The organism is Azospirillum sp., from assembly GCF_035628975.1.
Taxonomy (GTDB): Bacteria; Pseudomonadota; Alphaproteobacteria; order Azospirillales; family Azospirillaceae; genus Azospirillum.
This window is the reverse complement of sequence record NZ_DASPIS010000003.1, coordinates 1-41,649: the sequence shown is the minus strand read 5'-3', so window position 1 is coordinate 41,649 and position 41,649 is coordinate 1. Positions and strand designations below refer to the sequence as shown.

Annotated in this window: 46 protein-coding genes and 1 tRNA gene; 21 read left to right on the top strand and 26 right to left on the bottom strand. The window is 67.4% G+C overall.

Going from position 1 to position 41,649, the window contains the following annotated elements; genetic code table 11:
• Positions 1 to 674: DNA primase (locus VD964_RS00865; protein ID WP_324864568.1), on the bottom strand; the 674-nt coding region annotated here is incomplete at its 3' end.
• A 184-nt stretch (positions 675 to 858) separates the two neighbouring features.
• Positions 859 to 1,323, bottom strand: a complete 465-nt coding sequence (locus VD964_RS00860; protein WP_324864566.1) for a GatB/YqeY domain-containing protein — start codon at positions 1,321 to 1,323, stop codon at positions 859 to 861.
• 365 nt (positions 1,324 to 1,688) lie between these two features.
• Here VD964_RS00860 and carA point away from each other — a divergent pair, with 365 nt between their 5' ends.
• From carA to VD964_RS00845, 3 genes are all read left to right on the top strand, one after another.
• The gene (gene carA, locus VD964_RS00855; protein WP_324864564.1) at positions 1,689 to 2,861 is read left to right on the top strand and encodes a glutamine-hydrolyzing carbamoyl-phosphate synthase small subunit; all 1,173 of its coding nucleotides are present in this window, start codon (positions 1,689 to 1,691) and stop codon (positions 2,859 to 2,861) included.
• 86 nt (positions 2,862 to 2,947) lie between these two features.
• On the top strand, positions 2,948 to 3,835 hold the full coding sequence (locus tag VD964_RS00850; protein WP_414637086.1) for an EamA family transporter: 888 nt from the start codon (positions 2,948 to 2,950) through the stop codon (positions 3,833 to 3,835).
• Between the two features lie 76 nt (positions 3,836 to 3,911).
• Positions 3,912 to 4,253 carry an HNH endonuclease gene (locus tag VD964_RS00845; RefSeq protein ID WP_324864562.1) on the top strand — a complete coding sequence of 114 codons (342 nt, stop codon included), beginning with the start codon at positions 3,912 to 3,914 and terminating at the stop codon, positions 4,251 to 4,253.
• Between the two features lie 7 nt (positions 4,254 to 4,260).
• Here the strand turns inward: VD964_RS00845 and VD964_RS00840 are convergent, their stop codons facing one another.
• Together VD964_RS00840 and serA are read right to left on the bottom strand one after the other, a co-directional pair.
• Positions 4,261 to 4,995, bottom strand: a complete 735-nt coding sequence (locus tag VD964_RS00840) for a hypothetical protein (RefSeq protein ID WP_324864560.1) — start codon at positions 4,993 to 4,995, stop codon at positions 4,261 to 4,263.
• Positions 4,996 to 5,089: 94 nt separating this feature from the next.
• Complete coding sequence (serA, locus tag VD964_RS00835; RefSeq protein WP_324864558.1) at positions 5,090 to 6,334, bottom strand: phosphoglycerate dehydrogenase; 1,245 nt, start codon at positions 6,332 to 6,334, stop codon at positions 5,090 to 5,092.
• 218 nt (positions 6,335 to 6,552) lie between these two features.
• Here serA and arsC point away from each other — a divergent pair, with 218 nt between their 5' ends.
• From arsC to VD964_RS00820, 3 genes are all read left to right on the top strand, one after another.
• The gene (gene arsC / locus VD964_RS00830; RefSeq protein ID WP_324864556.1) at positions 6,553 to 6,894 is read left to right on the top strand and encodes an arsenate reductase (glutaredoxin); all 342 of its coding nucleotides are present in this window, start codon (positions 6,553 to 6,555) and stop codon (positions 6,892 to 6,894) included.
• 33 nt (positions 6,895 to 6,927) lie between these two features.
• Positions 6,928 to 7,860, top strand: a complete 933-nt coding sequence (gene prmB / locus VD964_RS00825) for a 50S ribosomal protein L3 N(5)-glutamine methyltransferase (RefSeq protein ID WP_324864554.1) — start codon at positions 6,928 to 6,930, stop codon at positions 7,858 to 7,860.
• Between the two features lie 97 nt (positions 7,861 to 7,957).
• Entirely contained in the window at positions 7,958 to 8,938 is a 981-nt protein-coding gene (locus VD964_RS00820; protein WP_324864552.1) for an alpha/beta fold hydrolase, read from the top strand.
• Here the strand turns inward: VD964_RS00820 and VD964_RS00815 are convergent.
• The 11 genes from VD964_RS00815 to VD964_RS00765 form a co-directional block, all read right to left on the bottom strand.
• Positions 8,929 to 9,531: a GNAT family N-acetyltransferase gene (locus tag VD964_RS00815; protein ID WP_324864550.1), complete on the bottom strand. Its 603-nt coding sequence runs from the start codon at positions 9,529 to 9,531 to the stop codon at positions 8,929 to 8,931. The genes VD964_RS00820 and VD964_RS00815 overlap by 10 nt on opposite strands.
• Before the next feature lie 98 nt (positions 9,532 to 9,629).
• A complete protein-coding gene (locus VD964_RS00810; protein ID WP_324864548.1) occupies positions 9,630 to 10,085 on the bottom strand; it encodes a MarR family transcriptional regulator in 456 nt (151 codons plus the stop codon).
• A 156-nt stretch (positions 10,086 to 10,241) separates the two neighbouring features.
• The gene (locus VD964_RS00805; protein WP_149223271.1) at positions 10,242 to 10,661 is read right to left on the bottom strand and encodes an organic hydroperoxide resistance protein; all 420 of its coding nucleotides are present in this window, start codon (positions 10,659 to 10,661) and stop codon (positions 10,242 to 10,244) included.
• Positions 10,662 to 10,926: 265 nt separating this feature from the next.
• Positions 10,927 to 11,003 (bottom strand) — tRNA-Pro (locus tag VD964_RS00800).
• A gap of 94 nt (positions 11,004 to 11,097) precedes the next feature.
• Positions 11,098 to 11,583: a MerR family transcriptional regulator gene (locus tag VD964_RS00795; protein WP_324864544.1), complete on the bottom strand. Its 486-nt coding sequence runs from the start codon at positions 11,581 to 11,583 to the stop codon at positions 11,098 to 11,100.
• 118 nt (positions 11,584 to 11,701) lie between these two features.
• A complete protein-coding gene (locus tag VD964_RS00790) occupies positions 11,702 to 12,034 on the bottom strand; it encodes an integration host factor subunit alpha (protein WP_111065910.1) in 333 nt (110 codons plus the stop codon).
• A gap of 152 nt (positions 12,035 to 12,186) precedes the next feature.
• Positions 12,187 to 13,158, bottom strand: a complete 972-nt coding sequence (locus VD964_RS00785; protein ID WP_324864542.1) for a beta-ketoacyl-ACP synthase III — start codon at positions 13,156 to 13,158, stop codon at positions 12,187 to 12,189.
• A 3-nt stretch (positions 13,159 to 13,161) separates the two neighbouring features.
• Positions 13,162 to 14,214: a phosphate acyltransferase PlsX gene (gene plsX / locus VD964_RS00780; protein ID WP_324864540.1), complete on the bottom strand. Its 1,053-nt coding sequence runs from the start codon at positions 14,212 to 14,214 to the stop codon at positions 13,162 to 13,164.
• Positions 14,215 to 14,296: 82 nt separating this feature from the next.
• Positions 14,297 to 14,485, bottom strand: a complete 189-nt coding sequence (rpmF, locus tag VD964_RS00775; protein WP_111065907.1) for a 50S ribosomal protein L32 — start codon at positions 14,483 to 14,485, stop codon at positions 14,297 to 14,299.
• A 190-nt stretch (positions 14,486 to 14,675) separates the two neighbouring features.
• A complete protein-coding gene (locus tag VD964_RS00770; RefSeq protein ID WP_324864537.1) occupies positions 14,676 to 15,263 on the bottom strand; it encodes a DUF177 domain-containing protein in 588 nt (195 codons plus the stop codon).
• Positions 15,264 to 15,436: 173 nt separating this feature from the next.
• Positions 15,437 to 16,003, bottom strand: coding sequence for a ubiquinol-cytochrome C chaperone family protein (locus VD964_RS00765; protein WP_324864535.1), 567 nt, complete (start codon positions 16,001 to 16,003; stop codon positions 15,437 to 15,439).
• A gap of 147 nt (positions 16,004 to 16,150) precedes the next feature.
• Here VD964_RS00765 and VD964_RS00760 point away from each other — a divergent pair, with 147 nt between their 5' ends.
• From VD964_RS00760 to VD964_RS00720, 9 genes are all read left to right on the top strand, one after another.
• Positions 16,151 to 16,645 (top strand): outer membrane protein assembly factor BamE, encoded by a 495-nt coding sequence (locus tag VD964_RS00760; protein WP_324864533.1) that lies wholly within the window; start codon positions 16,151 to 16,153, stop codon positions 16,643 to 16,645.
• A gap of 16 nt (positions 16,646 to 16,661) precedes the next feature.
• Positions 16,662 to 17,786: a bifunctional diaminohydroxyphosphoribosylaminopyrimidine deaminase/5-amino-6-(5-phosphoribosylamino)uracil reductase RibD gene (ribD, locus tag VD964_RS00755; protein WP_324864531.1), complete on the top strand. Its 1,125-nt coding sequence runs from the start codon at positions 16,662 to 16,664 to the stop codon at positions 17,784 to 17,786.
• A 102-nt stretch (positions 17,787 to 17,888) separates the two neighbouring features.
• Positions 17,889 to 18,476 carry a riboflavin synthase gene (locus VD964_RS00750; RefSeq protein ID WP_324864529.1) on the top strand — a complete coding sequence of 196 codons (588 nt, stop codon included), beginning with the start codon at positions 17,889 to 17,891 and terminating at the stop codon, positions 18,474 to 18,476.
• A complete protein-coding gene (ribB, locus tag VD964_RS00745) occupies positions 18,473 to 19,612 on the top strand; it encodes a 3,4-dihydroxy-2-butanone-4-phosphate synthase (protein ID WP_324864527.1) in 1,140 nt (379 codons plus the stop codon). Before VD964_RS00750 ends, ribB begins: the two co-directional genes overlap by 4 nt.
• Positions 19,613 to 19,634: 22 nt before the next feature.
• On the top strand, positions 19,635 to 20,099 hold the full coding sequence (gene ribH / locus VD964_RS00740) for a 6,7-dimethyl-8-ribityllumazine synthase (protein WP_324864525.1): 465 nt from the start codon (positions 19,635 to 19,637) through the stop codon (positions 20,097 to 20,099).
• 35 nt (positions 20,100 to 20,134) lie between these two features.
• Positions 20,135 to 20,725, top strand: a complete 591-nt coding sequence (nusB, locus tag VD964_RS00735) for a transcription antitermination factor NusB (RefSeq protein WP_324864523.1) — start codon at positions 20,135 to 20,137, stop codon at positions 20,723 to 20,725.
• A 238-nt stretch (positions 20,726 to 20,963) separates the two neighbouring features.
• Complete coding sequence (gene thiL / locus VD964_RS00730; protein ID WP_324864521.1) at positions 20,964 to 21,956, top strand: thiamine-phosphate kinase; 993 nt, start codon at positions 20,964 to 20,966, stop codon at positions 21,954 to 21,956.
• Between the two features lie 90 nt (positions 21,957 to 22,046).
• Entirely contained in the window at positions 22,047 to 22,505 is a 459-nt protein-coding gene (locus VD964_RS00725) for a hypothetical protein (protein ID WP_324864519.1), read from the top strand.
• 244 nt (positions 22,506 to 22,749) lie between these two features.
• Positions 22,750 to 24,852 carry a sodium-translocating pyrophosphatase gene (locus VD964_RS00720; protein ID WP_324864517.1) on the top strand — a complete coding sequence of 701 codons (2,103 nt, stop codon included), beginning with the start codon at positions 22,750 to 22,752 and terminating at the stop codon, positions 24,850 to 24,852.
• A 234-nt stretch (positions 24,853 to 25,086) separates the two neighbouring features.
• Here the strand turns inward: VD964_RS00720 and nrdR are convergent, their stop codons facing one another.
• The 3 genes from nrdR to rpiB all read right to left on the bottom strand — a co-directional run bounded on the left by nrdR (position 25,087) and on the right by rpiB (position 27,463).
• Positions 25,087 to 25,554 (bottom strand): transcriptional regulator NrdR, encoded by a 468-nt coding sequence (gene nrdR / locus VD964_RS00715; protein WP_149223257.1) that lies wholly within the window; start codon positions 25,552 to 25,554, stop codon positions 25,087 to 25,089.
• Between the two features lie 19 nt (positions 25,555 to 25,573).
• Positions 25,574 to 26,875 (bottom strand): serine hydroxymethyltransferase, encoded by a 1,302-nt coding sequence (glyA, locus tag VD964_RS00710; RefSeq protein WP_149223256.1) that lies wholly within the window; start codon positions 26,873 to 26,875, stop codon positions 25,574 to 25,576.
• Positions 26,876 to 27,025: 150 nt separating this feature from the next.
• The gene (gene rpiB, locus VD964_RS00705) at positions 27,026 to 27,463 is read right to left on the bottom strand and encodes a ribose 5-phosphate isomerase B (RefSeq protein ID WP_111065895.1); all 438 of its coding nucleotides are present in this window, start codon (positions 27,461 to 27,463) and stop codon (positions 27,026 to 27,028) included.
• 570 nt (positions 27,464 to 28,033) lie between these two features.
• On the opposite strand from rpiB, the gene VD964_RS00700 reads away from it, so the two are divergent.
• Complete coding sequence (locus VD964_RS00700) at positions 28,034 to 28,477, top strand: MucR family transcriptional regulator (protein WP_014247241.1); 444 nt, start codon at positions 28,034 to 28,036, stop codon at positions 28,475 to 28,477.
• Between the two features lie 180 nt (positions 28,478 to 28,657).
• Here the strand turns inward: VD964_RS00700 and VD964_RS00695 are convergent, their stop codons facing one another.
• Positions 28,658 to 29,098, bottom strand: coding sequence for a hypothetical protein (locus tag VD964_RS00695; RefSeq protein WP_324864511.1), 441 nt, complete (start codon positions 29,096 to 29,098; stop codon positions 28,658 to 28,660).
• 407 nt (positions 29,099 to 29,505) lie between these two features.
• Entirely contained in the window at positions 29,506 to 29,766 is a 261-nt protein-coding gene (locus VD964_RS00690) for a DUF6898 family protein (protein WP_324864509.1), read from the bottom strand.
• 177 nt (positions 29,767 to 29,943) lie between these two features.
• Here VD964_RS00690 and VD964_RS00685 point away from each other — a divergent pair, with 177 nt between their 5' ends.
• The 5 genes from VD964_RS00685 to VD964_RS00665 all read left to right on the top strand — a co-directional run bounded on the left by VD964_RS00685 (position 29,944) and on the right by VD964_RS00665 (position 34,004).
• A complete protein-coding gene (locus tag VD964_RS00685; protein ID WP_149223252.1) occupies positions 29,944 to 30,456 on the top strand; it encodes a ferritin-like domain-containing protein in 513 nt (170 codons plus the stop codon).
• Positions 30,457 to 30,579: 123 nt separating this feature from the next.
• Positions 30,580 to 31,077, top strand: a complete 498-nt coding sequence (locus VD964_RS00680; protein WP_324864505.1) for a hypothetical protein — start codon at positions 30,580 to 30,582, stop codon at positions 31,075 to 31,077.
• Positions 31,078 to 31,117: 40 nt separating this feature from the next.
• Complete coding sequence (locus VD964_RS00675; protein ID WP_324864503.1) at positions 31,118 to 31,528, top strand: hypothetical protein; 411 nt, start codon at positions 31,118 to 31,120, stop codon at positions 31,526 to 31,528.
• 16 nt (positions 31,529 to 31,544) lie between these two features.
• Positions 31,545 to 32,006 carry a GNAT family N-acetyltransferase gene (locus tag VD964_RS00670; protein ID WP_324864501.1) on the top strand — a complete coding sequence of 154 codons (462 nt, stop codon included), beginning with the start codon at positions 31,545 to 31,547 and terminating at the stop codon, positions 32,004 to 32,006.
• Between the two features lie 312 nt (positions 32,007 to 32,318).
• Complete coding sequence (locus VD964_RS00665) at positions 32,319 to 34,004, top strand: methyl-accepting chemotaxis protein (protein WP_324864499.1); 1,686 nt, start codon at positions 32,319 to 32,321, stop codon at positions 34,002 to 34,004.
• Positions 34,005 to 34,189: 185 nt separating this feature from the next.
• On the opposite strand, the gene VD964_RS00660 is transcribed toward VD964_RS00665, so the two are convergent.
• The 6 genes from VD964_RS00660 to VD964_RS00635 form a co-directional block, all read right to left on the bottom strand.
• Positions 34,190 to 35,011, bottom strand: coding sequence for a universal stress protein (locus tag VD964_RS00660; protein WP_324864497.1), 822 nt, complete (start codon positions 35,009 to 35,011; stop codon positions 34,190 to 34,192).
• A gap of 181 nt (positions 35,012 to 35,192) precedes the next feature.
• Positions 35,193 to 36,305: a hydrogenase formation protein HypD gene (gene hypD / locus VD964_RS00655; protein WP_324864495.1), complete on the bottom strand. Its 1,113-nt coding sequence runs from the start codon at positions 36,303 to 36,305 to the stop codon at positions 35,193 to 35,195.
• Positions 36,306 to 36,410: 105 nt separating this feature from the next.
• The gene (locus tag VD964_RS00650; protein ID WP_324864493.1) at positions 36,411 to 37,640 is read right to left on the bottom strand and encodes an HD domain-containing phosphohydrolase; all 1,230 of its coding nucleotides are present in this window, start codon (positions 37,638 to 37,640) and stop codon (positions 36,411 to 36,413) included.
• Between the two features lie 122 nt (positions 37,641 to 37,762).
• Positions 37,763 to 38,998, bottom strand: a complete 1,236-nt coding sequence (locus tag VD964_RS00645; RefSeq protein WP_324864491.1) for an SLC13 family permease — start codon at positions 38,996 to 38,998, stop codon at positions 37,763 to 37,765.
• Between the two features lie 28 nt (positions 38,999 to 39,026).
• Positions 39,027 to 39,851: an MBL fold metallo-hydrolase gene (locus VD964_RS00640; protein ID WP_324864489.1), complete on the bottom strand. Its 825-nt coding sequence runs from the start codon at positions 39,849 to 39,851 to the stop codon at positions 39,027 to 39,029.
• 253 nt (positions 39,852 to 40,104) lie between these two features.
• Positions 40,105 to 41,496 carry a methyl-accepting chemotaxis protein gene (locus VD964_RS00635; protein WP_324864487.1) on the bottom strand — a complete coding sequence of 464 codons (1,392 nt, stop codon included), beginning with the start codon at positions 41,494 to 41,496 and terminating at the stop codon, positions 40,105 to 40,107.
• Positions 41,497 to 41,649: the final 153 nt, after the last annotated feature.

Here is a 41,649-nt window from a genome sequence, read left to right as displayed (position 1 = left end):
GGCCCGTCGCCCTCCAGGATGCGCCCGCCGAAGGCCACCACCTGCCCGCGCCGGTCGGTGACCGGGAACATCACCCGGTTGCGGAAGAAGCTGTAGGGCGACCGGCCGTCGTCCGGCCGCTTCAGCAGCCCGGCATTGACCATGTCCTCGTCGGAAAAGCCCTGCTTGCCCAGATAGGTGCGCAGCGCGTTCGAATCGCCGGGCGCATAGCCCAGCCGGAAGCGGGCGATGGTGTCGCCGTCCAGCCCGCGCCGCATGAAGTAGTCCAGTCCGGCCCGGCCGGCGGAGCTGTGCAATTGCTGCTCGAACCAGCGGGCCGCCTGCTCGACGAGGTCGTGCAGGGTCTTGCGCCGCTCGTAGCGCTGCCGGTCCTCCTCCGTCGGGCGCGGCACCGGCAGCCCGGCCTCGCCGGCAAGATGCTCGACCGCCTCGGGGAAGCCGAGATTGTCGTGGCGCATGACGAAGCCGATGACGTCGCCGTGGGCGCCGCAGCCGAAGCAATGGAAGAAGCCCTTCTGGTCGTTGACGTAGAAGGACGGCGACTTCTCATTGTGGAACGGACAGGGGGCCTTGTACTCCCGGCCGGCGCGGATCAGGCGCAGGCGTTTCGAGACCACTTCCGACAGGGCCAGCCGGCTGCGCAGTTCTTCCAGGAATTGGGGCGGGAAGGCCATGGTCGAACGGTCACCGGGGGACGAAGAAGGGGGTGCGACGGGCGCAACGCTATAGCAGAGGCATAGTATGGGAACCAGCGCCGCCGGCCCCAAGGGGGCAATCGTCGCCGACCGGGTGCGGCGTCGGCCCAGCTCCCGATCGAGCCGAACGTCATCCGCACCTGTCGCTTACCTGCCCGGCCGCTTACTTCCCCGACAGCCGCGCCTTCACCAGACCACCGGCCTTGGCGAAGTCCATCTGGCCGGCATGGCGGGCCTTCAGCTCGGCCATCACCTTGCCCATGTCCTTGATGCTGGCGGCGCCAAGCTCGGTCACGATGGAGTCGATGGCGGCGGCGGATTCCTCGTCGCTCATCTGCTTGGGCAGGAAGCGCTCGATGACCGCGATCTCCTCGCGCTCCTGCTGGGCAAGCTCGGGACGGCCGCCCTGCTCGTACATGCCTGCCGATTCGTTGCGCTGCTTCACCATCGTCTGCAGCATCGACAGGATGCCGGCGTCGTCGATGCCGTCGGTCACGCCGCGGCTCCGGCTCTCGATATCGCGATTCTTCAGCTCGGTCAGAATCAGGCGCAGGGTGGACACCGCGCGCTGGTCCCTCGCGCGCATCGCATCCTTGAGGCCGTCGTTGAACTGCGTGCGCAGCGTCATGTCCCGTCTTCCTTGGTTCGTCGGGCCGGGATGGAAGGCCCCGGCCGGACAGCCGACTATTCCGAAAATGGCCGCCGATTTCCATGGCAAAAGCCCCAACCGGCGAATGGCCGCGCATGAGCCGTCCGACTTTGCCGCCGGTTCAGGGCCGCCTTGCAAAGCTATTGCTGGAAATCCGGCATCCAATCGTCATATAGGATGTCCGGCCCACCCGATCAGCCCACTCGATCCCGCGTCACCGCCCGTACCGGCGGAGGTGGGGTGCGAGCGGTTCCGTGTGCGCGCCCGGCGGGACGCTAGGCCGTCGCCGTTCCGCCGATCACCCGATCCGTCGCCGGCCGCGGTTTTTGGGAAGGTTCACAGGAATGACTCTCGCCACTCCCCCCTCCGACAATGCGGTTCACACCGGCGTGCTTGTTCTGGCCGACGGCACGGTGTTCCGCGGCCGAGGCATCGGCGCCACGGGGGATTCGGTGGGCGAGGTGTGCTTCAACACCTCCATGACCGGCTATCAGGAGATCCTAACGGATCCCAGCTATGCCGGCCAGATCATCACCTTCACCTTCCCGCACATCGGCAACACCGGCGCCAACACCGAAGACATCGAGACGATCACCCCGGCCGCCCGCGGCCTGATCCTGCGCGCCGACATCACCGACCCGTCGAACTGGCGCGCCACCCGCCACCTGGACGATTGGCTGAAGAGCTACGGCCTCGTCGGGCTGGCCGGCGTCGACACCCGCCGCCTGACCCGCCGCATCCGCGACCTGGGCGCGCCGAACGGCGTCGTCGCCCATGCGCCGGACGGCAAGTTCGACATCGAGGCGCTGGTCGCCAAGGCCAAGGGCTGGCCGGGGCTGGAGGGCATGGATCTGGCCAAGGACGTGTCCTGCCGCCAGACCTATGACTGGACCGAGGCCGGCTGGACCATCGGCGGCGGCTACGCCACCCAGGACAAGCCGCAGTACCATGTCGTCGCCATCGACTACGGCGCCAAGCGCAACATCCTGCGCTGCCTCGCCGCATCCGGCTGCAAGGTGACGGTGGTGCCGTCGACCGCCACGGTCGAGGATGTGATGCGCCACCAGCCGGACGGCGTGTTCCTGTCCAACGGCCCCGGCGATCCCGCCGCCACCGGCGAGTACGCCGTGCCCACTATCAAGGGCTTGCTCGACACCGGCGTGCCGATGTTCGGCATCTGCCTCGGCCACCAGATGCTGTCGCTGGCGCTGGGCGCCAAGACCACCAAGATGCAGCAGGGTCACCGCGGCGCCAACCATCCGGTGAAGGATCTGGCTTCCGGCCGGGTGGAGATCACCAGCCAGAACCACGGCTTCGTCGTGGTGCCGGAGACTCTGCCCGCCGACGCCGAGGTCACCCATGTCAGCCTGTTCGACGGCACCAACGAGGGCATCCGCCTGAAGGGCAAGCCGGTCTTCTCGGTGCAGTACCACCCGGAAGCCTCGCCCGGCCCGCAGGACAGCCACTATCTGTTCGACCGCTTCGTCCAGCTGATCGCCGAGAAGAAGGCGGCCTGACGGTCGAGCGGAACCAACCCGTTGAAGAGGGCGTCCCGGTGGGGCGCCCTTTTTGTTGACGCCCCTCTTTTTGGGAACGCCGGATCATGGCCCGGTCCACCGACCTGCTGCTGACCGCCATCGCCCCGGCGATCTGGGGCAGCACCTACATCGTCACCACCGAACTGCTGCCGCAGGGCTATCCGATGACGGTGGCGCTGCTGCGTGCCCTGCCGGCCGGGCTTCTGTTGCTGCTGCTGGTCCGCCGGCTGCCGTGGGGATGCTGGTGGGGACGCTCGCTGGTGCTGGGGGCGCTGAACTTCTCCTTCTTCTGGGCGATGCTGTTCGTGTCGGCCTACCGCCTGCCCGGCGGCGTCGCCGCCACGGTGGGAGCGGTGCAGCCGCTGATCGTCATCGCGCTGTCGCGCCCACTGCTGGGCACCCCGATCCGCCCGCTGGCGGTCGCAGCCGCCATGGCCGGCATCGGCGGGGTGGCCCTGCTGGTCCTGAAGCCCAGCGCCACTCTGGACGGGATCGGCGTGCTCGCTGCGCTGGCCGGCGCCGGATCGATGGCCGCGGGAACGGTGCTGAGCCGGCGCTGGCGCCCGCCGGTGTCGCCGCTGATCTTCACCGCCTGGCAGCTGACCGCGGGCGGGGTGCTGCTGGTGCCGGTGGCGCTGCTTCTGGAACCGGCGCTGCCGGTGCCGACGGCTGCCAATCTGATGGGCTTCGTCTATCTCGGCCTGATCGGCGCGGCGCTGACCTACATCCTGTGGTTCCGCGGCCTGTCGCGGCTGGAGCCGTCCGCGGTGGCGCCGCTGGGTTTCCTCAGCCCGGTCACGGCGGTGGTGCTGGGCTGGGCGCTGCTCGGCCAATCGCTGACCGGCTACCAGATCGCCGGGATCGTGCTGGCGCTCGGCAGCGTCTGGGTCGGCCAACGGGCGCAGGCGGCACCCGTCGCCCCAACGGCCGCGACGGCCGGCGCAGGGAATTGAAGTCGGCTTTTCCGGCGTCGGTACCGCGCCATATCATCCAGGCCACCGGTACGCCCCGCCCCCTGCCCCGGACCTCATGCGCCGTCTGCCGCCACCGCCCATCGTCGTCCCTGCCGCCCCGCAGGAGGACCGTCCCGCCTGCCCGCTCTGCGGCCGGCCGATGGTTCCCGGCGCAAGCCTGAACGAACATCATCTGGTCCCGCGCACCTATGGCGGCCGGGACACGGTGACGATGCACCGCATCTGCCACGCCAAGATCCACGCGGTGCTGACCGAGCAGCAGTTGCGCGACCACTACCACGAGATCAAAGCCCTGCGCGGCCATCCCGACATCGCCGCCTTCATCCGCTGGGTCCGCCGCAAGCCGCCGGAGTTCACCGACGGCCATGCCACCGACCGGCGGCGGCGGAAGCGCTGACAGCGGCTCACCCCCGGCGTACGGTCTGGCGCTGGGCGGGTTTCGGCAGATAATTGCGGGCCTCGCCGTTGCAGACGCGGCTGACCCGCTCATACTCCTCCACCGTATCGACCTGCGCCTGCCGACGGTCGCGCTCGCGGCCGAACTCCTGCATGATCCGCCGCATCGCCGATTCGAGCGGCCGGCGGATCGCCGCCATCGCCTGGGCCTGACTGCGCGAGCGCACCGGCGCCATGCCCTCCAGCACCTGGTCCAGCCGGATGCGGATCATCGGCATCATCTCGCGCAGCAACGCCTCGTCCACCGCGACATGGCGCATCTCATGGGCCAGCACCTCGCCATGCAGGCAGGAGTTCACCGGGATTTCGCTGGCCACATGGACGATGCGCTGCTGGAAGCCGAAGCTGATGGTCACCGTGCTGGCCGATGCGCAATAGGTGCCGTCGCTCATGGTCCTGAACAGGGCGGAGACCTGCGACTGCTCGCCATAGCGGGCCAGGGTCAGCCCCAGCACATGGCCGTCGGCACTTCCGGCCGGTCCCGGCGTGCGTCCCGGCAGCCGGGTGAGTTGCGCGACCGTTCGCCCGTCGTCACGCTGGATCGGCGCCAGCACGCTGTCGAACACGAGCTTGGTCGGCGGAAACCCGCTGCAGCCGTTGGACTGCGCCGCAGCCGGCGAGGCGGCCGGCAGGGTGGCGAGCAGCATGCCCGAAAGGAAGAGGAACAGGAGGCGAACGATCATCCCGATACAAATATCAGGAAACCGTCCGCCGACAAGAGACATGGAGTGGAAGATCGGGGTGCCGTCGAAGGATCTTCGCCGGCACCCCACCCCCTCACTGATGCGCCGGGAACAGGAAACGCGCCTTCAGGGTGCCTTCGATGGCGCGCAGGTCGTTGACGACCTCCATCTCCTCCACGTCGCCGTTCACGTCGACCACCACATAGCCCAGCTCCGGATCGGTCTGGAGATACTGGGCGGCGATGTTCAGGTCGCGGCCGGAGAACACCTCGTTCACCTTGCGCAGGATGCCCGGACGGTTCTCGTGGACGTGCAGGAAGCGGGTGCAGCCGGCCTGAACCGGCAGCGCCACCTGGGGGAAGTTGACCGCGCCGACGGTGGACCCGTTGTCCGAATATTCCAGCAGCTTCTGCGCCACCTCGGTGCCGATGTTGGCCTGGGCCTCCATCGTCGAACCGCCGATGTGCGGAGTCAGGATGGCGGTCTTGATGCCGCGCAGCGCGCTCTGGAACTCTTCCTTGTCCGAACCGGGCTCGACCGGGAAGACGTCGATGGCGGCACCCAGGACGTGGCCGCTGCTCAGCGCGGCGGCCAGCGCCTCGATGTCCACCACCTGGCCGCGGGCGGCGTTGATCAGGTGGCTGCCCTTCTTCATGGCCGCCAGTTCACGCTCGCCGATCATGTTCCGGGTCTGCGCGGTGTCCGGCACATGCAGGGTCACCACGTCGGACACCGACAGCAGTTCCTCCAGCGAATCGCAGGCGCGGGCATTGCCGAGCGCCAGCTTGCGCACGACGTCGTAGAAACGGACCTGCATGCCCATCGCTTCGGCCAGGATCGACACCTGCGTGCCGATATGGCCATAGCCGACGATACCCAGCGTCTTGCCGCGGATCTCGTAAGAGTCCTTGGCCGACTTCATCCAGCCGCCGCCATGGACCAGCTGCGACTTCTCGAAGATGCCGCGCATCAGCATGATGATCTCGCCGATCACCAGCTCCGCCACCGACCGGGTGTTGGAATAGGGGGCGTTGAACACCGGGATGCCGGTGCGACGCGCCGCCTTCAGATCGACCTGGTTGGTGCCGATGCAGAAACAGCCGACGGTGATCAGCTTGTTGGCCGCCTCGAACACCTTGGCAGTCAGGTGGGTGCGCGACCGGATGCCGAGGATGTGGACGGACCCGATGCGCTCCAGCAGCTCATCCTCGTCCAGGGCGCGCGGCAGCCGCTCGACAGAGGCATAGCCGCCGCGGGCCAGCTCGTCGATGGCGTTGTCGTGGACACCTTCCAGAAGAAGGATGTTGATCTTGTCCTTGGAGAGCGAGAGCTTGGTCACGGCCGGCTTCCGTATCTGGGCATCGGGACTGATCGGCAGCCCGCCTGCCGGAAACGGCGCGATGGGCCACGGAAAAGCGAGCGCGCAAAATAATACCAAAGGCAGCCCTTGTCACCTGACGGATGTTGCGCCGCCACAGAGCTTTCCGCATGCCGGATTGGCGCAGGACGCGGGTTGGGTGTATCAGTCGGACCGACCTTCCAATTTGGAAACCCGCCATGAGCGACGTGACGATCTACCACAATCCGCGCTGCAGCAAGTCGCGCGAGACGCTGGAACTCCTGCGCTCCCGCGGCGTCGAGCCGGCGGTGATCGAGTATCTGAAGACCCCGCCCTCCCCGGCGGAACTGTCGGCCATCCTCGCCAAGCTGGGCAAGGGTCCGCGCGACATCACCCGCGCCAAGGAGGCGGCGGAGGCCGGAATCGCCAAAGACCTCGACGGTGAGGCGCTGGTCGCCGCCCTGTCCGCCAATCCGTCCGCCATCGAACGCCCCATCGTGGTGAAGGGCGACCGCGCCCGCATCGGCCGTCCGCCGGAGTCGGTGCTGGACCTCCTCTGACCCTTTCCCGTCCCTGACCGGAGCCTGCCGCCCGTGACCAGCAAGCACACCGCCGCCGCCGCCGCGGCCGAGCTGTCGACCATCCGCGATTTCCTGCGCTACGGCGTCAGCCGCTTCAACGAGGCCGACCTCGATTACGGCCACGGCACCACCACGGCCTTCGACGAGGCGGTGTTCCTGGTGCTGGAGTCCCTGCACCTGCCGGTCGACCAGCTCGACCCCTATCTCGACTCCCGCCTGACCGCGGCGGAGCGCGAGGCGGTGGCCGGCATCCTCCATGCCCGCATCGACACCCGCAAGCCGGCGCCCTACCTGCTGAACAAGGCCTATATCCAGGGCATCCCCTTCTATGTGGACGAGCGGGTGATCGTCCCGCGCTCCTACATCGGCGAACTGCTGTTCTCCGACCTGTTCGGCGGCGACGACTTCACGCTGGTCGAGGATCCGACCTCGGTGGAGCGGGTGCTGGATCTGTGCACCGGTTCCGGCTGTCTCGCCATCCTGGCCGCCCGCATCTTCCCGGAGGCGCAGGTGGACGCGGTCGACCTGTCGCCCGACGCGCTGGAGGTGGCCAAGCGCAACGTCGCCGACAGCGGGTTCGAGGACCGCATCGCCCTGCACCAGGGCGACCTGTTCGCGCCGCTGAAGACGCGGAAATACGACGTCATCATCACCAACCCGCCCTACGTTGACGCCGAGGCGATGGACGCCCTGCCGCCCGAGTTCCGGGCGGAGCCGGAAATGGCGCTGGCCGGCGGCGACGACGGACTGGACATCGTCCGCCGCATCCTGAAGGAAGCGCCCAAGCACCTGACCCCGGAGGGTGGCCTGCTCTGCGAGTTCGGCACCGGCCGCGAGATCCTGGAGGCGGAATACCCCCACCTGGACTTCCTGTGGCTGCAGACCGCCAACAGCTTCGGCGAGGTGTTCTGGCTGACGCGGGAGCAGCTGAAGGCGGGGAAGTGAGGGGCTAACGTCCCCACAGCCGGGAACCCTTCCCCCCGCCCCCGGTTGTCCTCTCGACGATGCTGCATCGCAGCAGCCGCTTGAGAGGACGACCACCATGAACGACCGCCAATCCACCATCCTCAAGACCCTCGGCATCACCGCGCTTGCCTTGGGTGGGCTGGCCGTCGCCAACACGCTGGCGGCCCGCGCGGCGGAGCGGCGCTATCCGCCCGAAGGCCGCTTCGTGACCGTCGACGGCGTCCGGCTGCATTACATGGAAGCCGGTGAAGGGTCACCCGTCGTGTTGCTGCACGGCAATGTCTCCGCTCTCGGCGATTCGCTGGCGAGCGGGCTGTTCGACCGGCTGGCGCGCAATCACCGGGTGATCGCCTTCGACCGTCCCGGCATGGGCCACAGCGACCGTCCCCGCGATCGCGCCTGGACGCCCGAAGATCAGGCGGACCTGCTGGCCAAGGCCTTCGCGGTCCTGGGCATCGAAAACGCAGTGGTCGCCGGCCATTCCTATGCCACCCTGATCGGGCTGGCCCTGGCGCTTGACCATCCGCGGACGGTGAAGGGGCTGGCGCTGATCTCCGGCTATTACTTCCCGACCAAGCGGGTGGACGCGGTGATGGTGGCGTCGGTTGCAGCCCCGGTGCTGGGCGACCTGCTGCGCTACACCGTGTCGCCGCCCTTCTCCAAGGCGGTGATGCCGGCGATGCTGAAGACCCTGTTCTCGCCCCGGCCCGTGCCCGCCCATCTGACGGAGACCTTCCCCGTCGCCCTGACCACCCGCCCCGGCCAACTGCGCGCCAACGCCCAGGACGGCGTCACCCTGGCACCGGGCGCCGACCGGCTGCAGCACCGCTATGCCGACGTGACCGTCCCGGTGGCGATCTTCGCCGGCCACGAGGACCGCATCGTTTCACAGGAGGAACAGAGCGGCCGCCTGCATCATGTCCTGCCGAACAGCACCCTGCATTGGGTGCCGGACTGCGGACATATGGTGCATTACGCCGCCCCCGATCTGGTGGTGCGCCGTATCGACGAATTGTCGGCCGAAAGCGTACCGCTGCGCGTCGCCGCTCAGAGATAGCGCCGCATCAGGATGCTGCCGCCCTGATGCGGCAGGCGGGGGTGCCAGGGGATGTCGGCGCGACCGATCTCCTCGAACCCCTCGCCGGCATAAAGACGACGGGCCGGATCGTTGTCGGCCCAGACATGCAGGGTGACGCGGTCGAATCCGCCGGTCCGCGCCCGTTCGTAGAACCAGCCGAGCAGCCGCCCGGCGATGCCGTGGCGGCGCTGCTCCGGATCGACGGCCAGGGCCGACAGGAAATAGCTGCCCCAGTCCAGCGTTTCGGAGAATGCGGCCATGTGGGCGATCCGGTCGGGCGGCAGACCGCTGTAATCCTCCGTCCGGATCCAGTCGGTGGGATAGCCGTGGGCGACGCCGACGACCCTCCCATCCAGTTCGGCGACCCCGCTCTGCCGATGCGACAGAGAACCGCTGCGCCCGGCAAGGCCCGGCATCAGCATTTCCGCCGCCGTCAGCCCCGGCATCAGCCCGTCCAGCAGAAAGCCGTAAACCCCGCCGCCGGCAATATCGATCAGCCGGGCGAGGTCCGGTGCGTCGTCGGCATCGGCCGCACGGATGCGGAGACGGTCGTGAATGATGTGAGAAGTCACGGCAGGCACCTTCCTTCCGGGGGAGCGGCCGGATAGGAAAGGCCGTCCTGCCGCCGATTTCCAGTCCCTTTCGAGGGCGCCGGTTCGAGGGCGCCGGTTCAGTTGTGGTCAGCGGCCCGATTGAGATCATCGCGAAGTTTCAGCAACGCCTCGCGCAGGGAGGTCAATTCCTCGACCGAACATCCGGCGGCGGCGGCGATGTGGGTCGGCAGGCATTCGGCCTTGCCGCGCAACGCCGCGCCGTCGGGGGTCAGGCGAATGCGGACAAGCCGTTCGTCCTGAGGATCGCGGGCGCGGGTGACCAGCCCCTGCCCTTCCATCCGCTTCAGCAGCGGAGTAAGCGTGCCGCTGTCCAGCCCCAGCCTTTCGCCCAGCGCCTTCATCGACTGCCCGTCCTCCTCCCACAGCAGCAACATCGCCAGATATTGCGGGTAGGTCAGTCCAAGCGACTCCAGCAGCGGACGATAGACACGGGTCATCGCCAGATTCGCCGAGTAGAGGGCGAAGCAGGCTTGGTTGGACAGCAGAAGCGGATCGTTCCTGTCGGCAGTCATGGCTTTGCGGAACCTTCAAAACGGCGCGCACCGCCGGGCTGCAACGCGCCGGTCGATCATGCGTTCGGCACAATCGCGCGCAACAGCCCGGCGGCGCAATCCTGAAGACGTTTCGCTTCAGGCGATCACCCTATGAAACAACCTTTGGCAAGCGCCTCAGGCAACGGTCGTGGTGACCGGGATGTTGCCCTTGGTGGCATGGCTGTAGGGGCAGACCTTGTGCGCGCGGGCCAGCAGATCCTCGGCGGCGGCCTTGTCCATGCCCGGCAACGACACGACGAAATCCACCGTCAGGCCGAAGCCCTCGCCGTCGTCACGGGCACCGATGCCGACCGTGGCGGTCACCGACAGGTCAGCCGGAACGGCGATCTTGTCGCGGTTTCCGACGAACTTGATGGCGCCGATGAAGCAGGCGGAATAGCCGGCGGCGAACAGTTGCTCGGGGTTGGTGGCCCCACCCTGCCCGCCCAACTCCTTCGGCGCGGCCAGCGCGACCGACAGCAGTCCGTCCTCGCTGACGGCCTTGCCGTCGCGGCCACCGGTGGCGGACACCTTCGTCGAATACAGGGTCTTCATGGTGCGCTCTCCTTAATGGATATCGGGGTTTGGTTGGCGGAGCGGCAGTAAGCACCGTCGCCGGTGATCTCGTGGCTCTGAATATCGCTCACAATTCGATTGCGCGCAATGTATTTGATCATGCGCAATGAGATTGTTCGCAATGCATCCGGCGCATGGCGCCCTGCGCCGGCACCACCGCTCGGCTCTGAATACGGGCCTAATCGAGCGCAATAAAAAAGCCTCGAAGTCCAAGGACTTCGAGGCTTCTTTCACCTTCCGGAACTGGTCGGAGCGACAGGATTCGAACCTGCGACCCCCAGACCCCCAGTCTGATGCGCTACCAGGCTGCGCTACGCTCCGTCAACTTCACCGCAGTGCTTGCGGCTTGGCTCCGGAAGGGAACGGGACTATAGCCGCGGACTTTTGCCGATGCAACATCTCCCGTGATGCTTTTTCAGCTTTTTTTGTCCCCGATTTCGGACAGGCGCGACAGAACCGACCGCAGCGATTTCAGCTCGTCCACCACGATGGTGATCTCGTGCCGCAGGGCGGCGGACAAAGGCGGCTGCGCCCCATAGTCCGGCCCGTCATCCAGGCCACCGTCCTCCGTGCCGTCATCCAACGTCTCCCCGGTCACCGGTCCGCCGCCGGAGTCGCCGGGTTCATCGGCATCCTCGGGCAACGGCGGCGTGGGGTCGGACATGCGCCCTTCCTTCAGCAGGCGCTGCACGCCCTTGATGGTATAGCGGTCCTCATACAGCAGCGCCTGGATGCGGCGCAGAAGTTCCACATCCTCCGGCCGGTAATAGCGCCGGCCTCCGCCGCGCTTCAGCGGGCGGATCTGGGGGAACTTCGTCTCCCAGAAACGCAGCACATGCTGAGGCACGTTCAGGTCGGTCGACACCTCGCTGATGGTGCGATAGGCCGTGGCGGACTTCATGGCAGGATCAGGCCGCCGCCCGGCAGTGGCCGGATGCGACGATCCGCGGACAGGCACGGCACGGCGTTGGACGGGGTGCCCATTCCACTGAAAGCGGCGTCATAACAGACGGCCGGCGTCAGGAGAGAGCCCGCGCGGGCGTCGGCGCCCCACCCTCCTGGACATCGTTGATGCGGTTCTTCAGCACATGGCTGGCACGGAAGACCAGCACCCGCCGCGGCAGGATCGGCACTTCTTCGCCGGTCTTCGGGTTCCGGCCGACCCGCTCGCCCTTCTGGCGAACCTGGAAACTGCCGAAGGAGGAAATCTTCACCATCTCCCCCCGGGCGAGCGCGTCGGAAATCTCGTCCAGGACGGTTTCGACCAGATCGGCCGATTCGTTGCGCGAAAGACCGACTTCCTGGTAGACGGCCTCGCTCAATTGGGCGCGCGTGACGGTGTTCTGAGACATGGTTCGACCTCCCCCGCAACCATTGCGAAGACGGTAATCCGGGGAAAGAAGGTCCGTCAATTCAAAAGCTTGGCAGCCGCATACAGCCCGGCCGAAGCCGGGCCGGGCGTGCGGTGCAGCATTGAAGCAGGTGCGGAAAAAGGAGGGGCCGCTTACCAGCGGATCAGCGCCGAACCCCAGGTCAGGCCACCGCCGATGGCTTCCATCAGGATCAGGTCGCCGCGCTTGACCCGGCCGTCGGCCACCGCCTCGCCCAACGCCAGCGGGATCGACGCAGCCGACGTGTTGCCGTGGCGGTCCACCGTCAGCACGACCTTTTCCGGCGACAGCTTCATCTTGCGGGCCAGCCCGTCGATGATGCGCCGGTTCGCCTGATGCGGAACCATCCAGTCGATGTCGGTGGACTCCAGACCGTTGGCAACCAAAGCCTCCTCCACCACCGCCGACAACTTGGAGACGGCGTGGCGGAAGATCTCCTGCCCGTGCATGCGGACATGGCCGATGGTGCCGGTCGAGGACGCGCCGCCATCGACATAGAGCAGGTCGTACTGGCTGCCGTCGGAATGCAGATGGGTGGACAGCACGCCGCGATCCGTCGAATCGCCCTTGGCCTCATAGGCCTCAAGCACGATGGCGCCGGCGCCGTCGCCGAACAGCACGCAGGTGGTGCGGTCGTTCCAGTCCAGCAGACGGGAGAAGGTCTCCGCCCCGATCACCAGGGCGCGGCGCGCCTGACCGTTGCGCAGGAAATTGTCGGCGACCGACAGGGCATAGACGAACCCGGCGCAGACCGCCTGGATGTCCATGGCGAAGCCCTTGGTCCCCAGCGCCGCCTGCACCTTGGTCGCCGTTGCCGGGAAGGTGTTGTCCGGGGTGGTGGTGGCCAGGATGATGCAGTCGATGCTATCGCCCGGCACGCCGGCATGTTCCAGCGCGCGCATAGCCGCGGCGATGGCGAGGTCGGAGGTCTTCTCCCCCTCCGCCGCGATGTGGCGCGACTTGATGCCGGTGCGCTGGACGATCCACTCGTCCGTCGTGTCGACCCGCTGTTCCAGATCCTGGTTGGTGACGACGTTGGCCGGCAGGAAGATACCGCAACCAAGAACTCGGGAACGCATGACCATGGTTCAGCCCGCCGCCGCCTTCGTGTCGGGAAGAGGGTTCGCGTCGGCAATGCGCCCCATCTCTTCCTTGATGCGCTCGTTGAAACCGTGAGTCGCCAGATTGATGGCGACCGCGACGGCATTGGCGAATCCGACCGGGTCGGTGCCGCCATGGCTCTTCACGCAGACGCCGCGCAGGCCCAGGAACATCGCGCCGTTGTAGCGCCGCGGGTCTATCCGCTCGCGGAAGCGCTTGAAGGCGCCGCGTGCCAGCAGATAGCCGATCCGTGCCAGGAAGGACGTCGCGAAGGTGCGGCGCAAAAACTCGGAGAACAGCTTGGCCGTTCCCTCCGCCGTCTTCAGCGCGACATTGCCGGTGAAGCCATCGGTGACGATGACGTCCACCGTGCCCAGCCCGATGTCGGTGCCTTCGACGAAGCCGTGGAAGCGGCCGGGCAGCGGCATGTCGCGCAGGCTCGCCGCCGCGGCACGCACCACCTCGTTGCCCTTCATGTCTTCCGAGCCGATGTTCAGCACGCCGATCGACGGCTCCGGCAGACCCAGGATGGCGCGCGCGAAGACGGCCCCCATCACGGCGAACTGGACGAGGTTTTCCGGCTGGCATTCGGCGTTGGCGCCGAGGTCCAGCATCACGCTCTCGCCCCGTTGCGTCGGGAAGAAGGAAGCCATCGCCGGCCGGTCGATGCCCGGCAGCGTCTTCAACACGAACTTCGCCATCGCCATCAGGGCGCCGGTGTTGCCGGCCGAGACCACGCAGGCGGCCTCGCCCGACGCCACGGCGTCGATGGCAAGCCTCATGCTGGACTGGCGTCCGGCGCGCAGGGCCACTGCGGGCTTGGCGTCCCCGGCCACGAAGTCGGCGGTATGGCGGATCTCCGCCACCGCCTTCAACGCGGGCCGCTGGCTCAGCAGCGGCTCGATCCGATCCCGGTCGCCATACAGCAGAAAACGCACATCGGGATGGCGCTCCCGCGCGATGTCCGCCCCGGCAATGACCATGTCGGGACCGAGATCGCCACCCATGGCATCCAGGGCGATGGTCAGGCGCTGGCTCACCGCGAACAGGCTCCCCGGCTAGGACCCCGGCAGGGGCGAAGTACGCCCCTGATCATCGGGACCTCAGACAACGCGATCGGGATCAAGCGGCCGCGGTGCCGCTCTGAACCACTTCGCGCTGGTCGTACTGGCCGCAAGACCCGCAGACGTGGTGCGGACGCTTCAGCTCACCGCAGCTCGGGCACTCGTTGTAGGCCGAGGTCGGCAGAGCGTGGTGCGAACGCCGCATGTTGCGCCGCGACTTGGAGGTCTTCTTCTTCGGAACAGCCATGACCGTAAACTCTCTTCATTGGAAAGGGCGGCCCGAACAGGGGCCGCCCAGCGCGAGCGGCATTCAATAAGGCAAATGCCCCCAAAGGGCAAGCCCGAACAACCCCCATTTCGCAACCCCGCGCCGCTCATTGGAGGGGGTGGAAATGCCGGCCCTTATACAAGGAACCGCGGGGGACGCAAGACCGCAGTCACTTCTGCTGCTTCAATTGCTGCAGAACGGCGAACGGGTTCGGCTTTTCCGGCTCCTCCGCCACCTCTTCTTCGGCAGCCCCGCCTTCATCACCCTCGTCATAGCCCTCGAATTCCACACCCTCGGCATGCGGATAGGGGTCGAGGCCCAGAGACAGGTGCTGCGCGGTCAGTTCGCCGATGTCGATTCGGTTGTTCTCCATCGGCTCGGGGATGTCCTCGTCCGACAATGAGGGATCGAAATCGATCTCCAGTCCCAGGTCCTCGACCATCGAGGACGGAGCGAACAGCGCCTCGAAGCTCTCGCTGACATGGGCCGGCACCGGTTCCAGCGTGACGACGCAGGTCTGGACCACGTCGGCCTCCAGCTTGCCGGACACGCGGATCATCTGACCGCCGCGCACCGCGCGCAGCTTCACCGTGGCGGTCAGGCTGCCGATCGCCTCCAGTTCCAGCCGCTCGGCGAGCGCGCGGCGCTCCGTCTCCGTCGCCTCGATGGTCTCGGTCACGTCGGCGCGGCGCACCGTGTCTGCATTGACGATGCGCGAGAATTCCGGGGCCGGCAGGGCACCGTTCACAGGACTCATGGCGAAAGACTCTCTGATGAAACCAAGGCGGCGGTCGAAACGCGCGGGCTGGAGCAACCGGCACCCACCCGCATCGAGTCACATGCAGCCGCCGGCCGCGAAAGGCAAGCCCTCCGCGATCCCGGCGGCCCATAAGGCGCAGTATACTCAGGCGCAGTATATATAGTGTGCCGTCAGGCGGGCGCAGGGGCGAAGCGCAACTCGCCGCGCATCAGCGACTCCAGCGGCTGGGCATCGAGCGCCGCGGCGCAGGCCCGCACATAGGCGGCCATGGTGGGAAGCGCCCCGTCCGGCACCGGATCCACCGTCCCATAGAGGTTGTTGTCCAGCGCCACTTCCAGCCGGCCGTCGTCGGATTCGGCGAGCGCCTCGTCATAGGCGCGGATTCGCCCGGCCATGCCGCGCGCCATCGTCTTCACGCGCCGGGCGATGCCGCTGTCGCCGGCCCCCAGCTCCATGATCGACTTCTCAAAATCGTCGACCATCGTCTCGTAGAGGCGCTGCGACAGTTTGGCCGCCCCCGCCCCCTGCCCCTTCAGCCGGCGCATGACCAGGAACAGGTGCAGCGCCACCATCTCGAACCGGCCGTCCAGCGTATCCGGCACGCCGAGCCCGGCGTAGAAGCCCGGCTGGCGGGCCTGGGCGACGATGCCGGTGAACAGCCCGCCCACCGCCTCGGCATTGCGGGCGCGCGCGCCGCCGCCCAGGCCATTCAGCAGAGGACCCAGCAGGCGATCCATGAAGCTCTCAGACACGAACGGCAGCCCTTCCCCGATTCGGAGTCCCGTTGACAGGGCGAAGCGCCCGGTGCGATTGTCCCGCCTTAGCGACTATCCGCGCCAGCGGGCAGTCCTATGCCCCGCCGGCTCCATCATAGCCCGAGCACCATGACCAGATCGAACTTTTCCGCCCCGCGCGCCGTCATTCGCACCGCCCTTCTGGGAAGCGTCCTGTTCGCCGGCCTCGCTGCGGCCGGCTGCTCCCCCGTCGTCGCCACCCGCGGCAACCTGACGGATCCGCAGCTGGTGGCAGAGCTGCAGCCGGGCCAGAGCCGGCGCGACGACGTCGCCGCGGTTCTGGGCACGCCGACCTCGGTGGGCACCTTCGATCAGAATGTCTGGTACTACATCGGCCAGAAGACCGAGAAGACCGCCTTCTTCGAGCCGGAGGTGACGGAGCGCCGCGTGGTGATCGCCCGCTTCGACGACACCGGCGTCCTGCGCGAGATCAAGACGCTGGACAAGTCGAACGGCCAGGACATCGATCTGGTCGAGCGCTCGACGCCCACCGCCGGCCGCGAGATGGGCTTCCTGGAACAGATGATGGGCAACGTCGGCCGCTTCTCCGCCAAGGACACCAAGGGCAAGGGCCCCGGCAGCTGATCGCCTGACCGTTACCGTGCCCGTTTCATCCGACACCGACCGGCACTTCATGCGCGCCGCCCTGACGCTCGCCGCGCGCGGGCTGGGGCGGACTTGGCCGAATCCGGCGGTCGGCTGCGTGCTGGCCCGCGACGGCGCCGTAATGGGCCGCGGCTGGACCCAGCCCGGCGGCCGCCCCCATGCCGAGACGGAGGCGCTGGCCCGTGCCCGCATCCTCTCCGGCGGGGCGGAGGGGGCCACCGCCTACGTCACGCTCGAACCCTGCAACCACTACGGCAAGACGCCGCCCTGCGCCCTGGCGCTGGTGGAGGCGAAGGTGGCGCGCGTCGTCGTCGCCTGCCAGGACCCGGATCCGAGGGTTGCCGGCGGCGGACTGGCCCGCCTGCGCGACGCCGGGATCGAGGTCGTCACCGGCGTCTGCGAGGCCGAGGCGCTGGCCCTCAACGAGGGCTTCTTCAACCGCATCACGCTGGGCCGCCCGCTGGTCACGCTGAAAGTCGCCAGCACGCTGGACGGCCGCATCGCCACCCGCACCGGCGAGTCGCAATGGATCACCGGCCCCACCGCCCGCGCCTGGGGCCACCGCCTGCGCGCCAGCCATGATGCGATCCTTGTGGGCATCGGCACCGCGTTGGCCGACGATCCCGAACTGACCTGCCGCCTGCCCGGCCTTAGCGACCGCAGCCCGGTGCGCGTGGTGGTGGACAGCAGCCTGCGCCTGCCCCCTGCGGCCAAGCTCGCGACCGGCGCCGGACGCATCCCGACCTGGGTCGTCACCGGCCCCACCCCCGACTCTGCCCGTCTCGAGGCTCTGACGGCGCTTGGTGTCGAGGTGCTCCCCGTTCCTGCGGGTATGGACGGCCGCGTCGATCCCGCCGCCGCTCTTTCCGCCCTCGCTTCCCGCGGCATCACCCGCGTCCTGGTGGAGGGCGGTGCGGCGATGGCCGGCGCCTTGCTTGGCGCCGGACTGGTCGACCGGCTGGAGTGGTTCCGCGCCGCGTCGCTGATCGGCGGCGACGGGTTGCCGGCGGTTGCCGGCTTCGGAGTCGATGCGCTGTCGGCGATGGCCCGCTTCGAACGCACCGCGGTCCGCAGCGCCGGCGCCGATCTGGCCGAAAGCTATCGCCGCATCGCTTCCTAAGGATCGGTTTGGGCGTCGGTTCAGGCCACGCAACAGACCGTTGCGTTGCTTGCGGTGTCGCGCGCGCTTCCCCTGGCCGTGAAACCTGCTAAATTCGCCGCCATGTTCACCGGAATCATCACCGATGTCGGGCGCGTCCGGGCCGTGGAGCGGCAGGGCGACACCCGGTTCACCATCGAGACCGCCTTCGACACGGAGACGATCGCGATCGGGGCGTCCATCGCCCACAACGGCGTCTGTCTGACGGTCATCGAAAAGGGGCCGGGGACCTACGCCATCCAGGCGTCGGGGGAAACCCTGTCGAAGACGACGCTCGGCGGGTGGGAACCCGGCACGCGCGTCAACCTGGAACGCGCGCTGAAGGTCGGCGACGAACTGGGCGGGCACATCGTGTCCGGCCATGTCGACGGCGTCGGCCGGCTGCTGTCGATCCGTCCCGAAGGCGAATCGCTGCGCCTGACCTTCGAGGCGCCGGCCAATCTCGCCAAATACATCGCGCCCAAGGGCTCGGTCGCCATCGACGGCGTGTCGCTGACCGTCAACGAGGTCGACGGCAGCCGCTTCGGCGTCAACATCATCCCCCACACCCAGACCGCCACCACCTTCGGCGGGCTGAAGGAGGGCGATGCGGTCAATCTCGAAATCGATATGCTGGCGCGCTATGTCGCCCGGCTCGCGGGGCAGGAATGACGTCCGAGTTTCACCAATACCTGTCGACGGCCGAAGAGATCATCGAAGAGGCGCGTCAGGGCAGGATGTTCATCCTGGTCGACGACGAGGACCGGGAGAATGAGGGCGATCTGGTGATCCCCGCCTCCTGCGCCACGCCGGAAGCGGTGAACTTCATGGCCAAGCATGGCCGCGGCCTGATCTGCCTCACCATGGACCGACCGAACATCGAGCGGCTGCGCCTGCCGCTGATGGCTCAGCAGAACGCGTCGCGCCACCAGACCGCCTTCACCGTCTCGATCGAGGCGCGCGAAGGCGTGACCACCGGCATTTCGGCCGCCGACCGCGCCCGCACCATCGCCGTGGCTATCGACCCGGCGTCCGGCCCGCAGGACCTCGCCACCCCCGGCCACATCTTCCCGCTGCTGGCGCGTGACGGCGGCGTTCTGGTCCGCGCCGGCCATACCGAGGCGTCGGTCGACATCGCCCGGCTGTCCGGCCATTCCTCGTCGGCGGTGATCTGCGAGATCATGAACGACGACGGCAGCATGGCCCGCCTGCCGGATCTGGTGCAGTTCGCCCAGTTCCACGGGCTGAAGGTGGGCACCATCGCCGACCTGATCGCCTATCGCCGCCGCACCGAGACCATCGTCGAGCAGGTGCTGGCCGGCACGCTGGACAGCCGCTTCGGCGGCCGCTTCCAATCCTACGTCTACATCAACAAGATCCAGTATGCGGAGCACATCGCGCTGGTGCGCGGCGACATCTCCGGCGACGAGCCGGTGCTGGTGCGCATGCATGCCCAGTCGGTGCTGGACGACGTGCTGGGCGACCGCAACTCCGGCCGCGAAAACGACCTCCATGCCTCGATGGAGCTGATCGCCAAGGAAGGCCGCGGCGTCGTCGTGCTGCTGCGCGAACCGAACCCCAACGGCCTGTCCACCGTGCTGAAGGCCCGGCTGGAAGGCCAGTCCGGCAGCGCGCCGGAATTGCGCGACTACGGCATCGGCGCGCAAATCCTGCTGGATCTCGGCGTTCGCAAGATGGTGCTGCTCTCCAACCGCAAGAAGCCGATCATCGGGCTGGAGGGCTACGGCCTGACCGTGGTCGGCCACCGCGCCATCACTCCGGGTGCCGCCGACCCCGGCGACGATTGAGCAAGGGGCTGAACGCCGCCGGATGACCGACACGCCCCATATCATGGTCGTGGACGCCCGCGTCCACGAGGACATCGCCGATGAGCTGGCGCGCGGCGCCGTCGCGGAACTCGACCGCGCCGGCGCCACGCACATCCGCTACGGCGTGCCCGGCTGTCTGGAGCTTCCGGCGGCGATCATGTACGCCATCCGCTCCATGGACTTCTTCACCGCCCGCAGGCGTTTCGACGGCTACGTCGCACTGGGCTGCGTGATCCGGGGCGAGACGACGCGGTACGAAACGATCTGTGCCGAAAGCGCCCGCGGCCTGCAGGATCTTGCCCTGCGCTACAGTCTGGCGGTCGGAAACGGCATCCTGACGGTGGAAAACCGCGAGCAGGCCTGGGCGCGTGCCAATGTCGGATCGGTCAATATGGGGGGCCGCGCCGCACGGGCCTGTCTTGACATGATTGACCTGAAGCGCAAATTCCGCCTCTATCCGCGCTGATCCCGACATCTCCTCTCTTTTAGCGACTGCAGATCATGAGCAACGACGACGCGGGCAGCCCCGTGACACCCGATCACGCCCCCAAGGGCGGCGACTCCAAGGGCAAATCGAAGTCCCGCAAGAACAAGACCGGCGGCGGCTCCGCCAAGGCGCGCCGCAAGGCCGCCCGTCTGGCCGCGGCCCAGGCGCTGTACCAGATCGATCTAGCCCAGGCCCCGGTCGAGAATGTCGTCGGCGAGTTCGTCGCCCACCGGCTGGGCGAGGAGATCGACGGCGACAAGTTCGTCGCCGGCGATCCGCAGCTGTTCGCCGACATCGTCCGCGGCGTCGTCCACCGCCGGGCCGAGGTCGACGGGGTGCTGGGCGCCGCGCTCGACCCGCGCTTCCCGCTCGATCGGCTGGAACTGCTGCTGCGCGCCATCCTGCGCGCCGGCGCCTATGAGATCGCGGTCCATATGGACACCCACCCGCGCATCCTCATCAGCGAGTATGTCGACGTCGCCCGCGCCTTCTTCTCCGGCCGCGAGCCGGCGATGGTGAACGGTGTGCTCGACCATGTCGCCCGCGCACTGCGCGCCGACGACCTCGCCAAGCCCGACCCCGGCCGCGGTTCGGGCGAGGAGTAAACATGCGCACCCCCCCGCACTTTCGCCTCTCCCCCCTGGGGAGAGGTCGGACGGCGATAGCCGTCCGGGTGAGGGGGGCGGACCCTCGCCCGCTTGCGGGAGAGGGTGGCTGCGCCAGCAGCCGGGTGAGGGAACGCGCGTTTGCTGATCGTAGGATTCCGGCACACTCCACGCCTTGCATCCCCCTGACCCTGACCCTCTCCCCGGGGGGGAGAGGGGATTTGGGGCCACTCGCCCCATGACTACCCCCACCTTCGGCGAGTTCGGCCGCATTGCCCGGTTCTTCAAGCCGCTGGCCGCCGGGTTTCCCGGTGCCCGCGGCCTGCGGGACGATGCCGCCGTATTCGGCGTGCCGGAGGGACGGGAACTGGTGGTCACCACCGACGCGATGGTGGCCGGGGTGCATTTCTTTCCCGACGACGCGCCGGCCGACATCGCGGCCAAGCTGATGCGCAGCAACCTGTCCGACCTTGCCGCCATGGGGGCGGAACCGCTGGCCTACACGCTGGTCACCGCCCTGCCCCGCGGGCTGGACGAGTCCTGGCTGGAGGGCTTCGCGGCCGGCCTGGGCGAGGACCAGCGGCAGTTCGGCATCGCACTGGCCGGCGGCGATTCGGTCTCCACAGCCGGTCCGATCACGCTGTCGGTCACCGCCTTCGGGCTGGTTCCCACCGGCCGCGCCCTGCCGCGCTGGGGTGGGCGTCCGGGCGATCGCGTTTTCGTCACCGGTACCATCGGCGATGCCGCCCTGGGGCTGGAGATCGCCTATGGTCGGCTCGACATCCCGGATGAGGAAACCCGCGCCCATCTGCTGCACCGTATGCGCCGGCCGGACCCCCGCACGACGGTGGGGCCGCGCCTGATCGGGCTCGCCAGCGGCGCCATGGACGTGTCGGACGGGCTGGTCGCCGACCTCGGCCATCTCTGCGAGGAGTCGGGCTGCGCCGCCCTGCTGCGAGCCGGCACGGTGCCTCTGTCGGACGCGGCGCGTGGCGCCATCGACGACGATTCCGTCCGGCTGGCGCTCGCCATCACCGGCGGCGACGACTACGAGCTTCTGTTCACCGCTCCGCCGTCGGCCCGCGATGCGCTCGCCGCCCTCGCCGCGGACAGCGGGGTCGCCATCACCGAGATCGGCGAATTCAATCCCGGCCCTCCCGGCGAGGTCACGGTGCTGGACGCCGCCGGAGCCCCCTTGCCGTTGGCCCGCCGCGGCTGGGACCATTTCTGACCGCCTGTTACCCTCCCCGCTTCTTTAAGACAATCGAAAGCATGACCGGCGCAGGGTGCGGCGGTTCGGTGTCTGCGAAGGTGTGCTGCGGTGGTCAAGGCCCTGATCGTTCTCGTCCTGGGCATCGTGCTGCTGGGCGGCGCCAGTTTCGGCGGCTGGTTCGTCTATCAGAAATACTTCACCGAACATCCAGACGCGCCGCCGAAGAAGGTGGAGCCGCCGCCGAAGCCGCCCACCGCCTTCGTCCGCTTGGCCCCGCTGGTGGTGCCGATGATCGGCCCGTCCCGAGTCGAGCAGTTCGTGACCGTCGTCGTGGCGGTCGAGGTGCTTCTGGACAAGCAGCCGACGGCCCAAGCCAATCAGCCGCGCCTGACCGATGCCTTCCTGACCGCGCTTTACGGAGGCATCGCCGACCAGTCGATCCTCAACGGCGCTTTGGTCAATATTCCTGCCGTAAAGGCAAAATTGGTCGAGGCGGCCGGCAAAGTCATCGGCAAGGACGCCGTTCAGGACGTTCTGGTTCAGGCGGTTACGCAACGCAATCTCTGATCTGCCGCTTATTTGCCTGAAATCCGTGCCTATTGTGCAGTGCAGAAGACCAGGCCGCCCAGCAAAGGCGAGGACCCCCTACGGCCATTTCGCCGCGTCGCCTCTGACCGGCCGGCGGTTGCAAAGCGGCGGCACCGGGAGCATGCTTTTTCCGGGAATACTTGCGCCCGACTTCTCCCCCATTTGGTTACGGATGGGAGACAGCCTTTCCTGGGCGCGACCTTGAAATCAATCGGGGGATGCGATGGCTTTAGCGTTCATCGTCATCATCGCCGCCGGCCTGCTCGCGCTGGCCTACGGTTTTCGCACCGGAAAAGAAGTCATGGCCGCTTCGCCGGGGTCGGAGCGGATGCAGGCCATCGCCGCAGCGGTGCAGGAAGGGGCGCGTGCCTATCTGAACCGCCAATACACCACCATCGCCATCGCCGGCGCCGTCCTGCTGGTCATCCTGTGGGTGACGCTGGGCTTTCCGGTGGCCTTGGGCTTCTTGATCGGCGCCGTGCTGTCGGGCAGCGCCGGCTATGTCGGCATGAACGTGTCGGTCCGCGCCAACGTCCGCACGGCACAGGCCGCGACCAATGGACTGGCACCGGCGCTGGACATCGCCTTCAAGTCGGGGGCGATCACCGGCATGCTGGTGGTCGGGCTGGGTCTGCTGGGCGTCGGCGGCTATTTCGGCGTCCTGACGCTGATCTACCGGGTCAGCGACCCGGTGGAGGTCCGCACGATCCTGGAGGCGCTGGTTGCGCTCAGCTTCGGTGCGTCGCTGATCTCCATCTTCGCCCGGCTGGGCGGCGGCATCTTCACCAAGGGGGCGGACGTCGGCGCCGACCTCGTCGGCAAGGTGGAGGCCGGCATCCCGGAGGATGACCCGCGCAATCCCGCGGTCATCGCGGACAATGTCGGAGACAATGTCGGCGACTGTGCCGGTATGGCCGCCGACCTGTTCGAAACCTACGCCGTCACGATCGTCGCCACCATGTTGTTGGCGGCGATTTTCTTTTCCGGGGGCGGGTTGCGGCTGATGCTGATCTATCCGCTGCTGATCTGCGCGGTCTGCATCCTGGCCTCCATTGCCGGCACCTTCGCGGTGAAGCTGGGGGCCGACAACGCCATCATGAAGGCGCTGTACAAGGGGCTGATCGTCGCGGCAGGGCTGTCGCTGGTGCTGATCCTGATCGTCACCGCGATCCTGTTCGGCTTCACCCGCGCCATCCCCATGTCTGACGGCACCGCGATCACCGGCTTCAACCTGTTCGTCTCGGCCCTGGTCGGGCTGGGCGTCACCGGGCTGCTGGTCTGGATCACGGAGTTCTACACCTCCACGGCCTTCCGCCCGGTGCGCAGCGTCGCCAAGGCATCGGAAACCGGGCACGGCACCAATGTCATCCAGGGGCTGGCCGTGTCGATGGAATCGACCGCCCTGCCGGTAATCGTCATCTGTGCCGGCATCCTGATCGCCCATGGTCAGGCCGGCGTCTTCGGAATCGGCATCGCCGCCACGACGATGCTGGCGCTGGCCGGCATGGTCGTCGCGCTCGACGCCTATGGCCCTGTCACCGACAATGCCGGCGGCATCGCCGAGATGTCGGACATGCCCGCCAACATCCGCGTCACCACCGACGCACTGGACGCCGTCGGCAACACCACCAAGGCGGTGACCAAAGGCTACGCCATCGGTTCCGCCGGACTGGCGGCGCTGGTCCTGTTCGCGGCCTATGTCCAGGACCTGGGCCATTATTTCCCGAACGTACCGGTGGAGTTCCGGCTGAACGACCCCTATGTCGTCGTCGGCCTGCTGGTGGGCGGTCTTCTGCCCTACCTGTTCGGCGCCATGGGCATGACCGCCGTCGGCCGCGCCGCCGGGTCGGTGGTGGTGGAGGTGCGCCGCCAGTTCCGCGAGATCCCCGGCATCATGGAGGGCACCGCCAAGCCCGATTACGGCCGGGCGGTGGACATGCTGACCCGTGCGGCGATCAAGGAGATGGTGATCCCCTCGCTGCTGCCGGTGCTGGCCCCCGTGGTTCTGTATTTCGTCATCGCCGCCATCGGCGGTCAGGCGGCGGGATTCGCCTCGCTGGGCGCGATGCTGCTGGGGACCATCGTCACCGGCATCTTCGTCGCCATCTCGATGACGTCCGGCGGCGGCGCCTGGGACAATGCCAAGAAATACATCGAGGAGGGCAACCACGGCGGCAAGGGCTCCGACGCGCACAAGGCGGCGGTGACCGGCGACACCGTCGGCGACCCCTACAAGGACACCGCCGGCCCGGCGGTGAACCCGATGATCAAGATCACCAACATCGTGGCGATCCTGCTGCTGGCGATCCTGGCACAGTTCGGGTGATGAAATGGAGGGCGGGGAGCCATGTACTCTCCGCCCTCGCGCGAGTGCCGATGTGTCCAAAATGTGGTCTGGCAGCCACGGCCCTCGGCCGTCATCCCCGCGCAGGCGGGGATCCAGGAAGCTCCGCAATGAAGCGGCTGAAACGGCTGGATTCCCGCCTTCGCGGGAATGACGGCTTGGAAAGGTCACGCCTGAATTTCTCAAGAACCAAAAGACCAGCCAGCCCCCACCATTTCACATCCCCGGCGACGCCTCCGGCGCCAGCTGCTCCACGAACTCGTTGAAGTCGGACGCTTCGCGGAAGTCCTTGTAGACGGAGGCGTAGCGGATGTAGGCGACCTGATCCATCGTCTGCAGCGCCTCCATGATCTTCTCGCCGATCTGCTTCGACGGAATCTCACTTTCGCCGGAGGACTCCAACTGGCGGACCATGCTGTTCACCACCCGGTCGATACGGTCGGCATCGATCGGGCGCTTGCGCAGCGCGATGCGCATCGACCGCAGGAGCTTCTCGCGGTCGAAGGCTTCGCGCTGGCCATTGCTCTTCACCACCGTCAGTTCGCGCAGTTGCACGCGTTCGAAGGTGGTGAAACGGGCGCTGCAACTGGGACAGAAGCGCCGCCGGCGGATTGCCGAGTTGTCTTCGGTCGGGCGCGAGTCCTTGACCTGGGTGTCCTCGTTTCCGCAGAACGGGCAGCGCATCTCTTTATTTCCCCGTCGATTACAGCGTGGGATAGATCGGGAACTGACGGCACAGGCCGCGCACGCGCTCGCGCATCGCCGCCTCCACCGCCGTGTTGTCGCCGGAGTTGCTGGCGGCCAGCCCGTCCAGCGTCTCGACGATCATCTCGCCGACCTGCTTGAACTCGGCGGTGCCGAAACCGCGGGTGGTCGCCGCCGGGCTGCCCAGACGGACGCCGGAGGTGATCATCGGCTTCTGCGGGTCGAAGGGCACGCCGTTCTTGTTGCAGGTCATGCCGGCATGCTCCAGGCTGGCTTCCGCCGCCTTGCCGGTCAGGTTCTTCGGACGCAGGTCGACCAGCACGATGTGGCTGTCGGTGCCGCCCGACACGATGTCCAGCCCGCCGGCGATCAGCGTCTTGGCCAGGATCTGGGCGTTGTCGACCACCGCCTGGGCGTAGGTCTTGAACTCCGGACGCAGCGCTTCGGCGAAGGCCACCGCCTTGGCGGCGATGACATGCATCAGCGGACCGCCCTGCAGGCCGGGGAACACCGCCGAATTGATCTTCTTGGCGATGTCTTCCTTGTTGGTCAGCACCATGCCGCCGCGCGGGCCGCGCAGCGTCTTGTGGGTGGTGGTGGTGACCACGTCGGCATAGGGGAACGGGTTCGGATAGACGCCGCCGGCGATCAGGCCGGCATAGTGGGCAATGTCCACCATAAAGATGGCGCCGACCTCGTCCGCGATGGCGCGGAAACGCTCATAGTCCAGAACGCGCGGATAGGCGGAGCCGCCGGCGATGATCAGCTTCGGCTTGTGCTCGCGGGCCAGCGCCTCGACCTGGTCGAAGTCGATCAGGTGGTCGTCCTTGCGGACGCCGTACTGCACGGCCTTGAACCACTTGCCCGACATGTTCGGAGCGGCGCCGTGGGTCAGGTGGCCGCCGGCGGCCAGCGACATGCCCAGCACGCAGTCGCCCGGCTGCAGCAGGGCCAGCAGCACCGCCTGGTTGGCCTGGGAGCCGGAGTTGGGCTGAACGTTGGCGAACTCGCAGCCGAACAGCTTGCAGGCGCGCTCGATCGCCAGGTTCTCCGCCACGTCGACGAACTCGCAGCCGCCGTAGTAACGCTTGCCCGGATAGCCTTCGGCATACTTGTTGGTCAGGACCGAGCCCTGCGCCTCCAGCACCGCCTGCGAGACGATGTTCTCGGACGCGATCAGTTCGATCTGCTCCTGCTGGCGGACCAGCTCGTCGCGCACCGCGCGGGCCAGTTCGGGATCGGTCTCGGCAAGCGAGGCGGCGAAGAAGCGGCCGATCTCGGCGGTGTTGCTGCTGGTCATGGCGGAAGGTTCCTCATCGCAGGGCATGAAGCGGTCCGGGCGGCCCGGACTGGCGGCTTCCATGCTGGTCGGTCCGGGTTCTGTCGCGCCCCGGTTGCGGGCCTCTGCGGCCGAATGCTGGGCCAGGATAGGGCGGCGCCGGCGGCGCGCTCAGCCCATCTTGGCGATGCGGCGGCTGTGCCGCTCACCGCCTTCGAATTCGGCCTTCAGGAAGGCGTCCACGCAATCCTTGGCGATTTCCGGCCCGATGATGCGGGCGCCCAGCGCGATCACGTTGGCGTCGTTGTGCTCGCGCGACAGGCGCGCGGTGGTGACGTCATGGACCAGGGCGGCACGGATGCCGGGATGGCGGTTGGCTGCGATGCTGATGCCGATGCCGCTGCCGCAGATCAGCACGCCCCGCTGTGCCCGGCCGTCGGTGACGGCGGCTGCCAGCGCCGCGGCGAAATCCGGGTAGTCGACCGAAGCCGGACCGTCGGTGCCGAGATCGAGGACGGTGTAGCCGGCGGCCTCCAGTTGCCGGGCGATCTGAGCCTTCAGCTCGTAGCCGGCGTGATCGGAGGCGAGTGCCACAGTGCTGACGGTCATGACGACGGAAACTCCGGTGCGTGCGGTCGCGGGTGCGATGATGGGCGAAGCGGCGAAAAGACGCCCGCACCCTACCAGATGTCGGTGCAAACCGCCACAGCCACACCATGACGTGGATGCATGGCTAGGATCGGGGCTAGGATCGGGGCGGGGTCCGGCCCGCTTGGACGGACCTGTCGCATCGGTCCCGCCCCCTCCCCGCCGGCCTCAATCGGTTCCGAGCGGCGCGGCACCCCAACTCCCGCGAAAGTTTAGACACGGTTTTCACCCCTTCGTTGCCGAACCGTGGAAGCAAGGGAGATAACCGATTCGTTATAGGAGTGGGAAATCAGCCAATTACCGCATCCCTGTCGTCGGAAAATCGCAAGCCGGCGCTTACTAGACGCCCCTTAAAGCCGCGACACAGCCACGACGCGATGACGGTTTTCAGCGAAAGCTGATTTGCACCTTGCTCCTTTGTTCTGAATTGCAAGAGCAACTAATTTGACGCTTGCCGAAATTATATTGACACCCAAATCACGGTATGCAACTTGGTTCGTACGGACAAATGAAAAACCAGGACACAGTGCAATGAGCGACCAGCTTCGCGCCGATGTACCGGACAATGCGCTGCTGCGGATGACCGCCGACATCGTATCGGCGTATGTCAGCAAGAACGTGTTGCCTGCTCAGCAAATCCCCGACGTGATCAATACGGTCTACTCGTCGCTGACCGGACTGAATGGTCAGCCCCGCGAGGTCGCGGCGGAACCGCTGAAGCCGGCCGTTCCGATTCGCAAGTCGGTGACGCCCGAATACATCGTCTGCCTGGAAGACGGGAAGAAGTTGAAGATGCTGAAACGGCACCTTCGCTCGACCTACAACATGTCGCCGGACGAGTACCGCGCCCGTTGGGGACTTCCGCCCGACTATCCGATGGTCGCGCCGAACTATGCCGCGCAGCGTTCGGAATTCGCCAAGCGCATCGGCCTGGGCCGCAGCTCCGGCCGCCAGACCCGCCGCAAGGCCGGCTGAACGAGTAAAGTCCGTATGCAACGCGGGCCGGTCCCTGCCGGGATCCGGCCCGTGTGCGTGTCCGGCCGGTACAGGCCATATCGGATTGATTGAAGACGCGACCGACTCTCACGGTCGCCATTGGTCGGCGTCAAGAACCGGCACAATGTTCGGGCCCACCCGGCCGGCGGGCGGCGCGTCTCAGTTGGCGCAGCCCTTCCGGCCCGACAGGCGGCAGTTGAAGCGGTCGACATTGCGGCTCAACTCGCGCCCCGTGGCGATATTCTCGTCATTCAGGCAAGTCAGGTAGGCCATCGACTTGTCGACATACTCCTTTACCTCGCCCTGGCAGGACGACATCCTGTCGGCGCTGAGGAAGGTAGCCTGATCGTCCATGCACAGTGGTACACCCGGCTTCAGGCAACCGGCGGCCGGCGTCGTCGGCTGGGGAGCCGTGGAAAGCGGCGCCGCGTTGGCCGGGCCGGCCTGCTTGTCGCCGCCGGACCGCGGACCCGCCTGCCCGCCATGTCCTTGTCCGCCCTGCACCGGCCCGGCGGCGATCGCCGCCTGGGAAGCCAGCAGGGTTGCCGCCAGCGCCGTCCACATGAATGACACGCGCAGGAAAGCCGTCACACGAACCATGGCCTCGATCCTCTGGTGTTTCGGTCCTTTGCTCCGGAGAACAGCCGACCCCGCAAGGCCGGTCCGGAAGCGATCCGCCCAAATCCGCCGATCGCGATCCGAACGGACGGCGCGGAAGAACGCCCTTCTTATGCGCCATTCGTTCAGCGATGCGCGGTTCTACAAGCGTTACACCCCCTGCGCCAGTGCCAACGGGCAGGCATAGGTCTACTGTCGGGGTCGAGCGGTTCGCTCTACGACCGGCGATCCGGCGTTACAGCCTGGACCGTCGGCGGGGGCATGCCGGCGCTCACCATCAGCAAAGCCAGACTTCGATCCGCGCCGTCCGGTCCCGACCGGCGGCGCGTTTTCTTTTTTCCGATCGCGCTTTCCGATCGCGCTTTCCGATTTCTGGCCCCGCTCGAAGGTCAGTAGAGCCCGCCCGGCCGCGTCTTGGTGCCCGGCTTCTGGCCCGGCGCCGCCTTGGCTTCCTTGTTCTGGCCCCCCTTGTTCTGAACAAAGCGCAGTTTGTTGATCGCCGTCCGCTTCAGCAGTTCCTGGCTGCCGGTGGCCGGACCGGCCACGGTCACCTCCACGCCGGTCTGGGCGTCGATGGCTGTGACCCGCAGATAGCTGCCGACCCGCTGAAACTCGAACAGAACCTCGCCGTCCCCATTGCCTGCCGTCATATGAACCCTCCTTCGGCACCCATTCGCCTGCCCATTTGCCCGATGGCCAGTCCCCGTTCGAGACCGCAACACCCGGCCGTCGCCGCTGTTGTCCACGCTGCCGATCCGGCGCGCAGGAGCTCCCTGCTCCGCAAACGCCCGCCGGACGGACATCCACAGCGAGGAAGGACCGTCACCATGGCTGCCAAGACGATGCAGGATCTGCTGATCGAGGATCTCCGCGACATTTACCACGCCGAGAAGCAGATCACGAAGGCCCTCCCCAAGATGATCAAGGCCGCCCATTCCGACCAGCTCCGCCAGGCCTTCGAAACCCACCTCGAACAGACCAACGGCCAGATCGAGCGGCTTCAGCAGGTCTTTGAGGAACTGGACACCCGTCCCCGCGGCAAGCATTGCGACGCGATGGAGGGGCTGATCAGCGAAGCCCAGGAAATCCTCGAAATGGGCCTCGCCCCGGAGGTGCAGGACGCCGCCCTGATCGCCGCCGCCCAGAAGGTGGAGCATTACGAGATCGCCAGCTACGGCACGCTGCACGCCTATGCCACCGCCTGCGGCCTGGACAAGGTCGCCCAGCTGCTGGACGAGACCCTTCAGGAAGAGAAGGACACGGACTCGCTGCTGAACAAGCTGGCCATCGGCGACGTCAACAAGAAGGCCATCGCCGCCAGCGGCAAGAAGGCCGCCTGACGAACGCGCCTATGCGCTGACCGGCCGCATCAGGGCCGACCCCAGGGGCCCGGGGCCAAGGTTGCAAGCACCGCGCCGGACCGGTAGGATTCAACACCCTCCGGTCCTTCGCGGTGCTCCTTGATGCGCAGCCTTCAGCCTGCCGATTTCCTTTCGAACAGCACGCCGGCCCGCTGCTTTTCCGGCGCCGCCCGCGCCGCTCTGGCCCGCGTCGCCCTGGTCGGAGTGCTGTCGCTGGCCGGCGTCCTGACGGCCGCCTTGCCCGCGTCCGCGGCCGAAGGGGCGCCGGGCGCCCTGCCCCCGTCGGTGCGGATCAAGCCGCTGATGGTTCCGGTGGTGAACGCCGGCCGGATCGAGAAATACACCCAGGTGGAAGTGAACCTGGAGATCGGCGACGCCCTGCGGCTGGGAGAGGTGCAGCTGAGCATTCCCCGTCTGCACGACGCCGTGCTGACCGCCATCTACAAGGGCATCGACGAGGGCTGGATCGTCCGCGGCAACATCGCCAACGTCCCGGCCCTGCGCCGCCGCATCGACGAATCGGTGGTCGCCATGTTCGGCAAGGACGTGGTCACCCGCATCCTGATCACGCCGATCGCGCGCCAGTCGTCGCTGCAGTAACCCGCTTCCAACCTTTTCTCCTCAAGAGGATCGAGTCGTCATGGCCGTCGTCTTCGTCGCGCGCAGCGCCGCCCTGACCAAATGGGCGTCCGACGTCGGACAGGGAAAGCACATCTTCAAGCTGGGCGTCGCCGAGGATGAGGCGGCGGTCAAATCCGCCGTCGCCGCCGGCTGGGGCGGCGAGACCGACTGGAAGCTGATCGAGTCCAAAGAGGTCGACGGGCTGGACGAAGAGACCGCGCTGGCCCGTCTCGGCCGGCGCGAGAAGGTGATCGACCCCACCTACTACCCGCGTCTGAAGGGCGCCGCCGGCGTCTTCCGCATCGCCATGACCAATGTGCAGAACAGCCTGCTGGTCGCCAAGGCGATGACCGCCGACGAGCCGCTGACCGAGGTGAAGGTCAAGCCCAAGGACATCGCCGACTACATGATCCGCAACGCGATCGCCTGACCGGTACGCCGTCCCAATGTCCAGTCCGCCCATCCGCCGCGTCGCATTCGACGCGCTCGGCCTTCGCGAACTCCATGACCTGCTGGCCCTGCGCAGCCGGGTGTTCGTGGTCGAGCAGGCCTCGCCCTATCCCGACATCGACGGCCGCGATCCCGGCGCCCTGCACCTGATCGCCACCGACGCGTCCGGCGCCGTCGTCGGCTGCGCCCGCTGTCTCGATCCCGAAGAGGAAGGCCCGGATGCCCCGGTCTCCTTCGGGCGGCTCGCGGTCGATCCGTCGCAGCGTTCCACCGGACTGGGGCGCGCACTCGTCGCCGAATCCCTGGCGGTGCTGGCGGAGCGCTGGCCGGAGCGCGACGTGGTCATCGGTGCACAGCAGCATCTGGAGCGTTTCTACGGCGCCTTCGGCTTCGTCCGCATCACCGAGTCCTACGACGATTTCGGGATTCCCCACATCGACATGCGGCTGCGTCGCTGATCCAGGCTGTCGCCAAGTCGATGCGACACTTTGACCTATCCATCCCCCTGTATCGCAAATAACGCGTTCCTCGGCTGCAGGACGGCGCCGGACCGTTGCTGCCGCTTGACCTGGAAAACTGGTATAGCCTCTATGTAATAGACCGAAAATTTCGACATACGTAAAATTTTCGATGATCGGAATCAGGGCCGCCGCCGTATCAGACGGAACATTCGATCGGGTTAGAAACTCACCCGTTCGGGTCCAATTCCTTGGGCGAGGCGATTGTCCGCGCACGCAAGTAGCCCATTCGGTCACATGAGGCGCAATAAGATGTCCTGGTTCATCAACCTTCGTATCGGCGGAAAGCTTCTTGCCGCCTTTGCCGCCCTGATCACCATCACCGGCATCATCAGCATCGCCAACTATTCGACCTTATCTTCGATCCAGTCCTCGATCGGCTGGACGATCCACACCTACCGGGTGCTACAGACCACCGATGCGGTGCTGGCGGCGATGATCGACCAGGAAACCGGCCTGCGCGGCTATCTGGTCAGCAGCGACGATGCGTTCCTGGCCCCCTATCGCAAGGGCGGGCAGGACTTTGACCGCGCGCTGGCGGAGGTGAAGTCGCTGACCGCCGACAATCCGCAGCAGCAGGCCCGGCTGGAGGATCTGCGCAAGCACGCCGAAACCTGGCGCCGGACCGTGGCCGAGAAGGAAATCGCCCTGATGTCCAAGGCCGAAACGCGCGAGGAAGCCCGCGCGATGGAGGCCAAGGCGCTCGGCAAATCGTCGATGGACGGCATCCGCGCGCTGGTGGTGCAGATCGAGGATGCGGAACGTGCGCTGTTGAGCGAGCGGAGTGCCGAACAGCGGTCTGCCTTCTCCACCGGCTACACAACCGCCATCGTCGGCGCGCTCGCCTCCGTACTGGTCGCCATCGCCGCCGGCATGCTCCTGCGCGGCGCCATCGCCAGCCCGATCGTCGCCATGACCGCCGCGATGAGCCGGCTGGCCGGCGGCGACCGGTCGGTCGAGGTTCCCGGCGTCGGCCGCGGCGACGAGGTCGGCGCCATGGCCGAGGCCGTCGACGTGTTCAAGCGCAACGCCATCGAGGCCGACCGCCTCGCTGCCGCCCAGCGCGCCGAGGAGGAGGCCAAGGCCCGCCGCGCCGCCCGGCTCGAAGAGCTGACGCGCGCCTTCGAAAGCAATGTGACCGCGGTGGTCCAGAGCCTGTCGGGTGCGGCCACCCAGATGCAGCAGTCTGCCGGAACGCTGACCTCCACCGCCGACGAGACCAACCGCCAGAGCACCACGGTGGCATCGGCCGCCGAACAGGCCTCCGCCAACGTCCAGACCGTCGCCGCGGCGGCGGAAGAGCTGTCCTCCTCCATCGCCGAGATCGGCCGTCAGGTCTCGCAATCGACCCGCGTCGCCGAGCAGGCGGTCAGCGGCGCCGGCCGCGCCAACACCGTCGTCTCCAGCCTTGCCGAAGGCGCCCAGAAGATCGGCGAGGTGGTTGACCTCATCAACAACATCGCGGCGCAAACCAATCTGCTGGCGCTGAACGCGACCATTGAGGCCGCCCGCGCCGGCGAAGCCGGCAAGGGCTTCGCCGTGGTGGCGAGCGAGGTGAAGAGCCTCGCCAACCAGACCGCCAAGGCGACCGAGGACATCACCGGCCAGATCGCCACCATTCAGGGCGCCACCCGCGAGGCCGTCGCCGCCATCGACGAGATCGGCCGCATCATCACGGAGATCAGCCAGATCTCTGCGACCATCGCCTCTGCGGTGGAACAGCAGAGCGCCGCGACCCAGGAAATCAGCCGCAACGTGCAGGAAGCCGCGCAAGGCACCCAGCAGGTGACCAGCAACATCGTCGGCGTCACCCGCGCCGCCGGCGATACCGGCCGCGCCGCCGGGGAGGTCCGCAGCGTCGCCGACCACCTCAGCAGCGAATCCACCCGCCTGCGCCAGGAGGTGGAGAGCTTCCTGGGCGGGGTGAAGGTGGCGTGACCTGTTGGGGGAGGAGGGCGCGTTTTGCCCCTGCTTTTGCCCCCTCCCCATCCCTCCCCCGCCCTTGGCGGTGGAGGGGGTAGGACACTTGTCAGCGTGACGAATCTGCCAAAGCGGCGGCAGTCCCCTCTCCCTCGAAGAGGGGGAGGGTTAGGGAGGGGGCAAAGCGGTGCCCGCCCCCACGCTCAATGCGACAGCAGCAGCGGCACCGGGCAGGTGCGCAGGACGTGCCGGGTCCCGCTGCCGCGGTGCAGGAACGGGAAGCCGTAATGGCCGTGGGCGCCCATCACCAGCAGGTCGGCGCCGGTGTCCATGGCGCGGGCCAGAAGCGCATCCATCGCGCCGATGTCGGTGACGGTGAAATGCGTTTGCTCCGCCGTCACGCCATGGAAGGCGAGATGGTCGAGCAGCCCGACCCGCGGCGCCTCCGGTGCGGAGCCCGAGGCCTGGGTGAGAACCGTGATCACCGTCACCTCGTCGGCCTTCTCCAGCATCGGCATGGCGTCGGACAGGGCGCGGGCGGCCTCGCGCTCGGCGTTCCAGGCGACGGCGACGCGCTTGCCGATCACCGGGAAGCGGCCGGCATAGGGAACGACCAGAACCGGACGGCCGGAGTTCAGCACCACCTGCTCGTTCAGTTCCTCCGGCGCCGCCTGCGATCCGGCCTCGCGATCATACTGGCCCAGCACGGTCAGGTCGGCGAAGCGCGACCAGATGATCACCTCGCGGATGACGTGGTTGTATTCGCCGTGGGTCAGGCCGTGCCATTGGCCCTGCAGACCGGCCGCCGCCAGCTTCTCCCGGAACAGTGCCTCGCTGCGTGCCGAGGCTTCGACCAGATGGTCGCTCGACCGGCGGGCGATCACGCTGGTGGCGTTGCGGTCGCCCTGGGCGAACAGCCCGCGCAGGAAAGCGCCGTGGCGCTGCGCCAGCGCGATGGCGGCGTCGAGCCGCGCCTCGACATGCGGGCTGCTGTCGAGGTGGACGAGAATGTGCTTGTAGGTCATGCGGACCCTCCCGGAATGAAGTGCGATGTCTTTCGACGTCTGCCGTTCTCCACCGGACCGATCAGTGGTCTGGCGGATTGTTTCATATGCATCATGTTGAACCGCATGGCATTCGTCCAGCCTGCGGTGGACGGTCTGCGGTGAAAGGTCGCAACCGCCCAGCCGGCCGGATGCCGTCCGGTCAGGCGTCTCGGAACCGCCCATAGGTGTAATGTGCGGCGCAAGCCCCTTCGGCCGAGACCATGCAGGAGCCCATCGGATTCTCCGGCGTGCAGACGGTGTCGAACAGCTTGCAGTCGACCGGCCGCTTCACGCCGCGCAGGATGGAGCCGCAATCGCAGCCCTTGTGGTCGGGAACGCTGGCACCGGCGATGGGGAAGCGCCGTTCGGCGTCGAAGGCGGCGTAGGCGTCCCGCAGCTTCAGCCCGCTGTGCGGGATGCTGCCCAGGCCGCGCCATTCGAAGGACGGGCGCGTCTCGAAGATTTCGGCCACCAGCGCCTGGGCCTTGCGGTTGCCGTCGGCGGTGACGGCGCGGGTGAACTGGTTCTCCACCTCCGCCCGCCCGTCGTTGATCTGGCGGACCAGCATCAGGATCGACTGCAGCACGTCCAGCGGTTCGAATCCGGAGATCACCACCGGCTTGCCATGCTCCGCCGCGGCCGGGGCATAGGCTTCCGACCCGATGACGACCGACACATGGGCCGGGCCGACGAAGCCGTCCAGCGACAGTCCCTCCTCCGTGCCTGACAGGATGCCCTGGATGGCCGAGGGGGTCAGCACATGGTTGCAGAAGACGGTGAAGTTGGTCAGCCCCTGCGCCGCCGCGGCCCGCACCGCCAGCGCGGTGGGCGGGGTCGTCGTCTCGAAGCCGATGGCGAGGAACACGACCTGGCGGCCCGGATTCTCCGCGGCGATGCGCACCGCGGCGTCGGCCGACACCACCATGCGGACATCGGCGCCCTGCGCCTTGGCTTTCAGCAGGCTGAGCCGTCCCGATCCGGGCACGCGCATGACGTCGCCATAGGTGCACAGCGTCACCTCCGGCCGGCGGGCAAGCGCGATGGCATCGTCGATCCGCCCCACCGGCAGAACGCAGACCGGGCAGCCCGGCCCATGGATCATGCGGACGTTGCTTGGCAGAAGATCGGGGATGCCGTAGCGGGAAATGGCGTGGGTGTGCCCGCCGCAGAACTCCATTAGATGATAGGAGCGGTCGGCCCGAACCTCCCGCGCGATGGCGGCGGCGACGTTGCGGGCAAGGACCGGATCACGGAACTCTTCGACATACTTCATGGTCGCTCCCTCTGCCCCGCCATTTCACCCGCAACACTGACCGTTTGCGTTGATACGGATCAAGGGGAGTGTCTGTCATGGGCGGCCTTTCGCCTCCGCCCTTCTTCAGGCTTCGACCTTCTCCTGGTCTTTCAGCGCCACCCAGATCGCATCGAATTCCGCATGGCGGGCGGCGAACAGGGCGAGCAGGCGGGGGTCGAAATGCACCTTGGGGTCCAGCCGGTCGTCGCCGTTCAACAGGATGTCCACCGTCTTCTCATGGCTGAAGGACGGCTTGTAGGGACGGGCGCTGCGCAGGGCGTCGTAGCAGTCGGCGATGGCCACGATGCGGGCGGCGAGCGGGATCTCCTCGCCCTTCAGCCCGTGGGGATAGCCGGTGCCGGCCCACTGCTCGTGATGGCACAGCGCGATGTCCGCGGCCATCTTCAGCCGATCGGACGCAATCAGGATGTCGTGGCCGTAAACGGGATGGCGCTGCATCTCCGCCAGTTCACGTTCGTCCAGCCGACCCTTCTTGTGCAGAACCGCCTGATCGACGCTCATCTTGCCGACATCGTGCAGGGCGGCGGAAAAACGGATTTCCTTGCAGAAGGCGCGGCTGCAGCCGGCCCAGCCGGCAAGCGCGTAGGAATATTCGTTGACGCGCAGGATGTGGTTACCGGTGTCCTCGTCATGCACCTCGGCGGCGCGGGCCAGCAGGTTGACCGACACCATGAAGGCGCGTTCCGTCTCCGCCTGCAGTTCCGCGACGCGGCGGCGCTCCCTGGTCAGGGCGCGGTTGCGCTCGGTCAGCCGCTCCAGCGTCGCGGCACGCTCCAGGGCACGGCCGACGATGTGGTTGACCGGGGCGATCATCTGCTCATGGTCGGACAGGAAGGCCGGCGGCCCCGCCTCCCCCGGCACCGGCCGGCGATTGATCAGCTGCACCACCCCGATGGGCCGGTCGCGGGCCCCCTTCAGCGCAAAGGCCATGATCGAGCGGGTGCGGAAGCCTGTGCGCTGGTCGAAGGCGGGATTGAATCGGTAGGGCCGCTCCTCCGGAATCACGTAGGCGTCGTCGAGCAGCAGCGTCTCGCCGGTGGCCGCGACATAGCCGACGATGGAGGTCTGGTCCACCGGCATCGTGAACAAGGCGGATTTGGCGCGGATCACGTCGTTCTGGGCGCTGACCGCTTCCAGATGGCGGCTTCGCCCCTGCCCGCGCAGCATGAAGACCGTTCCGGCCTCTGCCCCCGTCACCTCGCGGCATTTGCGCAGCACGCGGTCGCTCAGCGCGCGAAGCGACTGATTCGGCGCGCTCTCGATGAACTCCATGAACTGGACGACCAAACTCACAGCGCGCCCTCCCCCGGTGCGCGAAGAGATTACCCCAATCGTCGCAGTTCGAAGAAGAGCCTTGCACTTTAAAAAGTTACGACACGATCACAGGTCACAGCTCTTCGGCTGCAATTTCGCGCTTACGGGGCCATCCAGCCGCCGGCCCACAGCCAGACCGCCGCCACCGCCATCGACAGCAGCGCCATCGGCACGCCGCAACGGGCATGCTCGACGAAGCCCAGCCGGACGCCGGACGCCGCCGCCCGTTCCGCCACGATGATGTTGGCGAGGCTTCCCGGCAGCAGCAGGTTGCCGGCCAGCGTCGACAGCAGCGCCAGCCCGTACAGCGCCCCTTCCGGCGGGTTCGGCCAAGCGGCCAGCAGCAGGATCACCGCCGGCACGTTGCCGATGCTGTTGCTGCCGGCGAGCGCCAGCGGCACCATCACCGCCAGCCGGTCGGGCAGCCACCCCGCCGCCTGGAGGTCGCCGACCAGCGCCGCCGGGATGCCGGTCAGGCCCAGCGCATGGTTGACGGCGAACAGGGCCGCGAACAGGACCAGCAGGTGCCAATCGACCATGCCCAGCATGTCGCGGCTGGCCATGCGCCGGCTGACCATCATCACGCCGGCCACCAGCAGCACCGAATGCTCCTGCGGGATGTCGCGGGTGAACAGCACCAGCAGCGCCAGCGTCGCCGCCACCGCCTTGCCCAATTGCCAGCGGTCGAGCGGCACCGGCGCCACCTCCCTGCCCGCCTCCACCCCTTCGGGCTCGCCGAAGCGGCCGCGCCAGACCAGCCAGACGGTGGCGTAGACGATCAGCATGGCGGCCAGCGCCGGACCGCCGCACACCGCCAGGAAGCGCCAGAAATCGAGATGCCCGACCTGCCCGATCAGGATGTTCTGCGGGTTCCCGATCACCGTCGCCGCCGATCCGGCATTGGCTGCACCCGCCAGCGCGATCAGGTAGGGCCGCGGGTCCAGCTTGCGCGCCAGCAGGCCAAGGCACAGCATCGGCGTCATGGCGAAGACGACCACGTCGTTCGCCAGCACCGCCGACAGCCCGCCGGCGACCAGCACGATCACCGCCAGCAGCCGCGCCGGCGACCGCGCCGCCTGCGCCACCTTCAGCGCGCACCAGTCGTAGAAGCCGCTGCCGGCATATTGCGCCGACAGGATCATCAGCCCCAGCAGGATGAAGATCGTCGGAAAATCGACCGCCTCCACCAGCTGGCCGGTGTCGAGCGCCCCGATCGCCAGCAGCAGGATGGCGGCGACCAGCGCGATGCCGGTTCGGTCGATGCTGAGACCGGGAAAGCGGCCCAGCGCCATGCCCAGATAGGTGGCGCCGAACAGGATCAGGATTGTGGCCGTCATTCTATCGGAGGGATTCAGTTCAGGGAGATCAGGCCAGGGAGATCGTCCTGCCCTCGCGCGCGGCGAAGCAGTTGGGAAACTCGGCCTTCGCCGCTGCTTCGATCCGTTCCATGGTGGCGTCGTCGTGGTCGGGATCGTGGTGGAACAGGCCCAGCGTCTTCACATGGGCGGCGCGGGCGATCCGCACCGCCTCCATCCAGGTGGAATGGCCCCAGCCGACGCGCTGCGCCCACTCGTCGTCGGTGTAGGTCGAATCGTAGAGCAGCAGGTCGACCCCATCCACCAGGTTCAGGATGTTGCGGTCGGGCTGGTCCGGCACATGCTCGGTGTCGGTGACATAGGCGAGCGAGTGCCCCTGATACTCGATGCGGTAGCCGGTGGCGCCGTCCGGGTGGTTCAGCGCCGCCGTGTGGATGCGCACCCCGCCCTCCAGCTTGAAGCTGTGGCCGGGCGGCACCTCCAGGAAGCTGAGGTCGCCGCCCATCGTGCGCAACGGCACCGGGAACAGCGGACGCTCCATCTGGCGCGCCATCACCGACTCGATGTCCGGGCTGCCGGTGAGATGGCCGGAGATCACCCGCAGGCTGAATCCCTTGGTGTAGGCCGGTGCGAAGAAGGGAAAACCGCTGATGTGGTCCAGGTGGGTATGGCTCAGCAGCAGCGTGGCGCTGGTCACTCCCTCGGCCAGCAGCTTGCGCCCCAGCGCGCGCAGACCAGTTCCCGCGTCGATGATAATGCACTGCTTGCCGGCCCGCACCTCGACGCAGGAGGTGTTGCCGCCGAAGCCTAGATGCGAGGCCATCGGGCAGGGGATCGTGCCGCGCACGCCCCAGAAGGTAACCGTAAAGCCCATTCCCCCGCCTCCAGAGCGCCGGTTCGCGCCGTCTCAACCCCTTTGTCGGCCGAGTTTAGCGCGATTCACCGCCATGTACACGATGGTGGTGCCGTAGAAGCCTTGGGAGGAAGTTGAAGCGGGCTTGCCCCCTCCCCGACCCTCCCCCGCTCGCGCGGGAGAGGGGGCTGAGTGCAAGAAGGGCGGGGTTCCCTCTCCCACTGTAAGGTGGGGGAGGGTTAGGGAGGGGGCAAGCCGCGATCCCAGACTTTCCTCACACCTTGTAGGCCAGCCGCAGCCCGCCCCAATGGCGGCCGCGCACCGTGACGGGCGCGGAGACGTCCTTCATCAGGGCGTACTTCCCGCCGCCCATGTCGCGGCGGTAGGTCTGCAGCAGGAAGGGCTTGGTGTTGCGGCCGGCGGCCAGCCCGACGCGGTCGTTGAAGAGGCGCCGGTTGCGGCAATTGGCGGCGTTCCACACCGGGTCGCGCCCCTGCGGCTGGCTGAATTGCCGGTTGTGGGTGGGCAGATAGCCGTTGTCGTCCACCGCCGCGCAGAAGACGATCCGGCCGCTGGAGGACAGCACCGGTTCCTGGATGCCGGGCAGCAGGCGGTCGCACAGCTGGGTGAAGCGGGTCATCACCTGCTGGGGATCCGATCCGGCGACCGGCTGGTAGCTGCGGTCGAACAGATCGGCCTCGCTGATGTCGCCGCGGGCCAGCGCCTCCTCGAAGGCGGCGGACACCTTGGCGGCGGCGTCCTTCACCGCGGCGATGAATGGAGTGTCGACCGTCTCGATGTTCAGCTCCGCGGTGACGCCGATCAACCGCTCGCTCATGCCGACCAGGTTGTTCACCCGGTCGCGGGCCTGGGCCAGGTTGTCGCTGGACAGCTTCACGCCGGCGGCCAGATCGGCGATCTCGTGCTCCAGCTCGCCGCAGTTGGCGCCGATCTCGGCGGAGGCGGCGTCGATCTTGTCGGTCTCGCCGTTCAACTCGCGCATGGCGCGTCCGACCGTCTCGATCACCGTGCCGATGGCGGTCGTGCCCTCGCTGACCGCACGGGCCTTGGCGGCGCTGGCGGCACTTTCGGTCATCAGGCGCTGGGCCTGCTCGTTGAGGTACTTCAGCGTCGCGTCGATCTCCGTCGTCGCTTCGCTGGTCTTGGTGGACAGCGACTTCACCTCGTTGGCGACCACGGCGAAGCCGCGCCCGGCATCGCCGGCCCGCGCCGCCTCGATTGTGGCGTTAAGCGCCAGCAGGTTGGTCTGCTTGGCGATGGTGAAGATCTCCTTGGCAACCTTGCCGACGCGGTCCAGCGCGTCGCGCAGCCCGGCGATCTGCCCCTCGATTCCCGTCACCGAGGACACCAGCGCATGGATGTCGGACAGCGACCGCTGCACCCGGTCGTGCGAGCTGTCGACCTCCTGCCGGGCCTGTTCCGTCACCGACCGCGCGACCGACGAGGCTTCGGAGATGCGCTGCGTGCTGCGCGACATCTTGGCGCCGGTGTCCCGCAACTGCGTGAAGACCTCCGACTGGTGGGTGACGCGGGCGTTCACATCCTCGATGTGGCCGGCGATGTCCGCGATCTCGATGCCGAGATTGCCGGCTTCCGTCGCGATGTCCGCGATCAGATGCGGCCGAAGCGTAAAGCTTCCATCCATTATGCCCACCATTCTTGCTGTTTTATAACCGAGCGCTTTCTCCCAAGCACTATTATTGCGCTTTTGAGACATGTTCGCAACGAACCGGCGGTCCGAGACGGGCCCGGCACCCCCTGTCCTTTGGTAGGATACCTTTAGGAGAGGCTACGCCCG

Coding starts and splice junctions, on each gene's coding strand:
- VD964_RS00860 (WP_324864566.1), bottom strand. CDS start 1,323: ATGACGCTGCGCACGCAGTTCAACGACGGCCTCAAGGATGCGATGCGC.
- carA (WP_324864564.1), top strand. CDS start 1,689: ATGACTCTCGCCACTCCCCCCTCCGACAATGCGGTTCACACCGGCGTG.
- VD964_RS00850 (WP_414637086.1), top strand. CDS start 2,948: ATGGCCCGGTCCACCGACCTGCTGCTGACCGCCATCGCCCCGGCGATC.
- VD964_RS00845 (WP_324864562.1), top strand. CDS start 3,912: ATGCGCCGTCTGCCGCCACCGCCCATCGTCGTCCCTGCCGCCCCGCAG.
- VD964_RS00840 (WP_324864560.1), bottom strand. CDS start 4,995: ATGATCGTTCGCCTCCTGTTCCTCTTCCTTTCGGGCATGCTGCTCGCC.
- arsC (WP_324864556.1), top strand. CDS start 6,553: ATGAGCGACGTGACGATCTACCACAATCCGCGCTGCAGCAAGTCGCGC.
- VD964_RS00820 (WP_324864552.1), top strand. CDS start 7,958: ATGAACGACCGCCAATCCACCATCCTCAAGACCCTCGGCATCACCGCG.
- VD964_RS00810 (WP_324864548.1), bottom strand. CDS start 10,085: ATGACTGCCGACAGGAACGATCCGCTTCTGCTGTCCAACCAAGCCTGC.
- VD964_RS00805 (WP_149223271.1), bottom strand. CDS start 10,661: ATGAAGACCCTGTATTCGACGAAGGTGTCCGCCACCGGTGGCCGCGAC.
- VD964_RS00795 (WP_324864544.1), bottom strand. CDS start 11,583: ATGAAGTCCGCCACGGCCTATCGCACCATCAGCGAGGTGTCGACCGAC.
- VD964_RS00790 (WP_111065910.1), bottom strand. CDS start 12,034: ATGTCTCAGAACACCGTCACGCGCGCCCAATTGAGCGAGGCCGTCTAC.
- VD964_RS00785 (WP_324864542.1), bottom strand. CDS start 13,158: ATGGTCATGCGTTCCCGAGTTCTTGGTTGCGGTATCTTCCTGCCGGCC.
- rpmF (WP_111065907.1), bottom strand. CDS start 14,485: ATGGCTGTTCCGAAGAAGAAGACCTCCAAGTCGCGGCGCAACATGCGG.
- VD964_RS00770 (WP_324864537.1), bottom strand. CDS start 15,263: ATGAGTCCTGTGAACGGTGCCCTGCCGGCCCCGGAATTCTCGCGCATC.
- VD964_RS00765 (WP_324864535.1), bottom strand. CDS start 16,003: ATGGATCGCCTGCTGGGTCCTCTGCTGAATGGCCTGGGCGGCGGCGCG.
- VD964_RS00760 (WP_324864533.1), top strand. CDS start 16,151: ATGACCAGATCGAACTTTTCCGCCCCGCGCGCCGTCATTCGCACCGCC.
- VD964_RS00750 (WP_324864529.1), top strand. CDS start 17,889: ATGTTCACCGGAATCATCACCGATGTCGGGCGCGTCCGGGCCGTGGAG.
- ribB (WP_324864527.1), top strand. CDS start 18,473: ATGACGTCCGAGTTTCACCAATACCTGTCGACGGCCGAAGAGATCATC.
- ribH (WP_324864525.1), top strand. CDS start 19,635: ATGACCGACACGCCCCATATCATGGTCGTGGACGCCCGCGTCCACGAG.
- nusB (WP_324864523.1), top strand. CDS start 20,135: ATGAGCAACGACGACGCGGGCAGCCCCGTGACACCCGATCACGCCCCC.
- thiL (WP_324864521.1), top strand. CDS start 20,964: ATGACTACCCCCACCTTCGGCGAGTTCGGCCGCATTGCCCGGTTCTTC.
- VD964_RS00720 (WP_324864517.1), top strand. CDS start 22,750: ATGGCTTTAGCGTTCATCGTCATCATCGCCGCCGGCCTGCTCGCGCTG.
- nrdR (WP_149223257.1), bottom strand. CDS start 25,554: ATGCGCTGCCCGTTCTGCGGAAACGAGGACACCCAGGTCAAGGACTCG.
- glyA (WP_149223256.1), bottom strand. CDS start 26,875: ATGACCAGCAGCAACACCGCCGAGATCGGCCGCTTCTTCGCCGCCTCG.
- rpiB (WP_111065895.1), bottom strand. CDS start 27,463: ATGACCGTCAGCACTGTGGCACTCGCCTCCGATCACGCCGGCTACGAG.
- VD964_RS00700 (WP_014247241.1), top strand. CDS start 28,034: ATGAGCGACCAGCTTCGCGCCGATGTACCGGACAATGCGCTGCTGCGG.
- VD964_RS00695 (WP_324864511.1), bottom strand. CDS start 29,098: ATGGTTCGTGTGACGGCTTTCCTGCGCGTGTCATTCATGTGGACGGCG.
- VD964_RS00690 (WP_324864509.1), bottom strand. CDS start 29,766: ATGACGGCAGGCAATGGGGACGGCGAGGTTCTGTTCGAGTTTCAGCGG.
- VD964_RS00685 (WP_149223252.1), top strand. CDS start 29,944: ATGGCTGCCAAGACGATGCAGGATCTGCTGATCGAGGATCTCCGCGAC.
- VD964_RS00680 (WP_324864505.1), top strand. CDS start 30,580: ATGCGCAGCCTTCAGCCTGCCGATTTCCTTTCGAACAGCACGCCGGCC.
- VD964_RS00675 (WP_324864503.1), top strand. CDS start 31,118: ATGGCCGTCGTCTTCGTCGCGCGCAGCGCCGCCCTGACCAAATGGGCG.
- VD964_RS00670 (WP_324864501.1), top strand. CDS start 31,545: ATGTCCAGTCCGCCCATCCGCCGCGTCGCATTCGACGCGCTCGGCCTT.
- VD964_RS00665 (WP_324864499.1), top strand. CDS start 32,319: ATGTCCTGGTTCATCAACCTTCGTATCGGCGGAAAGCTTCTTGCCGCC.
- VD964_RS00660 (WP_324864497.1), bottom strand. CDS start 35,011: ATGACCTACAAGCACATTCTCGTCCACCTCGACAGCAGCCCGCATGTC.
- hypD (WP_324864495.1), bottom strand. CDS start 36,305: ATGAAGTATGTCGAAGAGTTCCGTGATCCGGTCCTTGCCCGCAACGTC.
- VD964_RS00645 (WP_324864491.1), bottom strand. CDS start 38,998: ATGACGGCCACAATCCTGATCCTGTTCGGCGCCACCTATCTGGGCATG.
- VD964_RS00640 (WP_324864489.1), bottom strand. CDS start 39,851: ATGGGCTTTACGGTTACCTTCTGGGGCGTGCGCGGCACGATCCCCTGC.
- VD964_RS00635 (WP_324864487.1), bottom strand. CDS start 41,496: ATGGATGGAAGCTTTACGCTTCGGCCGCATCTGATCGCGGACATCGCG.